General features: G+C 27.2%; 48 protein-coding genes (1 of these 48 only partly in view). 39 read left to right on the forward strand and 9 right to left on the reverse strand.

From position 1 onward, the window contains the following. The 10 genes from NGI68_RS09200 to NGI68_RS09245 form a co-directional block, all read left to right on the forward strand. On the forward strand, nt 1-180 hold the 3' end of the coding sequence (locus NGI68_RS09200) for a phosphatase PAP2 family protein (protein ID WP_251861313.1). The gene continues 345 nt to the left of window position 1, outside the view; 180 of the gene's 525 nt are visible here — the last part of the coding sequence; its start codon lies beyond the left edge, outside the window; it ends in the stop codon at nt 178-180. A gap of 334 nt (nt 181-514) precedes the next feature. Continuing rightward, nucleotides 515-2,611, forward strand: a complete 2,097-nt coding sequence (locus NGI68_RS09205) for an efflux RND transporter permease subunit (protein ID WP_353505369.1) — start codon at nt 515-517, stop codon at nt 2,609-2,611. A 31-nt stretch (nt 2,612-2,642) separates the two neighbouring features. Continuing rightward, on the forward strand, nt 2,643-5,237 hold the full coding sequence (locus NGI68_RS09210) for a hypothetical protein (protein ID WP_251861176.1): 2,595 nt from the start codon (nt 2,643-2,645) through the stop codon (nt 5,235-5,237). A gap of 441 nt (nt 5,238-5,678) precedes the next feature. Next, entirely contained in the window at nt 5,679-6,491 is an 813-nt protein-coding gene (locus NGI68_RS09215; protein WP_251861177.1) for a polysaccharide deacetylase family protein, read from the forward strand. A gap of 110 nt (nt 6,492-6,601) precedes the next feature. Then, the gene (locus tag NGI68_RS09220) at nt 6,602-7,288 is read left to right on the forward strand and encodes a response regulator transcription factor (protein WP_251861178.1); all 687 of its coding nucleotides are present in this window, start codon (nt 6,602-6,604) and stop codon (nt 7,286-7,288) included. Between the two features lie 9 nt (nt 7,289-7,297). After that, nucleotides 7,298-8,692: a sensor histidine kinase gene (locus NGI68_RS09225; protein WP_251861179.1), complete on the forward strand. Its 1,395-nt coding sequence runs from the start codon at nt 7,298-7,300 to the stop codon at nt 8,690-8,692. Nucleotides 8,693-8,752: 60 nt separating this feature from the next. Continuing rightward, nucleotides 8,753-10,249 carry a hypothetical protein gene (locus NGI68_RS09230; RefSeq protein ID WP_251861180.1) on the forward strand — a complete coding sequence of 499 codons (1,497 nt, stop codon included), beginning with the start codon at nt 8,753-8,755 and terminating at the stop codon, nt 10,247-10,249. 34 nt (nt 10,250-10,283) lie between these two features. Continuing rightward, entirely contained in the window at nt 10,284-10,850 is a 567-nt protein-coding gene (gene mnmM, locus NGI68_RS09235; protein ID WP_251861181.1) for a tRNA 5-(aminomethyl)-2-thiouridylate-methyltransferase MnmM, read from the forward strand. 24 nt (nt 10,851-10,874) lie between these two features. After that, on the forward strand, nt 10,875-11,549 hold the full coding sequence (locus NGI68_RS09240; protein ID WP_251861182.1) for a TVP38/TMEM64 family protein: 675 nt from the start codon (nt 10,875-10,877) through the stop codon (nt 11,547-11,549). A gap of 379 nt (nt 11,550-11,928) precedes the next feature. Further along, nucleotides 11,929-13,269, forward strand: a complete 1,341-nt coding sequence (locus NGI68_RS09245; RefSeq protein ID WP_251861183.1) for an MATE family efflux transporter — start codon at nt 11,929-11,931, stop codon at nt 13,267-13,269. A gap of 130 nt (nt 13,270-13,399) precedes the next feature. Here the strand turns inward: NGI68_RS09245 and NGI68_RS09250 are convergent, their stop codons facing one another. Next, complete coding sequence (locus NGI68_RS09250; RefSeq protein ID WP_251861184.1) at nt 13,400-14,722, reverse strand: aminotransferase class V-fold PLP-dependent enzyme; 1,323 nt, start codon at nt 14,720-14,722, stop codon at nt 13,400-13,402. Between the two features lie 310 nt (nt 14,723-15,032). Here NGI68_RS09250 and NGI68_RS09255 point away from each other — a divergent pair, with 310 nt between their 5' ends. From NGI68_RS09255 to rnfB, 11 genes are all read left to right on the forward strand, one after another. Beyond that, complete coding sequence (locus tag NGI68_RS09255) at nt 15,033-16,043, forward strand: YeiH family protein (RefSeq protein ID WP_251861185.1); 1,011 nt, start codon at nt 15,033-15,035, stop codon at nt 16,041-16,043. A gap of 495 nt (nt 16,044-16,538) precedes the next feature. Then, entirely contained in the window at nt 16,539-17,213 is a 675-nt protein-coding gene (locus NGI68_RS09260) for a phosphatase PAP2 family protein (RefSeq protein WP_251861186.1), read from the forward strand. Beyond that, entirely contained in the window at nt 17,159-17,860 is a 702-nt protein-coding gene (locus NGI68_RS09265; protein ID WP_251861187.1) for a response regulator transcription factor, read from the forward strand. Before NGI68_RS09260 ends, NGI68_RS09265 begins: the two co-directional genes overlap by 55 nt. A gap of 55 nt (nt 17,861-17,915) precedes the next feature. Continuing rightward, the gene (locus NGI68_RS09270; RefSeq protein ID WP_502799380.1) at nt 17,916-19,394 is read left to right on the forward strand and encodes a sensor histidine kinase; all 1,479 of its coding nucleotides are present in this window, start codon (nt 17,916-17,918) and stop codon (nt 19,392-19,394) included. Nucleotides 19,395-19,533: 139 nt separating this feature from the next. Further along, entirely contained in the window at nt 19,534-20,952 is a 1,419-nt protein-coding gene (locus tag NGI68_RS09275) for a sodium:solute symporter family protein (RefSeq protein ID WP_251861189.1), read from the forward strand. A gap of 1,189 nt (nt 20,953-22,141) precedes the next feature. Beyond that, nucleotides 22,142-23,461, forward strand: a complete 1,320-nt coding sequence (gene rsxC, locus NGI68_RS09280) for an electron transport complex subunit RsxC (RefSeq protein WP_251861190.1) — start codon at nt 22,142-22,144, stop codon at nt 23,459-23,461. Nucleotides 23,462-23,482: 21 nt separating this feature from the next. Next, nucleotides 23,483-24,415, forward strand: coding sequence for an RnfABCDGE type electron transport complex subunit D (locus NGI68_RS09285; RefSeq protein ID WP_251861192.1), 933 nt, complete (start codon nt 23,483-23,485; stop codon nt 24,413-24,415). Continuing rightward, nucleotides 24,415-24,987, forward strand: a complete 573-nt coding sequence (locus tag NGI68_RS09290) for an RnfABCDGE type electron transport complex subunit G (protein WP_251861193.1) — start codon at nt 24,415-24,417, stop codon at nt 24,985-24,987. The genes NGI68_RS09285 and NGI68_RS09290 overlap by 1 nt, the downstream gene beginning before the upstream one ends. Beyond that, on the forward strand, nt 24,987-25,586 hold the full coding sequence (rsxE, locus tag NGI68_RS09295; protein WP_251861194.1) for an electron transport complex subunit RsxE: 600 nt from the start codon (nt 24,987-24,989) through the stop codon (nt 25,584-25,586). Before NGI68_RS09290 ends, rsxE begins: the two co-directional genes overlap by 1 nt. Before the next feature lie 52 nt (nt 25,587-25,638). After that, nucleotides 25,639-26,217: an electron transport complex protein RnfA gene (locus NGI68_RS09300; RefSeq protein WP_251861196.1), complete on the forward strand. Its 579-nt coding sequence runs from the start codon at nt 25,639-25,641 to the stop codon at nt 26,215-26,217. Nucleotides 26,218-26,230: 13 nt separating this feature from the next. Next, complete coding sequence (gene rnfB, locus NGI68_RS09305) at nt 26,231-27,064, forward strand: RnfABCDGE type electron transport complex subunit B (protein ID WP_251861197.1); 834 nt, start codon at nt 26,231-26,233, stop codon at nt 27,062-27,064. A gap of 118 nt (nt 27,065-27,182) precedes the next feature. Here the strand turns inward: rnfB and NGI68_RS09310 are convergent, their stop codons facing one another. From NGI68_RS09310 to NGI68_RS09320, 3 genes are all read right to left on the reverse strand, one after another. After that, a complete protein-coding gene (locus NGI68_RS09310; RefSeq protein ID WP_251861198.1) occupies nt 27,183-27,698 on the reverse strand; it encodes a Gx transporter family protein in 516 nt (171 codons plus the stop codon). A gap of 30 nt (nt 27,699-27,728) precedes the next feature. After that, nucleotides 27,729-28,121: a NusG domain II-containing protein gene (locus NGI68_RS09315; protein WP_251861199.1), complete on the reverse strand. Its 393-nt coding sequence runs from the start codon at nt 28,119-28,121 to the stop codon at nt 27,729-27,731. Between the two features lie 103 nt (nt 28,122-28,224). Further along, nucleotides 28,225-29,259 carry an FAD:protein FMN transferase gene (locus tag NGI68_RS09320; protein ID WP_251861200.1) on the reverse strand — a complete coding sequence of 345 codons (1,035 nt, stop codon included), beginning with the start codon at nt 29,257-29,259 and terminating at the stop codon, nt 28,225-28,227. A gap of 431 nt (nt 29,260-29,690) precedes the next feature. Here NGI68_RS09320 and NGI68_RS09325 point away from each other — a divergent pair, with 431 nt between their 5' ends. The 4 genes from NGI68_RS09325 (at nt 29,691) to NGI68_RS09340 (ending at nt 35,929) form a co-directional block, all read left to right on the forward strand. Then, nucleotides 29,691-33,041 carry a cell wall-binding repeat-containing protein gene (locus NGI68_RS09325; RefSeq protein WP_251861201.1) on the forward strand — a complete coding sequence of 1,117 codons (3,351 nt, stop codon included), beginning with the start codon at nt 29,691-29,693 and terminating at the stop codon, nt 33,039-33,041. A gap of 47 nt (nt 33,042-33,088) precedes the next feature. After that, complete coding sequence (locus NGI68_RS09330; protein ID WP_353505373.1) at nt 33,089-33,280, forward strand: hypothetical protein; 192 nt, start codon at nt 33,089-33,091, stop codon at nt 33,278-33,280. Nucleotides 33,281-33,420: 140 nt separating this feature from the next. Beyond that, nucleotides 33,421-33,891 (forward strand): HAD family hydrolase, encoded by a 471-nt coding sequence (locus NGI68_RS09335; protein ID WP_251861203.1) that lies wholly within the window; start codon nt 33,421-33,423, stop codon nt 33,889-33,891. Between the two features lie 586 nt (nt 33,892-34,477). Next, nucleotides 34,478-35,929, forward strand: a complete 1,452-nt coding sequence (locus tag NGI68_RS09340) for an APC family permease (protein ID WP_251861204.1) — start codon at nt 34,478-34,480, stop codon at nt 35,927-35,929. A gap of 331 nt (nt 35,930-36,260) precedes the next feature. On the opposite strand, the gene NGI68_RS09345 is transcribed toward NGI68_RS09340, so the two are convergent. Next, complete coding sequence (locus tag NGI68_RS09345) at nt 36,261-36,761, reverse strand: YhcN/YlaJ family sporulation lipoprotein (RefSeq protein ID WP_251861205.1); 501 nt, start codon at nt 36,759-36,761, stop codon at nt 36,261-36,263. A 196-nt stretch (nt 36,762-36,957) separates the two neighbouring features. On the opposite strand from NGI68_RS09345, the gene NGI68_RS09350 reads away from it, so the two are divergent. The 5 genes from NGI68_RS09350 to NGI68_RS09370 all read left to right on the forward strand — a co-directional run bounded on the left by NGI68_RS09350 (nt 36,958) and on the right by NGI68_RS09370 (nt 40,580). Beyond that, nucleotides 36,958-37,782 (forward strand): SLAP domain-containing protein, encoded by an 825-nt coding sequence (locus NGI68_RS09350; RefSeq protein WP_251861206.1) that lies wholly within the window; start codon nt 36,958-36,960, stop codon nt 37,780-37,782. Between the two features lie 341 nt (nt 37,783-38,123). Then, nucleotides 38,124-38,819 (forward strand): M48 family metallopeptidase, encoded by a 696-nt coding sequence (locus tag NGI68_RS09355; protein ID WP_251861207.1) that lies wholly within the window; start codon nt 38,124-38,126, stop codon nt 38,817-38,819. A 71-nt stretch (nt 38,820-38,890) separates the two neighbouring features. Next, the gene (locus NGI68_RS09360) at nt 38,891-39,229 is read left to right on the forward strand and encodes a single-stranded DNA-binding protein (protein WP_251861208.1); all 339 of its coding nucleotides are present in this window, start codon (nt 38,891-38,893) and stop codon (nt 39,227-39,229) included. A gap of 316 nt (nt 39,230-39,545) precedes the next feature. After that, on the forward strand, nt 39,546-40,097 hold the full coding sequence (locus NGI68_RS09365) for a manganese efflux pump MntP (RefSeq protein ID WP_251861209.1): 552 nt from the start codon (nt 39,546-39,548) through the stop codon (nt 40,095-40,097). A gap of 63 nt (nt 40,098-40,160) precedes the next feature. Beyond that, nucleotides 40,161-40,580, forward strand: coding sequence for a Fur family transcriptional regulator (locus NGI68_RS09370; RefSeq protein ID WP_251861210.1), 420 nt, complete (start codon nt 40,161-40,163; stop codon nt 40,578-40,580). Here the strand turns inward: NGI68_RS09370 and NGI68_RS09375 are convergent. Then, entirely contained in the window at nt 40,577-40,924 is a 348-nt protein-coding gene (locus tag NGI68_RS09375) for a hypothetical protein (protein WP_251861211.1), read from the reverse strand. The two genes, NGI68_RS09370 and NGI68_RS09375, sit on opposite strands and share 4 nt — an antisense overlap. A 268-nt stretch (nt 40,925-41,192) precedes the next feature. Here NGI68_RS09375 and NGI68_RS09380 point away from each other — a divergent pair, with 268 nt between their 5' ends. After that, nucleotides 41,193-42,251 carry an HD-GYP domain-containing protein gene (locus NGI68_RS09380; protein WP_251861212.1) on the forward strand — a complete coding sequence of 353 codons (1,059 nt, stop codon included), beginning with the start codon at nt 41,193-41,195 and terminating at the stop codon, nt 42,249-42,251. A 131-nt stretch (nt 42,252-42,382) separates the two neighbouring features. Next, nucleotides 42,383-43,405 (forward strand): rhomboid family intramembrane serine protease, encoded by a 1,023-nt coding sequence (locus NGI68_RS09385; RefSeq protein ID WP_251861213.1) that lies wholly within the window; start codon nt 42,383-42,385, stop codon nt 43,403-43,405. A 330-nt stretch (nt 43,406-43,735) separates the two neighbouring features. Here the strand turns inward: NGI68_RS09385 and NGI68_RS09390 are convergent, their stop codons facing one another. The 3 genes from NGI68_RS09390 to ftsH form a co-directional block, all read right to left on the reverse strand. Next, entirely contained in the window at nt 43,736-45,616 is a 1,881-nt protein-coding gene (locus NGI68_RS09390) for a methyl-accepting chemotaxis protein (protein WP_251861214.1), read from the reverse strand. Beyond that, the gene (locus tag NGI68_RS09395) at nt 45,582-45,788 is read right to left on the reverse strand and encodes a hypothetical protein (RefSeq protein WP_251861215.1); all 207 of its coding nucleotides are present in this window, start codon (nt 45,786-45,788) and stop codon (nt 45,582-45,584) included. Before NGI68_RS09395 ends, NGI68_RS09390 begins: the two co-directional genes overlap by 35 nt. Before the next feature lie 361 nt (nt 45,789-46,149). Further along, the gene (gene ftsH, locus NGI68_RS09400; RefSeq protein WP_251861216.1) at nt 46,150-47,895 is read right to left on the reverse strand and encodes an ATP-dependent zinc metalloprotease FtsH; all 1,746 of its coding nucleotides are present in this window, start codon (nt 47,893-47,895) and stop codon (nt 46,150-46,152) included. Between the two features lie 227 nt (nt 47,896-48,122). On the opposite strand from ftsH, the gene NGI68_RS09405 reads away from it, so the two are divergent. The 7 genes from NGI68_RS09405 to clpB all read left to right on the forward strand — a co-directional run bounded on the left by NGI68_RS09405 (nt 48,123) and on the right by clpB (nt 57,305). Continuing rightward, nucleotides 48,123-49,181 (forward strand): YkvA family protein, encoded by a 1,059-nt coding sequence (locus NGI68_RS09405; RefSeq protein WP_251861217.1) that lies wholly within the window; start codon nt 48,123-48,125, stop codon nt 49,179-49,181. Next, nucleotides 49,156-49,605 (forward strand): ribonuclease HI, encoded by a 450-nt coding sequence (gene rnhA, locus NGI68_RS09410; RefSeq protein ID WP_251861218.1) that lies wholly within the window; start codon nt 49,156-49,158, stop codon nt 49,603-49,605. Before NGI68_RS09405 ends, rnhA begins: the two co-directional genes overlap by 26 nt. A 62-nt stretch (nt 49,606-49,667) precedes the next feature. Then, on the forward strand, nt 49,668-49,844 hold the full coding sequence (locus NGI68_RS09415; RefSeq protein ID WP_251861219.1) for a YtxH domain-containing protein: 177 nt from the start codon (nt 49,668-49,670) through the stop codon (nt 49,842-49,844). Between the two features lie 179 nt (nt 49,845-50,023). Next, nucleotides 50,024-51,328: a transcriptional regulator gene (locus NGI68_RS09420; protein ID WP_251861220.1), complete on the forward strand. Its 1,305-nt coding sequence runs from the start codon at nt 50,024-50,026 to the stop codon at nt 51,326-51,328. A 31-nt stretch (nt 51,329-51,359) separates the two neighbouring features. Beyond that, nucleotides 51,360-52,613: a helix-turn-helix domain-containing protein gene (locus tag NGI68_RS09425; RefSeq protein ID WP_251861221.1), complete on the forward strand. Its 1,254-nt coding sequence runs from the start codon at nt 51,360-51,362 to the stop codon at nt 52,611-52,613. A gap of 678 nt (nt 52,614-53,291) precedes the next feature. Further along, nucleotides 53,292-54,218 (forward strand): DUF2935 domain-containing protein, encoded by a 927-nt coding sequence (locus NGI68_RS09430; RefSeq protein WP_251861222.1) that lies wholly within the window; start codon nt 53,292-53,294, stop codon nt 54,216-54,218. Nucleotides 54,219-54,704: 486 nt separating this feature from the next. After that, entirely contained in the window at nt 54,705-57,305 is a 2,601-nt protein-coding gene (gene clpB / locus NGI68_RS09435) for an ATP-dependent chaperone ClpB (RefSeq protein ID WP_251861223.1), read from the forward strand. Nucleotides 57,306-57,671: the final 366 nt, after the last annotated feature.

Genomic DNA, 57,671 nt, shown 5'->3' on the forward strand with positions numbered 1-57,671 from the left:
GCTACAGTTATATGGAAAGAACTAAAAATATTTAGAATACCAGTTCTTATATTAGCGTCTTTAATAGCCTTTTCAAGATTATATTTATATGTCCATTATCCTTCAGATATATTGCTAGGAATATTAGCAGGGGTAATTAGTGCTAATATAGTTATTTATATTTATAAGAAAAAATTCTAAAATTATATAAGGGGCTGTCGCACTAAGAATAAATACTACAATATATTGTGTTAACTTTAAACTATAAAACAATATATTGTGCTTAAATTCTTTAATGCGACAGCCCCTTTTTAGGGCAAATAATCATTTACAAGTATGACATTTATTGTTAAAGAAAATTTTAAAAAATTTTAATATAAATAGCAAAAAATAGCATTGACTTTAAGTCATTTTAGTATATAATTAGTATTATAATAAATGACTTTAAGTCATTATATCTTTATAATTATAGATAGAATACGGGGAGCGTATACACAAATCATAAGTTTTAAATTTGTATGGGGAGATGATTCCAGTGAAAAAATTTGGAAAGTTTATTACAGAAAAGAGGGTATTAGTTCTTATAGTAGCAATAGTTTTATTAATACCATCTTTTTATGGAATGGCAAAAACTAAGATAAACTATGACATATTATCTTATCTTCCAGAGCGATTAGATACGGTAAAAGGGCAAAAGGTATTAGATAAAACTTTCTCTAGTGCGGCAACATCTATGTTAGTAATTGATAATATGGAATCTAAAGATGTAATAAAGATTAAAGATAAAATAGCCAAAGTTGATGGTGTAGAAAAAGTACTTGGTATAGATGATGTAAAGGATGCATCTATTCCTAAAGAAATACTACCAGACAAAATAAAGAATACAGTATATAGTAAAAATTCTACGTTGGTACTTATAAAGTTTAAAGAATCAACAGCATCTGAAAGAACACAAGAAGCTATAGCAAATATAAGGACACATTTGAATAAACAATGCTTTTTAAGTGGAATGTCAGCAATAATAAAGGATACTAAAGATTTATCAGATAAAGAAGCTCCTTTTTATGTATTAATAGCAGTAACTTTATCAGTAATAGTTTTAATGCTTACTATGGAATCTACAATAGTGCCGTTTATATTCATTATATCTATAGGATTTGCAGTTGCCTATAATATGGGAACCAATATATTTTTAGGAGAAATATCTTATATAACTAAGTCCCTGGCAGCGGTGCTCCAATTGGGAGTTACTATGGATTACTCAATATTTCTACTTCATAGATATGAAGAGGAAAAAGAAAAATATGAAGATAGAAATAAAGCTATGGCAGAGGCTGTAAGTAACACTTTTACTGCCATAGGGGGAAGCTCTCTTACAACTATAGCAGGATTTTTAGCATTATGTGCAATGGATCTAACTTTAGGAAAAGATATAGGAATTGTAATGGCAAAAGGAGTAATTTTAGGAGTTGTGTGTACGGTAACAATACTGCCAGCTTTCATATTGCATTTTGATAAAGCTATCCATAAATATACTCATAAAACTATATTGCCAGAATTCAATAAAACAGCAAAATTAGTAACTAAAAAATATAAAGTATTTATAGCTATATTCTTAATAGCTTTTTTACCAGCAGTATATGGAGAAAGAAATACCCAGGTTTATTATAATCTAGATGAAACATTACCTAAGGATATGCAATCTATTGTAGCTTTAAGTAAATTAAAAGATGATTACAATATGACAACAACCCATTTCATAATAGTAAAAGATACAGTTAAACCTTATAAAATAAGAGAAATGACAGAAAAGATAGAAAATGTAGATGGAATAGGTACAGTACTATCCTATGATAAAATCATAGGATCATCCATACCAGAAAACTTTTTACCAGCGGAAATAAAAGATAATTTTAAAAAAGGTGGCTACAATTTAATAATAGCAAATTCAAAATATAAAGCAGCTAGAGCTGAAGAAAATGCACAAATATCAGAAATAAATAAAATAGTAAAAAATTATGATAAAGAAGCCATGGTAGCAGGAGAAGGACCTTTAACAAAAGATTTAATAGAAATTGCAGATAAAGATTTTAAAAATGTAAGTTATGTTTCTATATTGGCCATATTTGCAATAATATTCTTTGTGTTTAAATCAATATCAATTCCAGTAATATTGGTATCAGCCATTCAATTAGCTATATTTATAAATATGGGAATACCTTGTTATACAGGAACGGTAATACCGTTTGTGGCTTCTATAGTAATAGGAACTATACAGCTAGGAGCTACGGTAGATTATGCCATATTAATTACAAATAGATTTAAAGAAGAGTTAGGTAATGGATATAACAAATTTGATGCCATGAACAGGGCAATACAAGGGTCAACTAAATCTATAATAACTAGTTCACTAACATTCTTTAGTGCAACTGCAGGGGTTGCTATTGTTTCTAAGATGCAATTAATTGATAGCTTGTGTATATTAATGGCTCGTGGAGCTATTATAAGTATGTTTGTTACAGTATTTATATTACCATCCATATTGTTAGTTACAGAACCTTTAATAGCTAAGACATCAAGAGGATGGAGAAAAGCTAATCCAAGAAAAGAAACAAATGAAATGTCAGCTTAAAATATAAGTAAAATTTGAGGAGATGGTTAGAATGAATTATAAATGCATGTCTAAAAAAGTTGCAAGTTTAGTTATAATAGGTTCAATACTTAGTTCCAATGCGGTATATGCTGCAGATACTATTAAAAAAGATGAATCAGTTTTTGTTACATTAAATCAAAACGGTGTCATAAAAGAAAAGATAGTTAGTGATTGGTTACATTCAGAAAATGCGGGGATAAGTATAAAAGATAAATCAGAATTAACAGGAATAAAAAATATAAAAGGTAATGAAAAACCTGAAATATCAGGAGATCAGTTAACTTGGAAAACAAATAAGAAAGATATATTTTATCAAGGGAAAACAGATAAAAAATTACCTATAGAATCAGAAATAGTTTATAAATTAAATGGAGAAGAAGTAAAACCACAAGAGTTAGCAGGAAAATCAGGACAAGTAACTATTAATATAAAAATAAAAAATAAAGATGCACATAAAGTAAAAGTAAATGGAGGGGAAAGAACTATATATACTCCCTTTGCAGTAGCTACATTGGTAAATCTTCCAATAGATAAATTTACAAATGTACAAGTAACTGGAGGAGAAATAATATCTGATGGAAATAACCAAGCTATAGCATTTATAGCTATTCCAGGATTGAAAGAAAGCTTAAATGTGGATGAAAATTTATTAAATATAGATTTAAAAGATGAAATAGAAATAAGAGCAGATGTTGTTGATTTTGAACTGGCACCTATAATGATGACAGCAACAACTAAGATACCTGAAATAGATAAGATAGAAAAGTCAGATAAAATAGATGATCTACAGAAGGATATAAATAATTTAAAAGATGCTACATCACAATTGGAACAGGGAGCTTTTAAGATGGCAGATGGTAGTAATGAATTATCAAATCACCTTAAGGATCTAGCAAAAGGAAATAGTGAATTGGCAAGTGGATTAGGCATTTATTCTAGTGCCATAGAACAACTATCAAACGGTTCATCTCAATTATATGATGGTAATAGATTATTAGCAGAAAATCTAGATTTATTTAATAGATCTGTAGGAGAAAAGACATCAAGAGCTGGAGAATTAATAGCAGGCATTAAAAAATATACGGGTGGAGTGAATGAAGTCAAAAATGGTGCATTAAAATTAAATGCTGGTGTACCACAGTTAAGCGGTGGAGCAGAGAAGTTAGGAAAAGGATCTGTTGAGTATAGTAATGGAGCTAAACGATTTGCACAAAGTAGTGATGAGTATGCAAAAGGTGCTTCTGAATTAGCACAAAAAGTGAAAAATAACTCTGGAGATTTATCAAATGGTGCAAATAAACTTCATGATAGTTCAACGCAATTAGAAGCGGGTGCAAAAAATATAGCAGATAAAACAGGACAATTAAGTGAAGGAGCAAGAAACATAGCGGACAAAACAGAAGGATTAAAAGATGGTAGTCAAAACATTTTAGGGGGAATGGATGAAGCTGTAGGAGCTATAGACAATATTAAAGGTGCTAAACAGGAAGAAAGTAATACAATAAATAATGCTCTAGAAAATATGAGAAATTTAAGATCAGTAGCAAGTGAAATAAAAGATGAAGAGCAAAGAGCATCAATTTTAGAAAAAATAGATGAGCAAATAGGTTCATTAGAAAGAGTACAGCAGGGTAGTAGTGAAGTACTTGGAGGATTATCAAGTTTGCAAGATAAATTAGGAGAAGCTAAAGCAGGAGCTGAAAGAGTAAGCGGTGGAATAAATGAATTGGAACAAGGACAAACAAATCTAGCTAATGGATTAGAAGAACTTAATAATGGAGTAAATGGTTATTCAAATAAAATGTCAGAACTCAGTGAGGGAGCTAAAAAACTTAATGATGGAGTATCAGATTTAAACCCTACATTGGGAGAAGCAGTAGGAAAATTAAATGAAGGCAGTAAAGGATTAAAAGAAGGAGCAAATCAATTAGGTGGAAGTTCTTTGGATCTTATGAAAGGATCAAGTGATTTTGTTAATGGATCAAAACAAGCTGTAGCTGGAATAAAAGGATTATCCTCAGGATTGTCTCAGTTAGATTCAAAATCCAATGAGTTAGTAAGTGGATCAAATCAATTAAATGGCGGATTGGGGTTAATAAAGGGATCTACACAACAATTAAGTGTTGCAGGAGGAAGGTTAAGCTTTGGAGCAGGTGCATTGAATACTGGTGTTAATGCTATAAGTTCAGCAGGAAAGCAACTTGGTGCAGGAGCAAAAGAGGCTAGTCAAGGAGCAAATCAAATTAGTGCAGGAGCAAATAAATTAGCTAATGGAAGTAAAGAATTGAGTGTAAATATGACAAAATATAATAACCAAGGCATAAAGAAAATGGATAATGAGGTAGGTACAAAGATAACAGATGTAAAAGAAATATTTGATGTAAAAGATGAAATTGTTAATTTATCTAAAAATTATGGAACCTTCACAGGACTAGAAAAAAATATGGAAGGTAACGTTAAGTTTATCATGAGGACAGATGAGATAAAGAAGCCCAAAAAAGAAGAAGTTAAAAAAGAAGAAAAAAAATCAACAGAGAACAAAGCATCTACGGGAAACGAAAAAAAAGGCGGAATAAGTAAATTAATAAAAGCTTTATTTAGTTAACTTCTATTATAAAAAGGCAGTTCTTAATAATTAAGAGCTGTCTTTTTTATATTCACTTTTATATTCATTATTAAATAATTTCTTCATATATTATTAAAGACGATATTTAAACAATACATTCGTAATAATTTTCAAATAAGTTTTATTTAGTTCTAATTAATATATTTAAAGTGATAAAAGATGATGTAGATTTAATTTTGAATAAGTAAATGATAAAAGTATTTTGAGTTTAATTTATACAAGGCAGGTGATGAGAAAGTGATGTAAAATTTAATAAATTTATTAAATTAAGAGATTTAATTTATAGTAGCTTTTATATAATAAATAAGGTTAAAAATAACTATTATAGCTATTATTTATTAACAGATTTTAATAAGTTTGTAACCCAAATTTACATTTGAATTAGTATTATTATAATGAAAGTTTTTGGAGGCTATTAATATGGACAAAAAAAATAAAATTTTACTAGTGACAATATATGCTTTGCTTTTTTTTATAGGTTTCTTTGTCACCAAAAACATAATAGATAAAAATAATGAAAAGCAAGCTATTCAGGAAGAAGTAACTAAAGCTAATAGTAAAATGACTATGAAACACATGGATGATAAAGTAGTTTTTAATGAATATATAAAGGATAAATATGATGCTAAAGAAGTATTTCGTAAAGATGGTAAAAAGATAGCTTTTTTAACTTTCGATGATGGACCAAGCTATCTAACTAATGATATATTGGATATATTAAAAAAGTATGATATAAAGGGGACCTTTTTTATAGTAGGAAATATGGCAAAAGGGAATAGAAATATAATAGAAAGAGAAATTAAAGAAGGGCATTCTATAGGAAATCACAGTTATACTCATAATTATAAAGATATTTATTCTAGTGTAGATGCTTTTATAAATGAAGTAGATAGAACTCAAAATGTTATAAAATCCATAGTAGGATCTAATTATAATATAAAATTAGTAAGATTTCCAGGAGGGTCTTTTGGGGATAAATTGGAACCTTATAAACAAGCTATACTTAAAAAAGGTTATTATAATATGGATTGGAATGCTTTAAATGGAGATGCAGAAGGGAATAATATACCTAAAGAAAAATTAATAGAAAATGTAAAGAATACTATCGACGGGAAAAATCATGTGGTTATATTAATGCATGATTGTGCAACTAAAAAGACCACAGTAGAAGCCTTGCCAGATATAATACAATATTTAATGGCCCAAGGATATGAATTCAAAGCTTTAAAGTAGTATATATAAAGAATATCTTAAATTTATAGCTAATAGTTGTAAATAAAGTGCAATTTACAATATACTAAAGATATTGAAATAAAATACTAAAGCAATACTGAGGTGAAATCATGGATAAGATATTAATAGTTGAAGATGAGGCCTCTATAAGAGGATTTGTAAAAGTAAACTTAAAGATGAATAATTTTGATGTAATAGAAGCAAGTACTGGAGAAGAAGGAATAAAAAAAGTACGCGAATATAAGCCACAGGTAGTTATACTAGATATTATGCTGCCAGGTATAGATGGATTAAAGGTTTGTAAGATGATAAGACAAGAGTTCCCTAATATGGGTATAATAATGCTTACAGCTAAGAGTCAAGATACAGATAAAGTTTTAGGTCTAGAATATGGAGCAGATGATTATATAATAAAACCTTTTAATCCATTAGAACTTACACTTAGAATAAAAGCTATACTAAGAAGGGTTAATGCAGTTAAAGGAGATGATACTAATATAATAACTGGAGGGCCTTTCACCATAGATCTTTATTCAAAGAAAATATATAAGGAGAAACAAGAAATAGATGTAACTCCAACAGAGTATTCACTTATGAAAATATTTATTGAAAATCCAGGGAAAGCTTTTAATAGAGATGAACTACTAGATTTAGTTTGGGGATATGACTTTATGGGGGATTCTAAAATTGTAGATGTAAACATAAGACGATTACGATCAAAAATAGAGGAAAACCCATCTGATCCTAAATTTATAAAAACTGTGTGGGGAACAGGATATAGATGGCAAAACACTTAAGGAGTTATTATGAGTAAAATAAGTGTAAAAAAGAGGTTAATGGTAAACTTCATATTAATAATAATAATAAGTGTTTTTATACTAGAATTTTTATTAATTATTTTTACAAGACATTATTATTATAATAATTTAGAAGATGCCATTACTAATCAAATAAAAACTTCTGCGGAATTTTATAATAAATATTTTTCAAGCTCATCCTTAGAGGATAATGTATTAGATAATGTGGATGTATTTTGGAGACAGACCTCTGCTCAAGTACAGATAATAGATAAAAACGGTAAAGTGTTAATGGATTCCATAGGAGTATTAAATAAAAATAAAATAAGAACTCTGGATATTCAAAAGGCATTAAGAGGGGAAAAGGGAGTTTGGATAGGTAAGGTGGACTATGATAGCTCTGGTGTAATGGCGGTAACTTATCCATTAAAATCCGATAATAAAATAGTGGGAGTGTTAAGGTTTATAACTTCATTAAGATATGTAAATAGTGATATAGCAAGAATATCTTTAGGATTTTTGATTATTGGATTAGTGGTAATTTTCATATCTGGATTAGTTAGTTTATTTTTAGCTAATAGCATAACAGAGCCTATAAAAGAATTAACCAATGTTGCCAATAAAATGGCAGCAGGGAATTTTAAAGTGAAAAGTGAAAAGATGTATGAGGATGAATTTGGAGATTTGTCTGATACTTTAAACTATATGGCAGATGAGATAGTAAAAAAGGATCAAGTTAAAAATGAATTTATATCTTCTGTGTCTCATGAACTTAGAACCCCTCTAACATCTATAAAAGGATGGGCAATAACTTTAAATTCTAATAAAGTTGATAAAGAGATTTTAAAAGATGGATTAAAAATAATAGAAGATGAAAGTGAAAGATTAAGTGGAATGGTAGAAGAACTATTAGATTTTTCTAAGCTTGTATCAGGGAAAATGAAATTAAATAAAGTGGAAATAGATATAGGTGAAATAATAGATACAGTTAGAAAACAATTAGAACCATATGCTTATAGAAATAGAATAAATTTTAAAGCAAGTTATACAAATAGGTTACCTAAGATATATTGTGATAAAAATAGAATAAAACAAGTTCTAATAAATTTATTGGACAATGGCTTTAAATTTACTCCAGAAGGAGGAGTAGTAGAACTAAGTACTAGATATGAAGATGATTATATAACTATTATTATAACGGATACGGGTATAGGAATTAGTCCAGAAGATTTACCACGAGTTAAAGAAAAGTTTTATAAAGGAAACAGTGGTAAATCAAAAAATGGAATAGGTTTATCCATATGCGATGAAATAGTAAAACTTCACAATGGTGTATTACATATAGAGAGCGAAGAAAACAAAGGTACTGTTATATCAGTAAAACTACCAGTGATAAATTTATAATAAAAAACCTATTTGAAAATTAATTGTAATTATTTCTACAATGCAATTAGGAGAGTTTATATGAAAAAAAATAAAATTTTATTAATATTTATTATTTTAATTTATTCATTAACCATAACTGCTTGTGTAAACTTAAATAGTAATAAAAATGACATAGTAGCTCCTAATAATGAGTCTTGTCCAATTGAAGGAACTTGGACAGTGGATTTTGGCAATTTGGATAAAAACAATAGATTAAGATTAAGACTAAAAGATAAAGATATAATTATAAGTTCTAAGTATATAAAATTGGGAAATGAGATATGTAAGTCACCTGAATTTAAAGTTAAGAGGGTAAAAGCAGAAGAATATTTTTTATATAAATTAAGATTAAACTATGATAAATTAAATTTAAATAAAAAAGAGATAGAGGTTGTTTCAACTTCTTGGGATGACAAACCATTTTATGATTTTATAAAAATAGATGAACAGAAACTATTTTTATATATTGATAATCAATTAGTAACTTTAATAAAGAAATCGGACGATGTCAATATTAAATCTCATAATAAATCAATACAAAATAATTCACCAGAAGACATTACTAAACCAAAGAAGGAATCACTATTAAGAAGTGGTATATTAATAGGACTAAAAAGTTCCAAGACAAATAATATAGATGAATATAAAAATGAAAAAAGTTATAGAACTATTTTTATAGCCTCTAGAAATAGAGATATAAAAAGTGTAATAGAAAGTCCAAATTTATTTGTACCTAGAAAAAATGGATTTTGTCAAATTGGAGTAAGTAGAATAAATAATTTTAATAATGTTCAAGACTCTATATTTGTAGAACCAATATATAATAATTATTTGATAAAAAATAATTATATACAGGAAAAGGATATTAAAAATACAAGTATATATAGAGATATATTATTTGTAAGCAATGATTATATAGCTATAGAATATAATAATGTTTATAAAAATAATCCTACAGATTTATATAGAGTTAAAATGTTACCTATTGACAATATAAATGCAGTAGAAGGAGTTAATATAGGTGATATAATAGATAAAGATGGACAAAAAATATTAAAATCATCCTTAGAGAGTTGCTTGAAATTTAAAGATGAAAGTATAATAAATAAATTAGAAAAAGAACCTAGCAAGCACAGTTTTTTTCTTAGTAGAAGAAATGGACATTGGATACTTAAAGGAAGGTTAAATGGTATAAAAAATAAGGAACAATATATGGACTTTAATATAAATACTGAAATACCTAAAAAAATATTAAATTATGATGATTTAAATTTATCTTGGAATACTATTAAAAGTAGAGTTCCTAATGCTTTAGATGCATATACATCTCCTAATAAGGATTTAGCTGTAATAACAACAGAAGGACAACTATATGTTTATGCTATAGATAATAGAGAGTTATCTAATAAACCAATTTATGAAATGAAACTAAATAAAGAAACTGTAGTTATGGCAGAATGGGCTACAGGAGATTATGTTAGAAAATGGAATTTCGGTATTTCAAAAAATAAATCCTCTCATGTTTTAAAAAAATAAAAAAATGTCTAATTACAAAAGGGAATGGTTTTAAATGTCAAATGAAAAATTTAATAATGCAGTGAATATAGCTAGATACATATGTGAGAATACATTAAAATTAGGTGATACAGCTGTAGATTGTACTTTGGGTAAAGGAAATGACAGTATATTATTAGCACATTTGGTAGGAAATATGGGCAAAGTTTTTTCCTTTGATATCCAAAAGGAAGCCATAAATAAAACTAAAGAAAAGTTAAAAGAGTTTTCTTTTGAAAATATAATTTTTATAAATGATGGACATGAAAATTTGGACAAATATGTAGAAGAAAAGGTAAAGTTGTTTATATTTAATTTAGGGTATTTACCGGGAAAAGATCATAATATAACTACTAAAGCAGAAACTACTCTTAGAGCTTTAAAAAAAGCTTTAAATTTATTGGATGATAATGGTATAGTTTTATTAGTAATATATCATGGTCATAAAAATGGTAAAGAAGAGAAAGTTGTTTTAGATGAATTTACTAGTAAGTTAGATCAAAAGGTTTATAATGTTATGAAAAGCTCATTTATAAATCAGGCTAATAATCCACCACTTTTAATCTGTATAGAAAAAAGATAGAATTTGTTGAGGAGAATATAACTTATGAAAAATAAAAAAGATTTATTAAAAATAATTGTTTTAAGTGTAGTAGTTATTTTTGTAGCCGTGTTTTTATTCAAATATGGACATACAATTAGAAAAATGAATTTAAGAAATACCATAGAATACATTAGAGGTCGTGGAAAATTTGCATCTGTGTGCTTTTTATTGGTGTATGCTTTAAAACCTTTAGTTCTTATTATTCCCGCTTCTATGCTGTCTATTGTAGGAGGAACTTTATTTGGACCAGTAAAGGGATTTATACTAAATATGTTAGGTTTCTTTTTATCAGGAACTTTAGCATTTTGGTTAAGTAGACTTTTAGGAAAATCTTTTGTAGATAAAATATTAAGAGGAAAAGCTGTGGAGATGGATAACAACATTGGAAAAGAAGGGTTTAAAATTATATTTCTTTTAAGATTTCCACCAATATTTCCATATGATCCTATAAGCTATGCTTCAGGACTTACAAAAATGAAATATAAACATTTCGTTTTTGGATCTTTATTGGGCGTTATACCAGAGACTATGTGTTATTCATATATGGGGGAAAATGTAACACATCCTTTTACTTCAAAATTTATAGTTCCTTTAATTTTAGTCATAATAACTACTGTTGTAGCTATATACGTTTATAAAAAGAGTAAAACTAAAGTAGTAAAAAATGAAAAGATCTAAATATTTATATATGAAACATAAAATTATATAAAGTAGAAAAATGTATGTTTAACTATTAAATAAAAGGTGTGAATTTTAAAAGTATATTTTAAATTCATACCTTTTTATTGTAAAAGTAAAAATGCATTTATATTTAAATTTTATTTTATAATTTTATGAATTTTACTAAAGAAATTTTTTATTATCATTAATAGGCAAAAACATTAAAAAATCAAATTACTCATAACTAAATATAAATATGAATATATAAGGTAGTAGAGTTTAATCAATTAAGTTATAATTATCAAATGTTTTAAAAATATTTTAATAAATAATTCTATAAAAAGGTTTTAAAATAAATTCTTATATATTAACATAATTAATTTTTATGAGGGATTATATGACAAGAAAATATCCAATGAAAGAAATTTTAGATATTTCTATTCCAGTTATAGCAGAAATGACATTGTATAATTTAATGTTAGTATTTGATATGATAATGATAGGAAATTATGGTGGAAATAAATGCTTAACTGCAGTTGGGTTAAGTAATGGAATTATTTTTACCATTTGTAATATATTTATTTCTATAGGACTTGCAGTTTCTGTAACCTCATTAGTAGCTAGGAGTATAGGTAGTAGACATTATAAAAATGCTCAGCAATATGCTATATGTGGCCTATCTTTAGGGGTTATAATTTCATTTATTATAAGCTGTTTTATATTTTATAGGGGTGAAAAAATTTTATATATAGCAGGTGCAAGAGGAGATATACTTAAAATAGCTAACGTTTTTAATAAAACAATGGCTATTTCAATTTTTTTTAAGATGAATACAGAAATTATAAATTCTATATTAAGGGGATATAAAAATACAAGGACACCTTTTCTTACAGCAGTGATAATAAGTAGCTGTAAGATTGTATTGGACTATGTTTTTATATTTGGATTGGGAAGGAACAGTTTAGGTGTATTTGGAGCAGCATTAGCTTCTATCTTGTCTCAAATAGCAGGGTTCACGTTTTCTTTTATAAATATGATAGGTAAATTTAGATATCGGGGAAATATAAATGTGTTTAAACTGTTTAAATTACAAAAAATAAAAGATATTTTAAACATGTATGTAACTGCATCTATGGAAGAGGCAGCATTTAGTATAAGTAGGTTATTATGTACTTTTATGATAATAAAGTTAGGGAGTGTTTCTTTTTCTGCTAACGAAATAGCAAATACTGTGGAAACAGTTTCTATAATACCTAGTACTGCTTTAGGTGTTTCTGCTACTACATTAATTGGGGTAAAAATAGGAGAGAGAGATTATAAAGGAGCAAAAAAATATAGCAATAAGTTTATTTTTTTTGCAGTTAGTATATCTCTAATATTTTCATTATTATTTATTTTTATGCCTAACTTATTAGTGGGATTTTTTGTGCAAAATAAAGAAATAAAAGTGTTGAAATTAGCAACTTTATGCTTGCTTATTGGAGCTGTAGAACAGCCCTTTATAGCTGCATCTAATGTTGTAGAGGATATATTAAAGGGTATGGGAGATGTGAAAACACCATTTATTGCAACTTTAGTTTCTGGATGGTGCATAAGAATACCATTGATTTATTACTATATATATAAATTAAACTATTCTGTAATATGTGTTTGGTGGATAACAGCAATTCAATGGATTATAGATTTTCTAATTATGAAAATACTTTTAAATAGAAAATTTAATCAGTATAGATCATAGTTTTTTGTAAAAATGTAATGTAAAAAATCCATAACAAAAGAATGAAAGAAAGAAGATTTATAGCAGAAATAAAATATAAATTAACACCTATAAGTTTATGGCCATAATACAGACTTATAGGTGCTTTATTTTAGCTATATTTTTTTAAATATTTATTCTTATTTTGAATTATTTTATTAAGAGCCATAACTAAAAAGTCTATTTCATACATATCATTATACATACCAAAGCTTAGCCTAACCATACCTGGTCTTGATGACATTGGATAATCCGCATATGTCCCTATGTCTTCTTTGGGGATATTTAATATCTTTTGAACATAGGGCTGAGCACAGAAACATCCATTTCTTACAGCTATACCAAATTCTTTAGAAAGTATTTCTGCAGTTGTGCTATGGTGCATACCTTTTATATTGAAAGGTATTATAGCAACGCTAGGGTGATATAAATCATTAGAACAGTAGATTTTTATATCTGGTATTTGAGAAATATTTTTAAAAGCATATTTTAAAATTTCTTGTTCATAATTCTCAATATTTCTCATGCCTATCGTTTTTATGGTATTTATAGCTTGAGTAAGAGCTATAACGCCCATAACATTTGGAGTACCTGCTTCGTCTTTTTCTGGAGGATCTGTCCATAAAACATAATCTTTAGTTACTACATTTACAGTGCCACCACCCTTATAATCTGGCTCACCTTTTTCAAAGGTTTCTTTAGGGCCTATTAATACACCTATACCAAAAGGAGCATACATTTTATGAGCAGAAAAAGCTAAATAATCAATGTGCTCCAAGCTATTATGAGATTTCATATCAATACTACAATGTGGTACAAATTGTGCTCCATCCACTAAAATTTTAGAGCCATATTGGTGAACTAATTTTGCTATATCATGAATAGGATTTATATATCCCGTTACGTTAGATGCCCCAGTAATAGCAACTAATTTTACTCTGCCTTTATATTTTGCTAATTTGTTTTTCAAATCTTCAATTACCAATCTTCCAAATTCATCTACCTCTATATAATCTACTGTATATTTATCTCGCCAAGGTAAATCGTTAGAATGATGCTCCATTAAGGTGGTCAAAATAACAGATTCATCATCATAAGATGAAAGTCTATAGGAAAGTTTATTAATAGCTTCTGTAGTGTTTTTTACATATATGATAGTATCTTTATCTAAATCAGCTCCAACAAACGATCCAACAGTTTTTCTCGAATCTTCATATACTTTGGAAGATAACTGAGATTTATATCCAGTACCTCTGTGAATGGAGGAATACCAAGGAGAAAAATTTACAATGGTGTTTATTACAGAAATTAAAGGAGGTGTAGTGGCTGCATTGTCAAAATTTATACAATAAGATAGTTGTCCATTATATAGAGGTACTTTAGTGTCACTGCCTACAACTAAATGTCTATAAGGAGATCTTTTGCCAAAATACATATAATCACCTCTATTCCCCTACTATATAGTATTTAAAATATAAAAAAGTGTAACTTGATTTCTAAAAATAAAATAATAGAATTTTAAAATATTCAGCTAAGTATAAGTAAATACTTATTATAATAATAAAATAATAATATTTAACTTTTCATAATAAAAATTGTAAAATAGTAAAGTAAAATAAAAAAATAAGTGTTAAAATTTCAAATTTATAGTAGTCTGCGTTTTAGACTTATTACCTAATTAGGACATATGAAATTTAGTTTATATATAAAATTAAAAATCAAAGGATTAAATAGGAGATGGAAAAATGAAAAAAATAAAAAGCATATTACCAGGGGTTTTCTTATCATTTGCTATAGCTTTAATAGCTACGTGGCTTGGAAACTTAGCGCCTATAATAGGTGGTGCAGTGTTTGGTATATTAATAGGTATAATTATAAATAATATTCTAGGTAAACCTAAAAGTACTATAGAAGGAGTAGGATTTACATCAAAAAAAATATTACAATGGGCTATTATAGTTTTAGGTGGTGGACTAAGTTTATCTCAAGTTAGAAAAACAGGATTAGAATCTTTAGAAGTAACTTTATTTACAATATCTACAGCTTGTATTACTGCTTATGTATTTGGTAAGCTTTTAAAAATACCAGACAAGCTAAAAACTTTAATAGGAGTAGGTACAGCTATATGTGGAGGGTCGGCTATAGCAGCCGTATCCCCTATAATAGAAGCGGATGAAGTAGAAATAGCTTATTCTATATCAACTATATTTTTATTTAATATAATAGCTGTCTTAATATTTCCACCATTAGGTCATTTACTAGGATTTTCAGATAAAGCCTTTGGATTGTGGGCAGGAACAGCTATAAATGATACATCCTCTGTAGTAGCAGCAGGATATGCTTTTAGTAATAAAGCAGGTGAATATGCTACCATAGTTAAATTAACAAGAGCTACTTTAATAATACCAATATCATTAATATTTGCATTTATAGTAGCATATAAAAAGAAAAAACAAGCTAAAATGGGAAATGGGGAAGTTAATTATTCTTTTAAAAAGATATTCCCATGGTTTATATTATGGTTCTTAGTAGCATCTTTATTAAATACTATGGGATTATTTAAAGGAAACACAATTCATTATATAAATGAGTTTGGGAAATTCTTAATAGTAATGGCACTATCGGCCATAGGATTAAACTCAAATTTTAAAGAAATGACAAAGGCTGGATTAAAGCCAATACTTTTGGGAATTATAGTATGGTTTAATGTAGCCGTTGTAAGTATAATAGTACAATTTATAACTGCACAAATATAAGTAAATTACAAATTGAAAGTCTACTCCCTTAGATTAAAAAAAGGATATGTGGCTTGAAAGACACTTCAATAAGAGATCTTAATTTGTTTTTCCTTAAAATATATGATTCCAAATCATAACTCGTTGAACGCTCAAACAATAATTTTCAATCATATATTTTGGAAAAACAAACAAGGATCTCTAATTTTGTTCAAATGCCTTTTACACCGCATATTCCAATTTAAAATTTTTATATGAAACTAAAAATTTATATAATATCTTTTAAAGATATTAAAATAAGAATTTCTTATTGAAGTGAGTTGCCTTTTTAACCACATATCCTTTATTAGCCTACTGGTACGAAAGCTGTTTCACATTGCAATTTGTCAATATTAAGAAATTTTTAAGGATTAAAGAACGTATTTTTAAGGATTATATAGAGTTTTTATTAAGATATTTTAAGTACAATTATAATACAAAATAAAAACAGAAATGTATTTAGGGGGAGGAATTAAAGTGATATATAAAATTAAAAACAATACACTACCATTGCTTTTAATGTTATTCATACCAATAGTAAATGTATTTTATGGTATTTTAAATAATTCAAATAGAGGAGTGTATAGTTTAGTTACTAATTTTGATAAATCTATGCCTTTTTTGCCTGAATTCTCTGTACCTTATATGTCTTGGTATCCATTTGTAATTATATGTTTAATATATATGTGTTTTAAAAATAGGAATTTATATTATAAAGCTTTATTTAGTATAATAATAAGTTTGATTATAAGTTATATTGTATTTTTCTTTTTTCAAACTACAGTACCAAGAGCTGAAATTTTAGGAAATGATGTATTTAGTAATATTGTTAAATTTATATATAGAACAGATAGTCCGTATAATTGTTTCCCAAGCATTCATGTTGTGACTACCTATATTATTATGAGATTTATGTTAAACAAGGAAATAAAAAATAGAAGGACTACTAATAATATTGTTATAATATTAGGTATACTTATCATATTATCTACTCAATTAATAAAACAACATGTTTTATTAGACATAATATTTGCTATAATCTTAGGTGAGGGAATTTATAATATGATAAATTATTATGGTTTGGAGATGATGAAGAAATGTCAGCAGAAAAAATACTCATTGTTGATGATGAAAAAGAAATCAGAGATTTAATAGATATATACTTGACCAATGAAGGGTATATAACTTTAAAGGCTTCTAATGGATTAGAAGCTTTGGAACTTTTAAAGACTAATAATGATATTCAGCTTATAATATTAGATATAATGATGCCAAAGATGGATGGTATAGAAGCCTGCATGAAAATAAGAGAAGAACAAAGCATGCCTATAATAATGCTTTCAGCTAAAAGTGAGGATATGGATAAAATAATAGGCCTTACTACGGGAGCAGATGATTATATAACAAAACCATTTAATCCTTTAGAACTTTTGGCCAGAGTAAAATCTCAGTTAAGAAGATATATAAAGCTTAATGGTTCCAATACAAATGAAAATAAAGATGTTGTTACTATAGAAGATGTAACTATAAATGTAGCTAATCATGAAGTGAAAATGGGAGATAAGGAAATTAAACTTACCCCAAGAGAATTTGATATTTTAGAGTTACTTGCTAGAAATAGAGGTGTGGTATTTAGTATAGAAAAAATATATGAATCAGTATGGAAAGAGGAATTTTTAGATTCTAATAATACAGTAATGGTTCATATAAGAAAACTAAGAGAAAAATTAGAACAAAATCCAAGAGATCCAAGATATATAAAAACAGTTTGGGGAGTTGGATATAAGGTTGATAAATAAAAAAAGTAGAATAAATAGATTGTTTAGCTTTATGCTAAAACCATTCAATAAGATGATGAAGCCGTTTAGGTATTTATATGAGCTAATATCCTATAAGGTAAAGAGAAGTGTAAGATTAGAACTTATATTTACTTTTGGGTTGTGCTTTTTAATGGCTATTATGAGTTATGTTGCAGTTAACAATTATTTAACTAAAGCTAGTAAGTACTCACAAATAGATTATGAAAAAGGTATAAATGAAATTTATAATTATTCTTTATCTATATCAGATCAAATTAATGGTAGAGAACTAAAAATAGATGATAAAAAAACTATTGAAGAAATTATAAATACTGAATGGGGTTTAGACAAAAACAATAAAATATTTATAGCTGATACTGAAGGAAAGATTCTTTTTAAAGTTAAAAATGTGGAAGAAGAAAAAGTTGATATATTCGAGGTAATAAAAAATAATATACAGCTCCAAAATATAGATAAATACCAGAGTGATTATGATACAGGAAGAAAAGAATTTGTAAGTATTAATCCATTGGTTTTTAAAAATTCAAAAGCTTACATAATAGTTAAAGGTATACCAAGAGCGGAAACAGTATATCATACAAAAGATAAATCAGTAAGTTCCTTTTTCTTAGCTACTATAGTATTTATATTTGGATTCTTATTTATAACAAAAAAGAAAATGAATTATATAGAAGATATATCAAATGGACTTTTACAAATATCAAAAGGAACCCTAGATTACAGAGTAAAAAGAGTAGGGGACGATGAGTTAGCATTATTAGCGGATAATATAAACTATATGGCAAAAGAATTAAGTGATAAGATGGAAAAGGAAAGGAAAATAGAAAAAGCTAAAAATGACTTAATAACAAATGTGTCTCATGATTTGAGAACTCCTCTTACATCTATAATGGGGTATTTAGGATTAATAAAAGAAAAAAAATATAACAGTGAAGAAGAATTAATGGAATATGCAACTGTTGCTTATAATAAATCTGAAAAGTTAAAAAATCTTATAAAGGATTTATTTTCTTATACTAAATATACAAATGATAGAGTTGATTTAAATAAACGAAAAATTATTTTAGCAGAATTGTTAGATCAATTAATAGAAGAGTTAGTACCTATATGTGAAGAAAATAAAATAACTATAGGTAAATATACCTGGGATTTTGATATAGTATCAGAAATAGATCCAGATAAAATGGTAAGAGTTTTTGAAAATCTTATAATGAATGCCATAAGATATAGTATAAAGCCGGGAGAAATAAAAATTAATTTGTATAAAGAAAGAGTATTTTCCATAGTGTCTATATCAAATAAAAGTGAAGAAATATCAAAAGAAGACCTTAAAAAATTATTTGATAGATTTTATAGGTTGGATAAATCAAGAACTGCCACAACTGGTGGCAGTGGACTAGGGTTAGCTATAGCAAAGAGTATAGTAGAAATGCATAGAGGAAGCATTTGGGCAGAGTATGAAAAGGGATATATAACTTTTTATGTAAAATTGATAATGGGTAGTAATGAATAAATATTTTTTATTAAGTTATAATTACCAATAATAAATTTATTAGGACCTGGTGCAATTGCACCAGGTTTTAAGTTATAATATAATGAAAAATGTTATATAGAAACATTTATTAAATAAACAGATTTAAGAGGAGGATGTCGTGAAGGGCTATTTAATATTTATAATCATATATGCCATCATACTTATATTAGCAGGATTTGTGGTTAAAAAATATGTAAAAGGAGCTGCAGATTTTTTTGTGGCGGGAAGAAAACTTAACTCTAAGTTACTGTGTACTACATTAATAGCAGCAAATATAGGAGCAGGTTCAACTGTAGGGATAACAGGTATTGCCTACAAGTATGGAGTGTCTTCTTATTGGTGGATATTTATGTCTGCCATAGGAACGGTAGTATTAGCTTATTTTGTAGGACCTAAAATATGGGAAAAATCTATGAAATACAATTTATATACATTAGGAGATTATTTAGATATAAGATATTCTAAATATTTTAAAGGAGCTATATCTATAATGATGACTATAGGTACATTAGCATTATTTGCAGGTCAGCTTATGGGAATCGCATGGATATTGAATGTAACTTCAGGCATTGATAAAAATATAGGAATTCTAATTGGAGCAGTAGTTGTTGTTCTTTACTTTTCATCTGGTGGACTACTATCTTCAGCCATAGTAAATGTACTAGAATTAATAATAATAGTATTAGGATTTATAATTGCAGTACCTTATTGCATAAATAGTGTAAATGGATTTAGCGGGTTACATGCAGCTATACTAAATAACCTACCAGCCCAGGAGAGTGCCAATTATTTTAGTTTAAAAGGAATAGGGATAACTACCATAGTAGGATGGTTTTTAATGCTTACACCATCATTTTTTATATCACCAGGATTAATAGGAAAAGTTTATGGAGCAAAGGATGTAAAAACCATAAAAAGAGGAGCTGGTATATGTGCATTAGTTCAAGCATTATTTGCATTTTTGCCAACTATATTAGGAATGTGTGCTTTTGCAGTATTTCCTAATCTTAGTCAACAGGAACTAGCACTTCCAATGGTTATGAAAAATTTAATGCCCTTTTCAGTATCTGCTTTAGCACTAGCAGCCATATTCGCAGCAGAAGTTAGTACCGCAGATGCAGTATTATATATGCTAACGACTACTTTTACAGAAGATATATATAAAACTTTTATAAATCCTAAAATGGATGATAAAAAATTGTTAAAAACAGGAAGAATAGTTACAATAGTGGGGGGAATATTAGGGGTAGCTATGGCGTTTATGCTACCTAATATAATAACAGCACTGTCAATATTCTATACACTAATGTCAGTTTCTTTAACAATACCATTATTATTCGGCCTATTTTCCCAAAGGCCAAATGCTAAAAGTGCTTTTATATCATCAATAGTAGGAATAATAGTAACATTATATCTTCAATTCCAAAACAATGATAAGGGGATATGGATATTAAATGCACAATCTACTGGAATATTATGCTCTTTAATTGTTATGATAATTTTTTTAATGTTAAATAAAAAGAAAAGTTCTACTTAAAATTATGTAACATTAAATACTTTAAATTTATATATAAGTTTATTAAAAATTATTTATTATGCTTTAATAGCTTGTGTAGCATATAGTAGATGCTAAATTTTTTACATCTATTATATGCTGCACAATTTTTATATAATTTAGTTTTATTAATTTAACTTTTGGTATTAGTTAATTCTTTATATTGAAATTACTTGCGTTAAAGCTATGGAATCTTCAGACATAAAATATTAGTATAATATTTTTTATGTTTAAGATTTAATTAGCACAATGAATTAATTTATAAAAAATATGTGAAAAATGTAACAAAAAAATGTGCTTATTTACATTATAAAAAATAAATACATAAAAGTCACTTAAAAACTGTGATATACGTATGGTATTGCCATATATCTTAATGTGTAAGAGTTTATTAAAATTTAATATTATTAATAGAATCCATATTTAAAACATATATTTAAAACATAGAATTAAAGCATGTATTCAGATAGGTAATATAAAAATTTAAATTATATACTAAATAAGTATATACATATAATTAAAAATTAATTTTTATTATACTATTTGCTTATAATTTATAAAAAAGTAAGGGCTTTTTTAATATTATGATACTTATAAATATAAAAAAATGAAAGATTTTATTTTTAAAATTACAATTGTATATAAAGGGACATATAAAGGGATATATAAGCTACATAAATTGTAATTTTTAAACATATAATCGTATAAAATACTATAAAGTATGTTATAAATTAAACTTAGTATATGCCCTTGTAAATGGATTACAAAAAACTTATAATATGTATGAGTATAATTTTATTTTAATTTAAAATAAATTGTAAATTTTTGTGATGATAGTAAGTAAATTTGCACTTGCAGATATATACAAATTCCTATAAAATAATTAGTGTGTTCTTAAAATAAAATTAATATATTAAAAATTTCTTAAAAATTTCTAGTTGCTATTAAAAAGTAATAACAAGATTATAGGAAATTTTTTTGTGGATTGTTTTGGCATAATTATTGCTTGCAATTATTATATAATAGCTTTAGCTATGCAAAATTGTTTATTATTTAATCTTTATTTTAAATTAATAATAAATTCACTGTTTTAAATCAATCTATATTTTAAGTAACAATATTGTGTATTTCATGACTTTTAGCATGTATGCATAAAGATAGGAGGATTAGTATGGAACTATTAACTTTTAAAAAAGGTGTACATCCACCTCATGGAAAATACCTTACAGAAAAAAAACCTATAGAAGAATATTTACCAAAGGGCGATTTAGTGTTCCCTATGTCCCAACATATAGGGGCACCTTGTAATCCTATAGTTAAAAAAGGTGACAAAGTATTAGTTGGTCAAGTTATAGGTGAAGCTACAGGTTTTGTATCAGCGCCTATCCACAGTAGTGTTTCAGGTACTGTAAAAAACCTTGCTCCAGTATTAACAGCAGCAGGAACAAAGGTAATGGCGGTTATTGTAGAAAATGATGGACAATATGAAGAAATTGAAATGCCAAAACCAAAACACTACAATGAAATGTCAAAAGAAGAAATAATTAAATTAATACAACAAGCAGGTATTGTTGGTATGGGTGGAGCCTGTTTTCCGACTCATGTAAAACTTTCACCACCACCAGACAAAAAAATAGACTCAATTATAGTAAATGCAGCTGAATGTGAGCCATATTTAACTTGTGACCACAGACTTATGTTAGAGGAGTCAGATAAAATAGTAGAAGGCTTAAAAATCATATTAAAAATATTCCCAGAAGCAAAAGGCTACATAGGAATAGAAAATAATAAGCCAGATGCTATAGAAGCTATGAAAAAAGCATCTGAAGGCATAGCAAATATAGAAGTTAAAGCTCTTAAGACCAAATATCCACAAGGAGCAGAAAAACAATTAATATATGCTATAAAAGGAAGAGAAGTGCCATCAGGAAAACTTCCAGCAGATGCAGGATGTGTTGTTCAAAACACTGCAACAGTTAGAGAAATATACAATGCAGTAGTTTTGGGAAGACCTTTAGTAGAAAGAATTATAACAGTTACAGGTGAAGCTGTTAAAGAAGCTAAAAATATAAGAATAAAACTTGGAACAAACCTTAGAGAATTAGTAGAATTCTGTGGTGGATATAAAGAAGAACCAGTTAAAGTTATATCTGGTGGTCCAATGATGGGTATGACAATACCAACATTAGATATACCAACAGTGAAGGGTTCTTCAGGCTTATTAAGCTTAACTAAGGCTCAAGCGGTATTACCACATGGAGGAAGCTGTATTAGATGTGGAAGATGTGTAGAAGCATGTCCAATGAATTTGATACCATCTACATTAGATTCATTATCTAATAGAGGTGAATTAGGTAGTTTTGAAGAGTTACACGGTGTAGATTGTATAGAATGTGGATGCTGTACTTTTGTATGTCCAGCTAAACGTCATTTAATTCAATCTATAAGAACAGCTAAACGTTCAGTTATAGCTTCAAAAAGAAAAAAATAATTAAGTAGGGAGTGACTTTGGATGTCTGAATCAATGTATACATTATCTTCATCTCCACATATTCGTTCAAAAGACTCTGTTCAGTCAATAATGAGAGATGTTATAATAGCTTTACTTCCAGCAACTGTTGCAGGAATCTATTTCTTTAAATTACATGCACTTTTAGTTATATTAACAGCAGTTATTTCTTGTATAGCAGCAGAATATATCTGGGAAAAAGCTACAGGAAGAGATATAACTATAGGAGATTTAAGTGCAGTGGTAACAGGAATGTTACTTGCATTTAACGTGCCATCAACACTTCCATTATGGATGGTAGTTATAGGCAGCTTTTTCTCTATAATAGTTGTTAAACAATTCTTTGGAGGTATAGGTCAAAACATAGTAAATCCAGCATTAGCAGGAAGAGCATTTTTACTTGCATCTTGGCCAGTAGCTATGACTACTTGGAATGTTGATGGAGTTACTACAGCTACACCACTTGCTATTTTAAAGAGTGGACAAGGACAAATACCAAGCATGGCATCAGCTTTTCTAGGACATATAGGAGGATGTATTGGTGAAACATCAGCTTTAGCATTACTTATAGGTTTTGCTTATCTTTTATATAGAAGAATAATAACTTGGCATGTACCAGTTACTTATGTAGCAACTGTATTTGTACTCACAGCAGTAATAGGAAGACATGGATTTATGTCTGGAAATGCAATATATGAAATTTTTGTAGGTGGATTAATGTTAGGAGCTATATTTATGGCAACTGATTATACAACTTCACCAATGACTAAAAAAGGACAGGTTATTTTCGCAATAGGGTGTGGTTTAATAACAACAATCATACGTATATTCGGAGGATATCCAGAAGGAGTTTCTTACTCAATTCTATTAATGAATTTATTTGTACCTTTAATAGATAAATTCGTAACTCCAAGAGTATTTGGGGAGGTGAAATAATGGAAAAGAATGAGACATTAGCATTAGGATTAAAGCTTCTTATAATAACTGCCATAGCAGGGATTATACTGGGAGGAGCTTTCGTAATAACTAAAAAACCAATAGAACAACAGGTACAAAAAACAAATAATGAAGCCATGAAAGAAATACTTCCAAAAGCAAATGCTTTTGAAAAGATGGATGGAAAATCAAGTGCTGTTGTGACAGAAGTTAATGAAGGAAAAAAAGGCAGCGACACAGCAGGATATGCTCTAAAAGTTTTAACAAAAGGATACGGTGGACAAATAGAGATGATGGTTGGAGTTTCTAAGGATGGTAAAGTAGAAGGAATAAAAATTCTTTCCCATTCAGAGACACCAGGACTTGGAGCTAATGCCCCACAACCAAAATTCTCAGGACAATTTAAAGGAAAATCAATTGAAAAAGACTTAGAAGTTGTTAAGACAGCACCAGGAAAAGACAATGAAATACAAGCTATGACAGGTGCAACAATAACATCAAAAGCCGTTACAAAGGGTGTTAATGATGCTGTTGCATATTATAAAAATGAATTGAAGGGAGGACAAAAATAATGAGCGTTTTAGGCGAAAGATTAAAGAATGGAATTATAGACGAAAATGTTACTTTCGTCCAAGTTTTAGCAATGTGTCCTACTTTGGCAGTAACATCAGGTGCTAAAAATGGTATAGGTATGGGACTTGCATCTACAGTGGTTCTTATGGGTTCAAACTTAGTTATATCACTACTTAGAAAAGTAATACCAGACAAAATTCGTATACCATCATTTATAGTAGTAATAGCAGCCTTTGTTACATTACTTCAATTCTTAATGCAAGGTTTCGTACCAGCCTTATATCAATCATTAGGTATATTTATACCACTTATAGTTGTTAACTGTGTTATATTAGGAAGAGCAGAAGCCTATGCATCCAAAAATGGTCCAGTAGCATCAATATTTGATGGATTAGGTCAAGGCTTAGGATTTACATTATCATTAACAGTAATAGGAATGATAAGAGAACTGTTAGGAGCAGGCCAATTATTTGGTCACCAAATAATGCCAAGCTCATTTCAACCAGCTTTAATAATGATACTTGCGCCAGGAGCATTCTTTACATTAGGAATATTAATGGCAATAATAAATGCTAGAAAATTAAAAAAGGCTAGATAACCAAGAGAAGGAATTTTAAAGATCCTTATAAGAAGGAAGGGTGAAAAAAAGTATGAAAATATTTGGCTTGATTGTATCAGCGTTATTTGTTAATAACTTCGTTTTATCAAGATTCTTAGGAATATGTTCTTTCCTTGGTGTTTCAAAAAAAGTTGAAACTGCTACAGGAATGGGACTTGCAGTTACATTCGTTATGGGGTTAGCATCACTTATATCTTATATAGTGTATAGTGCTATACTTGTGCCTCTTAACATAACCTACCTATATACTATAGCTTTTATATTAGTTATAGCAGCATTAGTTCAATTTGTTGAAATGGTTATAAAAAAGAAAAGTCCAGGACTTTATAAAGCTCTAGGAATATTCTTACCACTTATAACTACAAACTGTGCTATATTAGGTGCGGTTATCATAAACATGAACGACAAACTTAATTTAATAGAATCATTAGTATTCGGAATTTTTTCAGGACTTGGATATATGCTTGCAATAGTTCTTTTAGCAGGTTTAAGAGAAAGAATGGAAGCATGTGATAAAATGCCTAGATCAATGCAAGGTCTTCCAATATCATTAATAACAGCAGGACTTATGGCAATCGCATTCTTAGGTTTCCAAGGACTACTACATTAGGAGGTGTAGATAGATGAATGAATTATTATTTCCTATATTGAGCTTAGGTGGACTAGGACTTGTGTTCGGTGTTCTTTTAGGATATGCATCTAAAAAATTCGCCGTAGAAGTAGACCCTAAGGTACCATTAATAAGAGATTCTCTACCAGGAGCTAACTGTGGTGGTTGCGGATTCGCAGGATGTGATGCTTATGCACAAGCGGTAGCAGAAGGCAGCGCAGCACCAAACTGCTGTACAGTAGGTGGAGCTGCTGTAACAGAAAAAGTAGCAGAAATAATGGGAGTTTCTGTAGATGAATCAGAACCATTAAAAGCATATGTAAAATGTAATGGAACTTGTGATAAAGCTAAACAAAGAGGAGAATACTACGGAACAATGGATTGCCAACAAGCATCAGTAGTTCCAGGTGGTGCATCAAAATCTTGTCAATATGGATGTTTAGGTTTAGGAAGCTGTTCAAGAGCCTGTGCATTTGACGCTATACATGTAACAGAAGGTGGAATAGCGGAAGTAGATCCAGAAAAATGTGTAGGTTGTGGAGCCTGTGTAAAAGCCTGTCCAAGAGCAGTAATAGATTTAAGACCATTATCAGCTGTAGTTAGAGTAGCATGTAACTCTAGAGATACATTAAAAGCTGTTAAAGATATCTGCCAAGTTGGATGTATCACATGTAGATTATGTGAAAGAACTTGCCCAGTAAAAGCTATCACCATGGAAAATAATCTACCAGTAGTAGATAAAGAAAAATGTGTAAAATGTATGGCATGTGTTAAAAAATGTCCTACAAATGCATTAATAGCTTACGGAAAAGACGTAATAGTAAAAGAAGAAAAACCAGCAAACTAGTAATGACTATATAATAAAGCATAGAAACTAGAATGCAGAGTAAAAATAAAACAAAAGAGCTAAGTAGAATTTAATTTTACTTAGCTCTCTTCATAAAATACTAAAAAATTAAATTATTTTAATTAAAGGGTTTCATATTTTTCAAGTTTTTACTTAGATATTTAGTACATAAACCTATAAAATAACCTGTTATTATGCCTGAGATCATAAGTACTGGAAGATATACATAAACTCTAAGATCTTGTACAACAAAGGCCGCTACAAAAAGCTGACCTATATTATGAAATATAGCACCACAAATACTGATGGAGCTTAAGCTTAAATGTTCTTCAAATTTATAGTAAAGTATAATCATAACAACATTGCTCAAAAAGCCACCTGCTAAACTAAACATAAAAGAAGACATGCTTCCTGCAAACATAGAACCTAGAAGCGTTCTTAAAAACATAACTAAAATAGCTTCATATCCACCTACCATAACTAAAGTTACTAAAGAAATAACATTTGCAAGTCCTAGCTTAATACCTGGAAAAAGTACAGGTATTTGAGATTCCATTATATATATAATCAGGGCTATACCCACCATTAAACTTAAAAAAATCATTTTTCTAGTATTATAATTTTTATTTTTCATATAGATTACTCCTATAAATCATTAACAATTTTAATAAGAAACTCCGTCTATTTTTTTATCATTTTTTTCAATAGTAATTATAATTTTATTAGGAAGACATGCAGAGGTTTCTCCAGGATTTTTTAATATTCCTGACTTTATACAAATTTTATCAGGGCAATCCGCATCTATAAATCTAATAGAACTTTTATCTACCTCTATAATATTATAATGAGTTTCACCATTATGCTTATAATTAATTTTTAATTGCTTTTTTTCTTTTACCTTAGACAAATCTATTCGGTGTATAACTTTACCATCTTGTTTTATTACTGCTACTGTGCTTTTAGATTTTGAAAAGAACTTAAAAAAAACAATACTAATTATGCTTAAGGCCAGTATAACACAGATTATATATACTATAATTTTGTCACCTTTTTTCATTAATACACCACCTATTATTTTATAACAAAACATAAATTTATTAAGTTGAAATATTAAATTTATGTAAATTTTAATATGCTAAAAAGTAAATTATTATATTAATTTATTTATCTTGTAGTTTAAAATCAGTATTAGTTAATTCAAATTTATCTTTAAGGCCAGAGGTTATATAAACCTTTTTATCATTAGTTACAAATATGGCCTCCACATTGGTTAAGCTTTCTATTAATTTTTTTCCATTATCTAGCCCTAAAGTATAAACACTTGTGGATAAAGCATCACCATCTATAGATTTATCAGATATTATAGAAACACTAACAAGACCTTTCTCTGCAGGATAGCCTGTCTTGGTATCAAATATATGATGATATCTTTTACCATTCTTTTCAAAAAATCTTTCGTAATTACCAGAGGTGACAATAGATTTATCAGAAACAGATATAGCGCCTAAATAATTTCCTTTAGGATGTATTGGATTTTGTACACCTATATTCCAAGGGGTTTTATTAGGTTTATTGCCTACAACATATACATTACCACCAAGGCTTAAAAAAGCAGACTCAATATTATAGTTTATAAGTATTTTTTTTAATTCATCTGCAGTATATCCTTTAGCAATAGCCCCCAGATCCATAGCTTGTCCTTTCCTTTTAAGCATAATAGTAGATTCCTTTTCATTTATAATAATATCCTTATAATTTATAAGTTTTAAAGATCTGTCTATTTCATCTTTAGAAGGAATCCTTGCTTTATCTGTTCCAATACTCCAAAGGGCTACTAAAGGTTCTACAGTTATATCAAAAGAGCCCTTAGTTTTTTTGCTATATATTAAGGAAGCTTTTACTACATCTAAAGTATTTTTACTTACTTTAACAGGAGCTACACCAGCATTTTTATTAATTTTACTAACTTCACTAGTAGGTATATTAGTGGACATCTTATTTTCTATATCGGAAATCTTATCTACAGAGGCTTGCACTGCCTTATCAGCATTTTTACCATAGGCCTGAATTTTTATTATAGTACCCATAAGAAAAGTTTCTCTAGATACAGGTTCTTTTGATTTAGTATTACAACCTATAAAAATTATAGGTATGCAAATAAATAAAAAAAGTATATTTACATATTTAAATTTCAAAATGTATTCAACTCCAATCTTATATATGGACAATAGCTTAATCTTATTTTAATTACTAGTAAATAATAAAGGTAATGATACTCTCATTTAATTATATAGCGTATACATTCATTAGGAAAGTATTATAGAAAAAATAAAAAACTTTATCAAAGGGTAATAAAATCTATATATAAGGTTATATTTAACATTAAATGAATAATGATGTAATTATGATATAATATGAGTATGATTGTTTAAAAGTAGATTAATAATAAAATATAAACTACATAATTGTTTTGGAAAGTGATTATAATGTGGAAAATAACTATAATAAATATTATTTATAGAAAATATTATAGGTGGTGCTACAATTACTACCTAAATTAATATAGTCTTTAACAAAATAAATAATCATATTAATTAAATTTTTTATTATAAGGAGGTATAAGTACATGAATAACAAAGGTAGAAAAGCACTAGCAAGTGCTACAGTTGTAGGACTATTTTTATCAACTATTGTAGCGGGAACTGTTAAAGCAGCACCAGGAGATGTTAACAGAATACAAGGAAATGACAGATATGAAACAGCTGCAAATGTAGCAAAAGCTAATTGGAAAGGTGAAGCTGACAATGTAATAATAGCTTCAGGAAATGGTTATGCAGATTCATTAAGTGCATCTGTATTAGCTAAAAAATTAAACGCACCAATAATATTAACTACAGCATCAGAATTAAATTCCAATTCTAAAAGTGCATTAGAAACATTAAAACCAAAGAATGTTTATGTTATAGGTGGAAATGCATCTGTATCACACGTAGTGAGAGATGGGCTTAAAAAACAATATAAAGTAATAGAATTAGGTGGAAAAACTAGATTTGAAACTAATATAGCTATAGCTAATCATTTAGTAGACAAGTTAGGTGTGAAAGCTGAAAATGTTATGGTTATTAATGGAAATGATGGTTTCTCAGATGCCCTATCAGTAGCACCAGTAGCAGCAGCTAAAGAACAAATTTTATTAATAATAGGAAAAGATGGATCTACAGCTGATTTAGCAGCTAACTTTATTAAAAAACATAATTCAAAAGTAACTGTAATAGGAACAGAAGGAGTTGTTCCAACAACAGTTTATAATAAATTAGGAGCAACTGAAAGAGTTAAAGGTGGAGCAACTAGATTTGAAACTAACATTAATATAATGAAACGCTTCAAATTAAATGCTGACAAAATATATGTAGCTAATGCAACTGGGAATGGTTATGCAGATGCTTTAGTAGCTTCAGCTATAGCTGGAAAAACTGGATCAGTACTTATATTAACTGATAGGCCAGGAACAAATGGCACTAAGAATGCTGTTAATTACATAAAAGAAAACAAAACTGATAAAACAGAAGTTCAAGCTTTAGGTGGAAACTTTGTTATACCAGAAGAAATATTTAATGAAATAAAAGATGTTATTAAACCTCATAATGAAGAAAAGCCAAATGAATCAGAGAAAGGAGAAAAACATAACAATACAGTAGCTAAAGGCAAAATAGTAAATATACATGATGTAAAATTAAAAGAAGTTTTAAATCATGCTTTAGGGCAATATAGAAAACCAAATGATGAAATTACAAAAGAAGAAATGGAATCTTTAAAAGAATTAAGTAGTGATTATTTATCAATTATCGATAAAACTGGTCAGGGTAGCCGTGGTATTTCTGATTTGACTGGATTAGAGTATGCTATAAATTTAGAAAAACTAGATTTAAGTGAAAATAAGATTTCAGATTTATCACCACTAAGAAATTCAACTAAAATTAAATGGCTTGAATTAGATAGAAACTATATAACAGATTTATCTCCACTATCTAAAATGACAGCATTGGAACATTTAAATATATACAACAATGAAGATATAGTGGATTTAAATCCAATATCAAAGCTTACAACTATTAAATGGATTGATATGCATCATTGTAGTCGAAGTGAAGCTCCACTTAATGTAGAAGTGCTTAAAAATCTTACAAATCTAGAGTATTTAAGCTTTGAGACAAATAAGATTACAGATCTAAGCTTTGCAAAAAGTCTACCTAATTTAAAAACTTTATCTTGTAATAATACTTTTGTTACAGACTTAGCACCAGTACAAGATTTAGCAATATATGCTTTTAATGACTGGTCAGGAGAAAGATTTTTTAATATGTTTGGTCAAAAATTAAACACTCTATTTAATATTAAAACAAATGCTAATGGAGGAGAATATAGATTTAAATCTCCAGTAAAAAATTATGAGCGTTATAAAGCTCATATAGAAAAAACTTTAAAAGAATCTGGAGAAGAAGCAAAGGTTCCAGCCGTAGATGCTAATAATGTAAATGTGGATTATTTACACTTTGACTTTGATCATACTACAAATGAAGTTGTGGTTAAGGTTGATCCAAATAAAACTAACAAACCTAGAAAGTATAAAGTAGAAGTTTTACTAGAGTATGGTATGTATTCACTAAGAGAAAATTTTCAAATTGTACAAGATGCCAAAAAGTCTATTAGCAATTTAGATGAAGAGCCTATAAAAATGTCAGAAAGTACTAGGAATTTTTATTTAGACTTATTTAACAAGTATAATAAATATGATAAAAAATACACTAATGTAGTTGATGATATGGCATCTAGTTATAAAGCATTACCTAATGATCATATTTTTACTATAGGTGATATGAAAAAATTAAAAAAATTCTATGATAGTGAGTATGCATTAACTCCAGAATTAGTTGCTCCCTTAAATTATGCTACAAATCTTGAAAATTTTGAAGTATTGTTAGATGACAAAAATTTAGTTAGAAATGTAGAAAATTTTGATTTTCTAAAAAATTGTAAAAAACTCAAAGTTTTATACTATATGAATAATGGATTAACCTATGCTAAAGATGAAAAATCTCAAATAAAAGATATAACTGCAATTGCATCATTAACTAATCTTCAAGATTTAAGAATAAATATGACAACTTTAGAGGATGTTACACCTATTTCTAATCTTAAATTAAAGTATTTAGTTCTTCCAGATAATTGTATTAAAGAAGTGAATTCCACCATAGGTAAAATAACAACACTGGAGAGATTAGATATTGAAAATAATCAAGTTTCAGATATTAGTGAATTTAAGAACTTAGTTAACTTAAGGTCATCATATTTATATAATAATAAATTGACTGATATTGGCTCACTTTCACAACTTCATAAACTTGAGGCTCTTTTAATTAATAACAATAATATAAAAGATATAACACCATTAAAAAATTTGAGCTTAAAAAGATTGTATGCAAATGGGAATCCACTTCCTTCAAATTATATGGATATAGTTAAGAAGTTTTTAAAGGTAAATACTTTAAAAGTTGGAGATATAAGTATAGATGATTTTAAATGGATGAAAGCTTTTGCCTTAAGGTCTGAAGATGAACTTTCTGATTTGGATGAAAATAATGCAAGATTATATACATTCATTAATATGCCTATTGAAATTAAAGTCTCATCAAAATCAATAAAAGATGGTGTATTAACTATAGATAATCCTTTAACAGGATTGAATGATGAACCAGTACTTCAAGATGAATATAATAATGAAGGCAAAATAAATAACAATATTACATTTAAATCTGATAAGATAGAAATTAAAATGGATGATCCATCTGTTGCTTCACTAGAAATAAAATATCCAATATATACAGAGAATTCTGCAATAGTATTTGGTCATAATAATTTTCTACAATCTCCTAGTATTGAAGGAACAGTAGTTTTGAATATAAAAATAGAAAAATAAGTTTTAATAGAGCGTTAAATTCACAAAATTTAAAAGATCAAGTATATATAATGGATAGTTTTTTTAATAAATTATCTGATATAAATGTGAATATAGATCAAGGGAAAAATGTTATAGTAACTAAAAAAGATCCATATAAAAAAGGTGGATTGTATTACTTGGTTATTAGTAAACCTGCTAAAGACATAAGGGGTAAACAAATAAAAGAACCAATTGTAATGAAATTTAAAGTTTATTAAGAAACTTATACTAAAATTCTAATATAACTAGCACAATATATTAATATAGTATATATTGCTGAAAGAGTTAGTTAATTGTAAAGATCTGATATTAAAGTTTATCTGTAATATATTTAGGAATAAGGGAAAGTAGGTTGAATATGATTTTTATAAAAATCCCGGGGAAATATAGTATTAATATTAAAAATATTGTTTTTGATTATAATGGCACTTTAGCGGAAGATGGAATTATGACCACTAATACAAAAGAAAATTTAAAAAGAATAAGTGAAAAACTAAATGTATACATAATAACTGCAGATACCTATGGTAATGTAAAAAAACAATGCCAGGGATTACCTATTAGTATAGAAACTTTCCCAAAAGGTAGTGCTACATTGTACAAAAGAATTTTTGTGGAAAAATTAGGACCAGAAGAGACCATGGTAATAGGTAATGGTATGAATGATATAGAAATGTTTAAGACAGCTGTTCTTTCTGTGGCTGTAATAGGAGAAGAGGGTTGTGCAGGAAAACTAATAACTCAATCGGATATAGTAGTTAATAAAATAGAAAGCGTATTTTCTATGATTTACAATACTAATAGAATAGTTGCAACTCTTAGAGATTAGGTTTTGTGTTAAGAAATTATATATTAATTACATACAGAATGATAATATGGATTAATTACTTGTCTGTTTTATTGTATGTAAATATCTTATTGGCTTGAAAAACTCTATAAAAATAAATTCATCTTATGAAATTGATAAAAAATAAGAACTATGAAATAAATTGTATAATTCCATATTTCATAGTTCTTATTTTTTTACATTTAATTTGTGTTTTAAATTCAGAAAAATTATTCAATTTAATTTTATAGTATATTTACATACTAACTTTATTATTAAATTTTTTATTTGTAGAAAAAGTTCGGTTTTTAACACACTTCACTACTATGATTAGTAACATTTTAGAACCTAAAAATTAGTAAAAATAAGACAAGTTTATTGACAAAAATAAAGTTTAGATGCTTGAAAATAACTTATGTATTAAATATTGGTAAAAATGTTGACAGTTTCCTGTGAAAAACATTATAATAAAGTAACAACATAACTAACGGATGAGTTGCAAGTTGTAACTTATGGACTTTAATATATTAAATATATTGTTATAAAATTTAAAATTTAAGTTATATTGATCAAAGGGGGATCATTTATCATGTCTAAGGAAAATGACGTCAGTAGTAATAATCAAAATTTTGAAAGGGTTCTATCGAAAAAAGATATTATGGCCTTAGCTTTTGGAGCTATGATCGGCTGGGGGTGGGTCGTATTAACAGGCCAATGGATAAAGACAGCAGGAAGCATAGGTTCTATACTAGCATTTGTAACAGGTGGAATAATGGTACTATTTGTAGGACTTACTTATGCAGAGCTTACATCTGCTATGCCAAAGTGCGGGGGAGATTTAGTATTTAGTTATAGGGCATTAGGAAAAACTGCTGCTTTTATATGTACTTGGGGTATGATTTTAGGATATATATCTGTTGTATCCTTTGAAGCGGTTGCATTTCCTTCAGTACTTGAGAATTTATTTTCAGTTTCTTATTTAAAGGGTTATATGTATACTATTGCAGGATATGATATATATGCTTCTTGGGCATTAATAGGATCTGTAAGTGCTATAATAATAACTATAGTAAATTATTTTGGAGCAAAACCAGCGGCGGTTATGCAAAGTGTAGTAACATTTATGATTGCTTGTGTAGGAATTGCATTATTTACAGGAAGCTTATTTAATGGTAATATACAAAACTTATCACCTGCATTTGTTTCAGGTACTTCAGGGAAAGGGATTTTAGCAGTAGCTATAATGACTCCTTTTATGTATGTAGGTTTTGATGTAATACCACAGGCGGCAGAGGAAATAAATGTACCCTTCAAAAAGATAGGAAAAATAATAATTTTATCAGTAATTATGGCAGTAATCTGGTATGCTATGATAATTTATAGTACATCAGTAGCATTAAATTCTAATGAAATAGCTAGTTCTAAATTAGTAGCTGCAGATGCTATGCAAAAGCTTTTTGGAGGTAGTGTAGTAGCAGCAAAAATATTGATATTAGCTGGTATAGGCGGTATTTTAACTAGTTGGAATTCTTTCTTTATGGGTGGAAGCAGAGCCATATATTCTATGGCAGAGGCAGGAATGTTACCAAAATTTTTAGCAAAAATACATCCTAAATACAAAACACCAACTAATGCTATAATATTAATAGGGCTAGTATCAAGTATTGCTCCATTTTTCGGTGAGAATATGTTAGTTTGGCTTAGCAACTCAGGTGGATTTGGTATATTGATATCTTATTTACTTGTATCCATATCCTTCTTAGTATTAAGAAAGAAAGAACCTAATATGGAAAGACCTTATGAAGTGAAGCATCCTAAGTTTGTAGGGGTTATGGCTATAGTATTATGTGGAGCAATGCTTATGATGTTTATGCCAGGGTTACCATCAGGACTTAGTTGGCCTTATGAATGGGGAATAATATTAGTATGGTTTTTACTTGGAGGTATATTCTATACAGTTGCAAACAATAAAGCTAAAAGTGAAAATGTCATTGGAGAATATGGAGAAAATTACTATGCTGATAAAAAAGTTGGTAGCTAATATTTAGTAATCAATATAACTATAATTAATTTATAAATAGATAACAAATAAAATAAAAAAGAAAATAAATTTAATTTATTTTTTATAAATACAATTTAAATAAGTGTAGTCTCAATGTTAAGCTTTATTTCAAATTAAAAAGGGCTGTAGCATTAAAGAATTTAAGCATAATATATTGTTTTAGAGTTTAAAGTTAGTACAATATATTGTAGCATTTATTCTTAGTGTCACAGCCACTTTTATTTTTATCATTTAACAGGATATTAAAATTATTCTTATAGATTTTTGTCTGTTTAATTTATGGATAAGGAAAGTAATATGTACTTTCCTATTATTGAGGAATTATTCTATTAAATATTTCTTTAAATTCATCACCGAATTTTTCCATGCCTTTGTTTTGTTTCATTCCATCTCCAAGTCTATTTATTCTATCATATATGTCTGCATCAGCTGATACTGCTACATGAGTTATTTCTTTATCTGTCTTTTTTACTGTATCTTCTACCTTTTTCTTAAGATCATCTGTTATCTTTCCTTCTGAAGAGTTAGGAATACTAACACCTACTAGGGCTCTTTTTTCAGATATAAGTACTCTAGATTTATCTATACCACCTATTTTTGTTACTTCATTAGCAATTTTTTGTGATCTATTATTTAATTCTTCTGTTTTAGCAGTCATATTATCTTTATTTTCTGTGGCTTTTTGTTCTGTAGCATTATTATTGGCAGGGGGATTTTGTGCACTTTTATTTGTGCATCCTGTGCCTATAAATAAAGATAAGCTTAATAAAGTAGTGGTAAATAATAATACTTTTTTATTGTTTTTTATCATTGTTATCACCTCAACCTATAGTTTATACAATTTATAGTTTTTTATTTAAAAAATTTAATTTTATTTAAAAATGGGAAGGTCATATAATATATAAGCTTATCAAAATGTATAACTTTAATTAAAATTAAGTTTGATTTAGAAATTTGTACATATTATAATATAATTTGTAATATAAATTATATTTGGAGGAATTTAGATGAAAAACCAAAAGGAATTTAATAAAGAAGAAGCTTTAGATATAAAATTATCATTATTAGAAAAAGATCAAAAAGTAATGTCAAATGTACAAAAGGAAATACTTGAGGAAGAGTTAGATGAATTGCTTCCTATAAAAGAAGGACAAGTTAATGTGGCAGGCATATATGCCTATGACCTTAAAGATAAGTATGAAGTGAAAGTTTATTTAAGAAATGGTATGAAAAATGAAATAAATTTTGAAAAAATTCCTTTTAAAATAATAAATTCTAAAGGAGATCTTTTAGCATCTCAAGTTTTTGATTTAAAATCAATGGGAGATATTGCATCTAATTGTGCTAGACCTTGGATTTTATATTTTGATAAAGAAAATGTATTTGTAGATAAAATACCTATGGATGACTGGAAGGTGGTTTTTGACAATTCTTTAAAAGCCCTTAGAAATTTAACAGTAGATATTGAAAATTTGCCAGATGAAATTGATAGTGAAAGTAAAAAAGTTTATACTGATTTTTTAGAGGGACTTCCAGCTTTAAAAGAGGGAGAAGTAAGTTTTTCAAAATTTAGTATAGGTATAAATGAAGATGGATATCTATTAGTTACTATAGTTGTTAGAAATGGGTGTAATAAAGGAATAAATATAGAAAAATTACCTATGACTATTAGAGATGAAAAGGGAAATTTTGTTGCTTCAGAATCATTTGATTTAAAGGATTTAAAAGTTAGTGCTATGAAAGCTAAAGTATGTAATTTTGCTTTTCCACTTCAAATTAAAGAAAAAGCAGTTATACCTCTAGATTCATGGCAAATAGAATATAATGTTTAATGACATAAATAATAAGAAGCCAAAATGTACATAAAAAATTTAGATTTAACATGATGAATATAAAAAATACACTACGTAAACTGATTTATTTAGCTAGAAGTTCTAAAGATTTGATTTAATTAAAAATTTTTTATCAAGGAAGATTAAGTCCTTGTAATTATTAACTAACTCATTGACATTTTACAATGAATTACTAATTAGTAAATTTTTAATTTGAATATATTAAGAACTATCAAAGATTATTTATTTGTTTATTAGGTGTATTTTTTATTATGTATATATTAAAATTAAATATATTATTTTTAAGCAATTTATATCATTTAAAACAAGAGAGGTATTAAATGGAAAATATAATTTTAATGGGAGAGAGGCTTCAATATACGCTAAAAACGAAAAAGAGAAAGACTATTTCTATAAAAATTAATAAGAAATTTATTATAGAAGTTACAGCACCTTTAGGAAGTAGTGAATATGCAATAGAACAGCTTCTTAAAAAAGAAGAAAAATGGATCATAAAAAAAATTAAAAAACTTAAAGAAGCTGAAAATTTTAATGGATATTATTATTTAGGAAAGGTATATAATTTAGAAATTAAAGAAGTAAAATCTTTATATTTTAAACTAGAAGTAAACAATAATAAAATTATCATTTATATAAATTCAGGAATTTTACAGGAAAAAAGAGATTCCATAATAAGAAATAATTTAGAAAAATTTTATAAGGAAGAGGCCATAAAAGTATTAAAGGAAAGAACAGAGTATTATTCTAGTATGTTAGGATTTGGACCAGAAAGTATAGTAGTAAAAAATCAAAAGACATTATGGGGAAGTTGTTCATCTAAGGGTAATATAAATTATAATTATAAAATAATTATGGCTCCACTAGAAATTCTTGATTACATAGTAGTTCACGAACTTTGTCATTTAGTACATATGAATCACTCTAAGGACTTTTGGAATTTAGTTGAAAGTATAATACCTGATTGCAAAGAAAGAAGAAAATGGCTTAAGGAAAATGGGCATAAGTTTAAAATTTAATATGTATTTTTGATTATTATCTGAAGCAATGGATATAAATAATAAAAAACGGTTGTTTTGGAGGTAATCATATGAACAGAGTTATGCTTATAGGAAGATTAACAAAAGATGCAGAACTTAAGTATATAGAAGACAGAGATATTTCTTTGTTAAAGTTTGTAATAGCCGTAAATAGATATTACAATAAAGAAAATTCAAAAACAGATTTTATACCTATTATTGTTTGGGGAAGACATGCTGAAGCTATACATGAATATATGAAAAAAGGAAAACTAATTAGTGTAGTAGGAAGAATACAAGCTAGAAATTATGAAGATAAAAATGGTAATAGAAAATATGGAATAGAAATAGTTTCAAATGAAATAAAATTCTTAGATCCTAAAAAACTGGATAAGGTTGTTAGTAGCTAATTGTTAAAATTCACAATGTAGAATTATTATTTTTTAACCCCATATTAAAATTTTACAATATAAAATTATAGATATAGAAGTTAGATGTTTAAAGCTTATAATACAAAGGTTAAGTTTCAAAAAGTATATGTCCCTCTATATATTTTTAAATAATATATTTATAAACCTTCTTAATAATTAATTTTTATTTATAAAATTAATAGATAAAAATAAAATTGTATATTAAATAAATAATTTTATTTGTTATAAAATTATACTTATATATATATAAATAGTTAAGAAAGTATTTATTATTTAAAATTAGTAGGGGGATATAATGGGAATTCAAGAACTTTTTTTTATAGGGTTAGCCCTTTCTTTAGATGCTTTTGGGGTAATACTGTGCATAGGAATAAATAAACGTGTTACTTTAAGATCTTGTTTGATTTTTGTTGTTTCATTTGGATTTTTTCAGTTTTTTCTTTCATTTCTAGGTGGATACACAGGTATTATTTTTAATAAATATATAGTACCTATACCAAAAATTGTAGGTGGAATAATAATAATAATAGTGGGAATATTCATGATATCAGAAGGATTTACTAAAAAAGAGCAGAATATATTTTTAAATAAAAGTATTTATTTTATTTTAGGTGTTTCTGTTAGTATAGATGCTTTGGTTATAGGCTTTACAAGTTTAAGCTGCATTAGTAACTTATTTTATTTATTTATGGGATCTTTGTTTATAGGATTAATAACTGGGACGGTTTGCAGTCTGGGAGTGATTTTATCTAAATATATTAAAAAGATATCTATAATCTCTAGTTATGCAGACTATATAGGAGGAGTAATATTAATATTATTTGGATTAAAAATGTTATTTTTTTAAAATTGATAATAAGTATTGAGTTATGTTTGATAATTATTGTATTATTATCATAAGGTGATAATTATGATTGAAGAGGAATTATTGAAGAGAAATCATTTAAAGATAACTAAAGGTAGAATAAATATTTTAAATATACTTATAGAATCACCATATTCTTTGGATGTGGAGAGTATATTTAAAAAGTTAAAGGAAAGAAATATAAATTTAGATTTGTCTACTATATATAGAACATTAGAAGTTTTTGAAAATAAGGATTTAATAGAAAAATTTGATTTGGGAAATTCAAAATATAATTTTATAATTAAAAGAAAAAAGCATACTCACACTATACAGTGTAAAGTATGTCATAAAGAAGTACAGATAGAATGCCCTTTATTTCATCTTGATGAAATAGTAAATAAAGAAACTGGATTTTCTAATATTGATCATCATTTAAAAATAGAAGGGGTATGTGATAATTGTATAAAGAGAAAAAAGCATTAAGGTATATCTGGAGTTTTTTCTTTTAAGTATTTAGAGTTTTCATGCACTTTTTTTATTTTCCATGTTCCATTTTTCTTTTTAGTAAGAAATAAATTGTAGGATATATTTTTATGTGGAGATTTATCACTGGTTCCATAGACGTTTACAACAGCTATATTGCCATCAGAGAAGGTAAGATTAAGAGCACTTATAGAATACATTTTATATTTATTAAAAAAACCATGGGTCATATGTTGTTCTACTACATAATTTAAGTCTTTATTTTTGTAAACTTTATATTTATAGCTTATGGGTAGTGATAATAAAAGAAAGATACCTATTATTAATATTAATTTTTTTTTCAAAACAGACCTCCCTATATATATAATACAATATAATTTTACCTTAGTTTCAAATAAAAGTAAATAAATACATATATTTTAAAATTGTATTAAGCATTGTTTCCAGCTATACGAGTATAGTAAGGTATTTATTTTAATATATTTAATAAATAAGATAGTGTTAAGCAGTATTTTAATTTATCATACAAAGTTTTATAAAATGGTATGAGGAATAATATTTTTATTAAATTTGTTATATTTTGGGTGGATTAATATAGGTTACGAGGTGTTTATGGCAATGCGACTTGAATTTATTAATAGAGTTAAAGAAAATGATATTTTAGGAAGAAATATTTTTTCAGAAGGTGGACAAGTTCTGCTTAAATCTGGGATTAAGTTAACAGCAAATTACATACAAAAATTAAGAAACCTAGGTGTTTTTTATATTTATATAAAGGATGAAAGATTAGAGGATGTAATAATAGATGATCCTAAGCTTATGGAACTTAAACAAACTACTATGAAATCTATGACAGAAATTATGAAAAATATACATGATTGTAATGGGAAAAGCTTAAAAAAATCTTTTAGCCAAGTAGAAGAAATGATAGATTATATAATGGATATGGGAGATGTAAATAGAAGTCTTTATGATATTAAAACTTATGATAATTATACATATATACATAGCTTAGATACGTGCATAATGACTACATTTATAGGTCTGTCCAGCGGACTCAATGAAAAAGAATTAAAAGATGTGGGCATAGGTGCAATATTACATGATATAGGAAAAGTGAATATACCTAATAAAATAATAAATAAAAAAGGACCTTTAACAGATGAGGAATTTATGGAAATAAAAAGACATCCTATTTATGGTAGTGAAATATTAAAAAGAGATTTTACAATGTCTGATACAGTTATAAAAATAGTTGAACAACATCATGAAAGAATAGATGGTAAAGGATATCCTTATGGACTTAAAAGAAATGATATCTCTAAATATGCAAAAATAGTTTCTATATGTGATGTATATGATGCTATAAGTAATGATAGATGTTATAGAAAAAAATTTACCCCTAATGATGCTTATGAGCTTATATTATCTGGATCAGGAACTATGTTTGATGAAGATTTAGTTAAAACTTTTAAAAATACATTTGCTATATATCCTTTAGGTTGTAGGATTAGACTATCAAATAATAAGGAAGGCTATGTAATAAATCAAAACAAAGGATTTCCAGATAGGCCTATAGTTAGAATTTTTAAAGATGATAATATGAATAGTTTTTATCAGATAGATTTACTTAAGTATCCAAACTTAGTAATAAGATCAATGGTAATGTAAATATTTTCAATAAATAAAGCACAACATATAATTCAAATTTTATGTTGTGCTTATGTGTATAATAATATATATTGGTTAATATAGATAAGTATTTTTAAAGAATATTTTAAAATAATTATTTTTATTAGGAAGTGATTGTTATAGATAAATTTATAAAAAGCATTATAGATAAACTTATGAGAACAGAAAATTATAATGTTATGGATATTAATACAAATGCAGGCTTAGAAAGTGATTGGATAGCTGTAAAGGATAAGGATGATTTCTATGAAGTATTAATTTTTTCTAGTTATCTTAAAGTAAAGGATTTAAATAGACAATACATAAAAGAATATATTCAGTCTTTATTTTTAGATAAACCTATAAATTTAAATATAGCTATATTAATTGATAAAGAAATAAATAATACTTTTATTGATTTTTTGGATAGTAATTTAATTAAAGACAGTTCTTTTATACTAGATTATAATAACAGAAATATAGTTTATGCAGGAGAAGATACTAGAGGCATTGTAGAGGACATAGTAAGAGTGCCAAAGCAGAAAGAAAATATTTATCATAATGAAAATAATGGCTCTAAGGATAAAAGTGGGATTATTACTAAAACAATAATAGGTATAAACATTTTTATGTATTTAATAACAGCATTTTTATCAGGAAATATATTTAATAGTAATATTAAAGTATTGGTATTTTTAGGGGCAAAGGTAAATTCTTTTATAAGTAATGGACAATATTATAGATTAATAACAGCAATGTTTTTACATGGAGGATTAATACATTTAGCATTAAATATGTACGCACTAAATTCAATAGGGCCTTTAGTAGAAATGTATTTTGGTAAAGTTAAATATTTAATCATTTATTTTATATCTGGAATATTGAGTTCTTATTTTAGCTATGTATTTTCACCTTCAGTTTCAATAGGAGCTTCTGGAGCTATATTTGGAATATTAGGAGCTACTTTGATAATAGCATATAGAAATAGAAAACGGGGAGGAAAAGAATTTTTAAATAATATAATATCAGTTATAGGTATTAACTTAATATTAGGATTTTCTATCCCCAATGTGGATAATTTTGGACATATCGGTGGATTAATAGGAGGAGTAATTGTAACATTAGTTCTTTTTTTATACTCAAAGAATAAATAAAAGAGTATTTTATAAATAAGATTTATGGTCTTGTATATTTAGCGTTGGTTTAATGTGTAAAATATGATTCTGTAAGCTAAATTTAACTATTACAACAAGTTAATATAATAATAAATAACAAAATGCCCCTATATATTAGAGTTTCCATTCTGTAGTATATAGGGGACATCTTATATATGAAGTTGATTAAAAAATTTCCTCAAGCATTAATGTAAAAAATAAGATTAAATGTGGATAATTTTAATATTTTTTTAGTTTTTTAAAATATCATAACTTAATTTCTTGTTTTGGTTAATTATTTTCACATAATTTACATATAGAAAAGCTAACTTATATTTTAAATATACTTATATCTTTTTCAAGTCTTAAAGACATCTGAGAAAGTTTCACTGCAACTTCAGCTACTTCTTTCATTATAGCTGTTTGTTCTTCAGCAGAAGCCGCTACATTTTGTGTATTATTGCCAGATTCTTTTATTATTAAATTTATTTTTTCTAGAGAATTTACAACGGTCTCTGTACTAGCCGTTATTTCTTCTACAACTGCAGATACATCTTGCATTTCCCTAGACACTTTATTAATATCAGATAGTATATGTGTAAAGGAATTTTTAGTATCTTGTACTATTGTGATTCCTTCACTAACATTATCAGTTTCAATCTTCATAGAGCTAACTACTTTTTTAATATCATTTTGAACATCTTTTATAATATTTCCAATACTTTTAGCTGCACTAGAAGATTCTTCTGCTAATTTTCTCACCTCTTCTGCAACCACTGCAAATCCTTTTCCTGCTTCACCTGCACGAGCTGATTCTATAGCAGCATTTAGTGCTAATAAATTTGTTTGTTCAGCTATAGACGTTATTAGAGAAACTATATTTCCTATATTATTTGATTTTTCCTGTAAGGCATTTACGATATTTGTTGAATCTGTTACGCTTTCTTCTATATCTTTCATTTTATCTATAGCAGTAGATACTATTGTATTACCTTCTTCAGCTTTTTTATGAGTAGTCATAGAATAATTAGTAACAGACTGAACATTGTTAGATATTTGTTCCATACCTTTATATATTTCTTCTAAATTTCTAACAGAATCTTCAGAAGTTCTTGATTGTGTTTCACTTCCATCCGCTATATCAGACATAGTCTGTGCTATTTGATCTGAAGCGCTTTGAGTTTGTTCAGCGCTTGTAGATAGTTCTTCAGATATAGAAACTATATCTTTGAGATTCCTATTAAAATTGTTTATTATGTTATTTAAGGTATCCTTCATATTATTTAAATTTTTACCCATAGCTCCCAATTCATCTTTACTGTCTATAGATAGTGATTGAGTTAAATCACCGTTAGAGATAGTTTCTGAAAATGAATTAACTTTATTTATAATCTTAGTTAGATAATTGCTAAACCATAAAACAAATCCAATTATTAAAACTAGTATTATTAATATAAATACTATACTTTTTATTAAAAGTTGCTTTAAAGGAGCAGTAACTTCTGATTGATCTATGGATAAAGCTATAACCCATCCAGTTTCAGGAACATGATTATAGTAAATCAATTTTTTCTCAGTTCCTTCTTGATATGTACCTTTTCCTGCTTTTTTAGATAACATTTCTTTTCCTAAAGCGGACAAATCGTTTTCAGTTTCTTTAGTAATATTAGACTTCATAATTTTATCTTTGTTGGGGTTTGTTATATATGTACCTTCATTATCTAATAATATAGCTCGGCCTGTTTTTCCTATTTTAACATCAGATACCATTTTTTGTAGATTATTTAGATTTATATCAGCAGTACATACTCCAAAAAAGTTACCATTTTTATCTTTAAAAGGTGCAGAAGTCGTTACCATAATTGTGTTAGAAACTTTATCTAAATAAGGTTTTGACCAAGCAACAGATTGAGTTGACGTTTTACCTATCTTATACCAATCATAGTTTACGTAATTATAGGATTCGGCGCTATACTCATCAGTATAAGATATCTTATCACCATCCCTAAAGGCGTAAGGACCAAAGAATTTTTCTTTAGGGTTAAATTTATAGGGCTCAAACCATATGCCTACTCCAGAAGTTTCCTTATTAGTTTTTATAAAATTTTGTACTAAGTTTTTATAAGTGTCTTTAACCATAATGTCTTTTGAAGACTCTATGGATCTGGAAAGGGTTTCAGGAACCTTTATGTTGTAATAATGACTTTTCAATGTTTTCAGTTATGGACTGAGTTTCAAGTTCCATTTTATTTTCTATTTCGCTGGAAAGTAATTTCTTTGAGTTAGCATAACTTAGAAGCGATAGAAAAACCATAGATAATATGGCAAGTGGTAAAATAGTACATAAAATCAAAGTTCTAATACTTTTAAAATTAAATTTCATTTTGAACCTCCTTATGGAAAATTTATAGTGTTTTGGTAATTAATTTATAGTTAATTATAATATATATAATCGCATGATTCATAAAAACATTAAATATTTAATACGAAAAACCACAAGAATATACTTATAAAATTAATAGAGTTACATAAATTTTTTAATTTTACCTATAATTTGTTATATTTTGTTTTATATGAATTGGTTTTTACATTAAAATAAGAAGATATAATAAAATAATTTTTTCTAAATATAAAAAAGGGGCTGTCGCATTAAAGAATTTAAGCACAATATATTGTTTTATAGTTTAAAGTTAACACAATATATTGTAGTATTTATTCTTAGTGCGACAGCCCCGAATAGTAATCTAATTTTTTAAAAGATATTTAAAGTCTTCTTCATAAAGAGTCTCCTCTTCTAATAATTTTTCACACAATGAATCTAATTGATTTTTGTTTTTAAGTAGCATATCTTTAACATCATTATATATGGTGTCTATCAATGATTTACATTCCTTAATTATACTATTTTCATTTATGTTTAGCTCATGTTTTATGCTTCCCATATTTAGTAGACCTAAAGTCTCACCCATACCGTATTCTGTTACCATTTTATATGCAATAGATGTACTTCGTTGTAGATCATTATGAGCTCCTGTGGTTATATGATTTTCTCCAAATATAATTTCTTCTGCGGCACGTCCACCTAAAAGTACCATTATTCTATTTCTTAAGTATTCTTTACTTTGATATAAATTATCCTCAGGAATACTTAAGGTATATCCACCAGCACCCTTTGTACTAGGTATTATAGTTACTTTAGATATTTTTTCTTTAGGTAGAACTATAGATGAAATTAAAGCATGTCCAATTTCGTGGTAGGCAGTTATTTTTTTATCTTTAATTTTTATATAATCTCTATTTTGTTTTTCATGACCTGCAAGTACTACAGAGAAAGCCTTATCAACATGGTAATCTTCTATATTAGAACTACTTTCTTTACAAGCTAATATGGCTGCTTCATTTAATAAATTTTCAAGTTTAGCTCCAGAGAAATATGCAGTTTTTTTGGCCCAATCTTTAATGTTTATATTACCTATAGGCTTATTTTTTAAATGAAGATTAAGAATTTTTTCTCTAGCTAGTACATCTGGTAAGTTAACTTCTATATGACGATCAAATCTACCGGGTCTTAATAAAGCTTCATCTAATATATCTAGTCTATTTGTAGCTGCCATTACTATAATACCTTCTTTTTCATTAAAGCCAGACATTTCTGTAAGAAGGGCATTTAAGGTTTGATCTCTTTCCTCAGAACCGCCAGATTTTGTGCTAGATCTTTTTTTACCAATAGCATCAATTTCATCTATAAATATTACAGCTTTACCTTTACTTTTAGCTTTTTTAAATAATTGTCTAATACGGCTGGCACCCACCCCTACATATATTTGTACAAAGTCTGAACCTGACATAGCATAAAAAGGAACTCCAGCTTCTCCAGCCACAGCCTTTGCCATTAAAGTTTTACCTGTACCAGGGTCACCATATAAAATAATTCCTTTAGGCATTCTAGCACCATAGGAAGAATATTTTTCAGGATTCTTTAAAAAGTCTACAATATCTTTTACACTTTCTTTAGCTTCCTCATTTCCAGCAACGTTTTTAAAATTAAATTTTATATTTTCAACTACATCTGCATCTAAAGAATCTACAGAAGAACGAGTTTTATTTTTAAAACCATTGGAATTTTTCACTCCAATAAAAACTATAGAAAGAGCAGAAATAACCAAAAATGCTAAAGGAAGTACTTCTTTTGCTGTTACAGGAGGATTTTCTGATATTTTTACATCTTTTTTTAATAGATTTTCTTTGAAGTTAGTTGATCTTGGATTGTCTGTTTCATAGATTTCATTTGAGTTTAGTCTTACCTTTATAGTAGAAGTGTCCGTCATATATACTGTAGATATTTTTTTTGCATTTAAATCCTTTAAAAACTGATTATAATCTTTCAAAGATTTTTGAGCACTATAAAAGTTAATGAAAATCATAGCTCCTATAGATAAAATCGCCGTTATTATAGGCAAAATAATAATCTTATTTTTAATTTTATTCATCAAGTAACTCCTTTCTAAAAATAGGAATTTTAATATTTATTTTAAACTTGTATGTCGTATAATAATACTATAATATTTTTTTAGGTCAGTCTAATGATTATCATAAAAATTGTTAAAGTAATTTCTGGTATATTTAATAATTATTCCTAATGATTATATTAGTTTTAGTATGGTTAATTTTAGTGTATACTTATTTATAACTGAAAGAATAGAGGGGGAAGTAATGGATGAAAGTATCATCTGTAAAGGTTACTTTAACAGAAATAGATATAATGACTTTAATTAAGGATTATTTAAAAGTTCAGGGGCTGTGTATTGAGAGTGTTTCTCTTGGAGATTTTATAGAGGTGAGAGGATCTTATACTAAAGGAGTTCCTGTGCCTTTTTTTGCTAAATTAGCTTTGGGTAGTGTGGATAACAACACTATTAATATAAGAATATTTAAAGTTAAAGTAATGAAATTGCACGTGATTAATATAATAAAAAAATTAGCTTTAAAATTATCATTGAACAATTTTAAAGAGTACGGTATAAATGTTAATAAAGAAAATATAAGAGTGGATTTGGATATACTATCTAAAAAGATACCATATGTTTATTTTAAAATACATAAGATAAATTTATATAATGGATACATAGATGTTTTTGTAGATAATATAATTTATTCCAAAGAAAATGAAAAAGTAGAAGAAAAAGTAGAAAAAGAAAAATTTTATTTAAATAAGAAGTATGAACCTATATATAAAAGAAAAGATGGTTATTCACATGCAAGAAAAAATTTAAAGTTTAAAGTGCCAAATAAATATAATAAGTTTTTTGAATACTCTATGCTTATACCAGATATAACTGTACTTTTGTATAGATTACTCAAAGATAAAAGGGTTGATGCAAAAACTAAAGCTCTTGTAGTTGCAGTATTGAGTTACTTAGTTAGTCCTGTAGATATAATTCCTTCCTTTATACCTTTTATAGGTAAAATTGATGATTTTGCTGTGGTGTTTTTTGGATTGAATAAAATAATAGAGGAAGTACCAGAGAATGTTATTTTAGAAAATTGGGAAGGAAAGGGTAATATAATATTTTTGGTAAAGCAAGTGTTAGGATATGTTTCTAATATAATAGGAACAGAAAATGTTAAGGTGCTTGTTAATTTTATTAATAATATTATAAATTTTGTAAAGAAAAAATCTCACGGTAAAATAAAAACAAAAATAAATACAGAAGAACATATTACATCTTATGAGGAGGTGGCAGCTGTAGATGAAAAAAGTAATAATATACACTGATGGAGCCTGTCGAGGAAATGGTCAAGAGAATACAATAGGTGCTTATGGAATAGTTTTAATGTATGGTGAGCATAAAAAAGAAATAAAAAAAGCTTTTAAAAATACAACTAATAATATTATGGAATTATCTGCAGTGGTAGAAGCACTTTCTTTGTTAAAGGAAGGTTGCATGGTAGAACTTTATAGTGATTCTGCCTATGTTATAAATGCTATAAATCAGAAATGGCTGGATAATTGGAAAAAGAATAATTGGAAAACTGCATCTAAATCTCCAGTTAAAAATAAAGAATTGTGGGAAAGATTAGATGAATTGCTAAAGAAACATTCTGTTAAATTTATAAAAGTAAAAGGACATAGTGATAATGAATATAACAATAGATGCGATAAATTAGCAAATGAAGCTATGGATGAATTTGATGTTTAATATTTTATAAAAATGCATATCCTATATTTGATGTTAAAAGTAAATAAAGGAGAGTGTAGAATATGAGCAATAGATTTTTATCAGGTATGACTACAGGTGCTATTATCGGTGCAACTGTAGGTATGTTAATGGTGCCTCAACTAGATAGAGGAACTAGAAGAAAAATAAAAAGAACAAGTATGACTATGATGGGAATGGCAGGCAACATGATGGGAAATATGAGAGGTATGATGAGATAAAAAGGTTTGGGGAAATCCCCAAATCTTTTTATATACAATAAATGCAAAAATCATAAATAAATTTGAAAAAATATGTAATTACTTTTATAAAAAATTTATCCTAATTGAAAAAATATGTTATAATGAGTTTATAAAAAGTATAAAAAAATTTAACTATATTAATAGCGAGGAAGATACGTATGGAGATACTTTCTTTGGGGGAAAAGATTAAAAGAAGAAGAAAAGAATTAAATATGACTTTGAAGGATTTAGCTGGAGCTAGAATAACTCCAGGGCAAATAAGCCTTGTAGAATCAGGTAAATCAAATCCTAGTATGGACTTATTAGAATATTTAGCAAACACTTTAAATACATCTATAGAATATTTTATGGAATCTGAAGATACTCAAGCTGAAAAAATATGCAAATATTATGAAAATATAGCAGAATCTCATATTATAAATGATAACGTAAATATAGCAGAACAATATATAGAAAAATCTCTTTATTATGCTGAAAAATATAATTTAGAATATAGAAAAGCTAGAAATCTTTATTTAAGAGGACTTATATACACACATAAAGGAGATCTGTCTGTTGCACAGCAATATCTTTTATCTGCAAATGTAATATTTATTAAAAATAATAACTATGAGGAAATAGTAAATGCTTTTGTTAATTTAGGAAAAATAACAATAATATTAAAGGCCTACCATTCTTCTTGCAGTTATTTTCAACAAGCAGAAAAGGTGTATAGCGATCATGATATAGGAAATGATGATCTTTTAGCAGAGATATATTATCATATAGCTTATACATATTTTAAGTTAGATAATATAAATAAAGCCATAGATTACTCTTATTTAGCAAAGGAAAAATATAGACAACTAAACAATAAAAAAGAATATGCTAACTCTCTTTTACTTTTATCTCAACAATATAGCGAAAAAGGTGAAATGGATAGAGCTATAAGATATTCTGAAAAGGCATTAAGTATATTTAAAGATGTAGATGATATATTATATACTTCTAAAATAGAAAATAATTTAGGCAAGTTGTTCTATGAATTTGATAATTTAGAGGAATCCTTTGTACATTTTAATAGAGCAAAGGAAATAAGAGAGTCTAACAAAGATCCGTTAATTATAGAAACTCTTATAAATATATGTGAAAATTATATAAAACAAAAGGATATTCATAATTGTAAATTAATATTAGATGAAATAATGAATAATTTAGAAAATGGAAATGAAATAGCTTTAGTAGATTATTATTTATTAAAGCATAGAGTAGAACTTCTGCAAGGTGATTTAGAAGAAGCAGAAAGAACGCTTTTAAGGGCATTAAACTTTGTTAAAAACATGGAAAATAAAGGGAGAATAGGAGAAATATCCATAATAATAGGTAAATTCTATATAGATAATGGGAATGACAAAGAAGCAGCTAAATATCTAAATGAAGGGGTAGAAATGTTCAAGGAAGTAGGATTGTTAAAGGACATGTAACTAGATTTATTTTGTGGATGGGTGAGATTTTATGGAAATACTTTCTGTAGGGCAAAAAATAAAAAGAGCAAGGGTTTATAAAGGTTATACCTTAAAAGAATTATGTGGGGATACTATATCTGTATCTAAAATGAGTTGTATAGAAAATGACAAGATAAGACCAGATAGTGAAATATTAAAAATTATATCAGAAAAATTAGAAATAGATATTAAATACCTAAAAGCTGGAGTAAAAGAGCAACTTTTAGATAATATTGACAAACTTAAGGATAGTAAAAATCCATCAGAATATGAGAAAACTTTAGAGTATAATTTAAAGTATGCAGAGGAATACAAATACTATCATATAGCGTTTTATATAATACATATGTTATTTAATCATTATTTAGAAAATAGTGAAATAGAAAAACTACAGCTTATAATATCTAAGTATTATGATTACTGGCTAAAATCTGGTATAGATGAAAATAAAATAATTTATTATATGGATATTGCTAAGTTTTTCTTTGAAACTAATGAGTACATAGAAGCAGCTAGTTATTATAGGAGTATTAGAAAAATTGCGCACGAAAAGGATAACTATATTTTATTATCTGAAGCTACATATGATGAAGCGGCATGTTATATAAGATTAAAAGAATTTGAGAAAGCTTATGAAATAGCAGTTAACCTTATAGACTTAATAGATTTCTTAGATAGTAATATTAAAAAGGCAGAAGTTTATAAGATATTGGCTATATTATCTTTAAGATTGGATAGAAATAAATTTGAAAACTATGAAGAAAAGTCATATATGTTATATGGGAATGATTTGATTTATAAGGCAGATGCTACTTTTAAATATGCTACAGCTATGTTTGATATAGGGGAGAAGGATAAAGCAACAAGTTATATAAATAAAGCTTTAGATTCATATCCTAAAAATAATACAAGACATTTTGTATCTTTTATGCTAGATATTATGAAAGTATTATTAAAAAATGATGTTCTATATAGAGCTCAAGAAATATCAGATGAAATATTAAATTATGCTATAAAAATAAATAATATAAGATTCATAGAAAAAGCTTATTATTATAAGGCTATAATTTTAGAAAAACAAGGTAGTTTAGATACTGCTGAAATGTATATGAATCTTTCTTTAGACTCCATATTAAAATTTGGTACAAAACAAGAAATATATGAAAGATATATGAAAATGGGAAATATGTATCATAAAATGGATCAAATAGGAGAGTCTATAAAATATTTTAATTTAGCAATCAAGCTTTCGAAAAAACTTTAGTATATAAGAAAATTATGCTTTATAAGCGTTTAAAGGGCCATAATTAAAATAAGAAATACTTTTGTTCAATAGATAGCTATAAAAATAAAGAATACTAATATTTGTGCCCTAATATTTAAGCTAACGCTCTAATGCCACGTCCTGTGGCAACAGATCTAAGTAACCGTCCTGTTTACTTTACGCTTAAATATTAGTTCACAAATAAAGTATTCTTATTATTTTTCTAAATATCTATTTTCTCTAAAAGTATTTATTATTTTAATAGATTTAAATGCAGGTGTTGTAATTATAAGGTAGGAGATTATTTTTATGGAGATAAATTATGCAAGTATAATTGCTTTAGTTATTAATTTAGTTTTAATGTTTCTAATTATAAAAAACAATATTTAAAGCAATTCAAAGTCTTAAGCATTTTATCAAAAGGAATAAAGGGATGGATAAAAAATTAGATATCATTATGAAAAAATTAGAGAATAAAGAAGATAATTAAACCTTATGTAGAATATTTTTATGAACTGTATTAGGGGTGATTAATGAATTTACAGGGGAATGTGAACTTGTTATATAGTTTTTTGCAGATTGTATATAAACCTTATATAGCTACGGGATAAAAGTAATCTTTTGTGTATTCAATTAATATAATGATAGCGGATATAAATTTTTTAAGGAGAACTTAATATGCTATCTAGACGTGAGTTTATACGACAATCATTGGAATTACATCTTTTTTTTGCAAGAATCATGAAAGAGCACTCTTTCTTTCTACAAATAGGCTTTACACAAAAAGACTATAGTTGGATTCAACAAGCTAATGTCTTTAGAATAGAATTTGATAGACTTTTAGCTGATACTATATGTCTTTCTAATGGAGTTATTAGTAAAAGTGTATTGCAGTCAGGTGAAATAGTAACGCCTTTTACATTAAAAGCAGAAATGGCCTCAGCTTATTTTACAGGAGTTAATATACCAACTAGTCTTACTGAAATGGAGAAAAGATTAATGGCTGATAGTTCAATGATAGATAATTCTATGATTGAGAGAAGAGTATCCATGCTTAATGAAAGGTCAATGAGATTAACTAAAGCTTTAGCACAGTTTAAAACTAAGTTATTATCAGATGTTTTATGTTGTAGAATATTTACTACTAATTATCCTTTACTTATAGATCATATTTTAAGAGAAGCAAAATTTTATTTTCAGTTAGTTAAAAGACTACAAAATCGTGAGGAAATCAATTTAGAAAAAGAAGCTTATGAGCAAGAGAGTTTCTGGAACAGAATAATGGCTGAACATTCAAAATTTATTCGTGGTCTTCTTGATCCAACTGAGAATGAGCTTATAAATATAGCAAATAATTTTGGAAATGAATTTGATAAGTTAACTAAAGAAGCAAAAGAAGCTATGGATAAGACAATGCCAATTTCGGAAGTTACAGAAGATAGTCTTAAAGCAACTATAGAAATAAGCAAATTTAAGGCACAAGGAACTGAAGGACTGGTAGATTGTAAGATTAGATCTATAATAATACCATTATTAGGTGATCATACTTTACGTGAAGCAAATCATTATTTGCGTTTATTAAAAATATTCCAAAAGACTATGTAAAATTAATGTGCTACCTAAATTTATCTATTATAAAGTAGCATACAATAAAAATTTTTATACTTAACTTATAAAAGACTCTAATTTATTTTTTAATATATTATTAAATTGTTATAGTTATCTGAATGATAGATAATAATTTAATATATAAATATATTTTAAGATAATAAAGAGTCTTTAATTTTATGTAAATGTCTTTAATTCTAAGTTATAAGAGAGTTATTTAATATAAAAATATTAAATATTTTGTTAACAAAAACAAAGATATAAATGAAAAAATGAATATTATTATCAATAAATTAGAGAATATAAGGGATAACTGAACTTTATAATTTTTTTACAACCCTCTTGAAAATAGAATTTTTTTGAATATAATAGTAATTAAATAATCCATGCATATTAAATCAATTTTTGAAAATATTTAATATGAAGGGATATTTTATTTTTATAAAAATCAATTCTGTAACATTTAAAAGAGGAGGTAATATTATGGATATTGAAAAACTAACTTTAAAAGTACAGCAAGCTATAAATGATTCTCAACTTGTTGCAGTAAAATATAATCATCAGCAGATTGATACTATACATTTATTTTCAGCATTAATTTCTCAAGATGATGGTTTAATACCTAATATATTAGGTAAATTGGGTATAAATATAAGAGATATTAATGCTGAAACCAATAAAGTGTTAGATAATATGCCTAAAGTATTGGGGGAAGGAGCTCAATCATCTTCTGTATATCCTACTAGAAGATTTGAAGAGGTTTTTGTAAAGGCAGAGAGTATAGCAAAAGAATTCAAAGATTCATATATAAGTGTTGAACATGTTTTACTGGGCATAATGGATGTGGATAAAAATAATGTTGGTTCAATATTAGAGAAATTTGGAGTGAAAAAATCAGAGGTTTTAAAGGCACTATCAGCTATTAGAGGAAGTCAAAGGGTTGATAGTCAAGATCCTGAAGGTACTTATGAAGCTTTAGTTAAGTATGGTAGAAATTTAGTTGAAGAAGCTAAAAAACATAAATTAGATCCTGTTATAGGAAGAGATGAAGAAATAAGAAGAGTAGTAAGAATTTTATCTAGAAGAACTAAGAATAATCCAGTACTTATTGGAGAGCCAGGAGTAGGTAAGACTGCTATAGTAGAGGGATTAGCAGAGAGAATTGTTAGAGGAGACATACCTGAAAGTTTAAAAAACAAAATAATATTTTCTTTAGATATGGGAGCACTTATTGCAGGTGCAAAATATAGAGGAGAATTTGAAGAAAGATTAAAAGCAGTATTAAAAGAAGTTCAAAATAGTGAAGGAAGAATAATTTTATTTATAGATGAAATTCACACTATAGTAGGCGCAGGAAAAACAGAAGGATCTATGGATGCAGGTAATTTAATAAAACCTATGCTTGCAAGAGGAGAACTTCATTGTATAGGAGCTACTACCTTTGATGAGTATAGACAATATATAGAAAAAGATAAAGCCTTAGAGAGAAGATTCCAACCTGTAATAACAGATGAACCTACAGTAGAAGATACAGTATCTATACTAAGGGGTCTTAAAGAAAGATTTGAAATATATCATGGAATAAGAATACATGATTCTGCTATTGTGGCTGCAGCTAAGCTTTCTAGTAGATATATTACAGATAGATATCTTCCAGATAAAGCAATAGATTTAATAGATGAAGCTTGTGCAATGATAAGAACAGATATAGACAGTATGCCAACAGAGATGGATTCTATAAAAAGAAAAATATTTCAGTTAGAAATAGAAAAAGAAGCATTATCTAAAGAAAGAGATGCATCCTCCAAAGAAAGATTGAAAGCCTTAGAGGAGGAACTAAGTGAATTAAAAGAAAAAGATAAAGAAATGACAGCTAAATATGAAAATGAAAAATCTCATATAACAAAAATAAGAGATTTAAAAGCACAATTAGATGATGTAAAAGGACAAATGGAAAAAGCGGAAAGAGAATATGATTTAAATAAAGTGGCAGAATTAAAGTATGGTTTAATACCAACTCTTCAAAAGGAAATAGAAGAGAGAGAAAAGTTAATAAAAGAAAATAGTAATGGAAATGCAATGTTAAAAGAAGAGGTTACAGAACATGAAATTTCTCAAATAATTTCTAAATGGACTGGTATACCTGTAACAAGATTAGTTGAGACTGAAAGACAAAAACTATTACAATTAGGAGATCAACTAGAAACTAGAGTAATAGGTCAAAAAGAAGCAGTAAAAGCAGTGACTAATGCAGTTATAAGAGCTAGAGCTGGATTAAAAGACCCAAGAAAACCAATAGGATCATTTATATTCTTAGGACCTACAGGAGTGGGAAAAACAGAACTTGCAAAGACTTTAGCCAGAACTTTATTTGATACTGAAGAAAACATTATAAGAATAGATATGTCCGAATATATGGAGAAGTATTCAGTTTCAAGACTTATAGGAGCTCCGCCAGGATATGTAGGATATGAAGAGGGAGGACAATTAACAGAGGCTGTTAGAAGAAAGCCTTATAGCGTTATATTGTTTGATGAGATAGAAAAAGCTCATGATGATGTATTTAATATATTCCTACAAATATTAGATGATGGAAGACTTACAGATAATAAAGGAAAGGTTATAGATTTTAAAAATACTATAATTATAATGACTTCTAATTTGGGAAGTAACTATTTATTAGATAATGAAAGTAAAGAGGGAATAGATGAAAGTGTAAGAGCAAGAGTAAAAGAAGCTTTAAAAGGAAGATTTAAACCAGAATTTTTAAATAGAATAGATGATATTATAATGTTTAAACCTCTTACTGTAGAAGATATTAAGAAAATAATAGATATATTCTTAGAAGATATAAGAAAAAGACTTAAAGATAAAAATATAAATATTAAAATCACAGATAGAGCTAAAGAGGTTATGGCAAAGGAAGGGTATGATCCAATATATGGTGCAAGGCCACTAAAGAGATATATAGAAGATGCCATAGAAACAGAAATAGCAAGACAAATCATAGCAGGAAATATATATGAAGGAACTACTGTAGGCGTAGATGTAAAAGGTGATTCAATAATTATAGAAAGAATATAATAAAATTGCGACGTAAAAGTAACTACCTTAGATTAAAAAAAGGGATATGTGGCTTGAAAGGCAATTCACTTCAATAAGAGATTCTAATTTTGTTTAAATGCCTTTTTACGCCACTTATCCCAATTTTTTAATCTAAGGAAAGATAGTATAACTATTTAAACGTAATTTTATGTGGAATAGGAAGTGCAAAGGAGGATTTTACTCCTCTTTGTTACGTAAAATCTACAATTGTATTTTTATTTATAAAAGTATTTTAGACTTATAAAGATATTTAAATCTATTACAAACTTTCAATTATTTTTATTATTTAAAAAGGCTTAAAAAATTTTTAGTTAGAAAATTAATGCGTAGCATGCCAGAGAAATA

The sequence above is a fragment of the Clostridium sp. Marseille-Q2269 genome (assembly GCF_943736985.1).
Lineage (GTDB): Bacteria > Bacillota > Clostridia > Clostridiales > Clostridiaceae > Clostridium_F.

Excerpts from the sequence above, each read along its gene's own strand:
- NGI68_RS09210 (WP_251861176.1), top strand. The coding sequence starts at position 2,643 with ATGAATTATAAATGCATGTCTAAAAAAGTTGCAAGTTTAGTTATAATA.
- NGI68_RS09245 (WP_251861183.1), top strand. The coding sequence starts at position 11,929 with ATGACAAGAAAATATCCAATGAAAGAAATTTTAGATATTTCTATTCCA.
- rsxC (WP_251861190.1), top strand. The coding sequence starts at position 22,142 with ATGGAACTATTAACTTTTAAAAAAGGTGTACATCCACCTCATGGAAAA.
- NGI68_RS09250 (WP_251861184.1), bottom strand. The coding sequence starts at position 14,722 with ATGTATTTTGGCAAAAGATCTCCTTATAGACATTTAGTTGTAGGCAGT.
- NGI68_RS09255 (WP_251861185.1), top strand. The coding sequence starts at position 15,033 with ATGAAAAAAATAAAAAGCATATTACCAGGGGTTTTCTTATCATTTGCT.
- NGI68_RS09425 (WP_251861221.1), top strand. The coding sequence starts at position 51,360 with ATGGAAATACTTTCTGTAGGGCAAAAAATAAAAAGAGCAAGGGTTTAT.
- mnmM (WP_251861181.1), top strand. The coding sequence starts at position 10,284 with ATGTCAAATGAAAAATTTAATAATGCAGTGAATATAGCTAGATACATA.
- NGI68_RS09405 (WP_251861217.1), top strand. The coding sequence starts at position 48,123 with ATGAAAGTATCATCTGTAAAGGTTACTTTAACAGAAATAGATATAATG.
- NGI68_RS09395 (WP_251861215.1), bottom strand. The coding sequence starts at position 45,788 with ATGAAATTTAATTTTAAAAGTATTAGAACTTTGATTTTATGTACTATT.
- NGI68_RS09290 (WP_251861193.1), top strand. The coding sequence starts at position 24,415 with ATGGAAAAGAATGAGACATTAGCATTAGGATTAAAGCTTCTTATAATA.
- NGI68_RS09420 (WP_251861220.1), top strand. The coding sequence starts at position 50,024 with ATGGAGATACTTTCTTTGGGGGAAAAGATTAAAAGAAGAAGAAAAGAA.
- NGI68_RS09335 (WP_251861203.1), top strand. The coding sequence starts at position 33,421 with ATGATTTTTATAAAAATCCCGGGGAAATATAGTATTAATATTAAAAAT.
- NGI68_RS09360 (WP_251861208.1), top strand. The coding sequence starts at position 38,891 with ATGAACAGAGTTATGCTTATAGGAAGATTAACAAAAGATGCAGAACTT.
- NGI68_RS09355 (WP_251861207.1), top strand. The coding sequence starts at position 38,124 with ATGGAAAATATAATTTTAATGGGAGAGAGGCTTCAATATACGCTAAAA.
- rnfB (WP_251861197.1), top strand. The coding sequence starts at position 26,231 with ATGAATGAATTATTATTTCCTATATTGAGCTTAGGTGGACTAGGACTT.
- NGI68_RS09240 (WP_251861182.1), top strand. The coding sequence starts at position 10,875 with ATGAAAAATAAAAAAGATTTATTAAAAATAATTGTTTTAAGTGTAGTA.
- NGI68_RS09350 (WP_251861206.1), top strand. The coding sequence starts at position 36,958 with ATGAAAAACCAAAAGGAATTTAATAAAGAAGAAGCTTTAGATATAAAA.
- rsxE (WP_251861194.1), top strand. The coding sequence starts at position 24,987 with ATGAGCGTTTTAGGCGAAAGATTAAAGAATGGAATTATAGACGAAAAT.
- NGI68_RS09430 (WP_251861222.1), top strand. The coding sequence starts at position 53,292 with ATGCTATCTAGACGTGAGTTTATACGACAATCATTGGAATTACATCTT.
- clpB (WP_251861223.1), top strand. The coding sequence starts at position 54,705 with ATGGATATTGAAAAACTAACTTTAAAAGTACAGCAAGCTATAAATGAT.
- NGI68_RS09285 (WP_251861192.1), top strand. The coding sequence starts at position 23,483 with ATGTCTGAATCAATGTATACATTATCTTCATCTCCACATATTCGTTCA.
- NGI68_RS09215 (WP_251861177.1), top strand. The coding sequence starts at position 5,679 with ATGGACAAAAAAAATAAAATTTTACTAGTGACAATATATGCTTTGCTT.
- rnhA (WP_251861218.1), top strand. The coding sequence starts at position 49,156 with ATGAAAAAAGTAATAATATACACTGATGGAGCCTGTCGAGGAAATGGT.
- NGI68_RS09325 (WP_251861201.1), top strand. The coding sequence starts at position 29,691 with ATGAATAACAAAGGTAGAAAAGCACTAGCAAGTGCTACAGTTGTAGGA.
- NGI68_RS09370 (WP_251861210.1), top strand. The coding sequence starts at position 40,161 with ATGATTGAAGAGGAATTATTGAAGAGAAATCATTTAAAGATAACTAAA.
- NGI68_RS09415 (WP_251861219.1), top strand. The coding sequence starts at position 49,668 with ATGAGCAATAGATTTTTATCAGGTATGACTACAGGTGCTATTATCGGT.
- ftsH (WP_251861216.1), bottom strand. The coding sequence starts at position 47,895 with ATGAATAAAATTAAAAATAAGATTATTATTTTGCCTATAATAACGGCG.
- NGI68_RS09230 (WP_251861180.1), top strand. The coding sequence starts at position 8,753 with ATGAAAAAAAATAAAATTTTATTAATATTTATTATTTTAATTTATTCA.
- NGI68_RS09270 (WP_502799380.1), top strand. The coding sequence starts at position 17,916 with ATGAAGCCGTTTAGGTATTTATATGAGCTAATATCCTATAAGGTAAAG.
- NGI68_RS09345 (WP_251861205.1), bottom strand. The coding sequence starts at position 36,761 with ATGATAAAAAACAATAAAAAAGTATTATTATTTACCACTACTTTATTA.
- NGI68_RS09315 (WP_251861199.1), bottom strand. The coding sequence starts at position 28,121 with ATGAAAAAAGGTGACAAAATTATAGTATATATAATCTGTGTTATACTG.
- NGI68_RS09365 (WP_251861209.1), top strand. The coding sequence starts at position 39,546 with ATGGGAATTCAAGAACTTTTTTTTATAGGGTTAGCCCTTTCTTTAGAT.
- NGI68_RS09340 (WP_251861204.1), top strand. The coding sequence starts at position 34,478 with ATGTCTAAGGAAAATGACGTCAGTAGTAATAATCAAAATTTTGAAAGG.
- NGI68_RS09310 (WP_251861198.1), bottom strand. The coding sequence starts at position 27,698 with ATGAAAAATAAAAATTATAATACTAGAAAAATGATTTTTTTAAGTTTA.
- NGI68_RS09265 (WP_251861187.1), top strand. The coding sequence starts at position 17,159 with ATGTCAGCAGAAAAAATACTCATTGTTGATGATGAAAAAGAAATCAGA.
- NGI68_RS09225 (WP_251861179.1), top strand. The coding sequence starts at position 7,298 with ATGAGTAAAATAAGTGTAAAAAAGAGGTTAATGGTAAACTTCATATTA.
- NGI68_RS09380 (WP_251861212.1), top strand. The coding sequence starts at position 41,193 with ATGGCAATGCGACTTGAATTTATTAATAGAGTTAAAGAAAATGATATT.
- NGI68_RS09220 (WP_251861178.1), top strand. The coding sequence starts at position 6,602 with ATGGATAAGATATTAATAGTTGAAGATGAGGCCTCTATAAGAGGATTT.
- NGI68_RS09300 (WP_251861196.1), top strand. The coding sequence starts at position 25,639 with ATGAAAATATTTGGCTTGATTGTATCAGCGTTATTTGTTAATAACTTC.